The sequence below is a fragment of the Streptomyces crystallinus genome (assembly GCF_039521265.1).
Classification (GTDB): domain Bacteria; phylum Actinomycetota; class Actinomycetes; order Streptomycetales; family Streptomycetaceae; genus Streptomyces; species Streptomyces crystallinus.
In genome coordinates this window covers 1-47,547 of the sequence record NZ_BAAACA010000027.1, presented here as the reverse complement: position 1 = coordinate 47,547, position 47,547 = coordinate 1, and the positions used below count along the sequence as shown (strand labels likewise).

47 protein-coding genes and 2 pseudogenes are annotated in these 47,547 nt (G+C 72.8%); 36 read left to right on the top strand and 13 right to left on the bottom strand.

Translation table 11 applies throughout. The features are described from left to right. Positions 1-322: pseudogene (locus tag ABD236_RS21385) on the bottom strand (sensor histidine kinase); the annotation flags it as partial. A gap of 4 nt (positions 323-326) precedes the next feature. Here ABD236_RS21385 and ABD236_RS21380 point away from each other — a divergent pair. Continuing rightward, a complete protein-coding gene (locus tag ABD236_RS21380; protein WP_344075545.1) occupies positions 327-1,100 on the top strand; it encodes a hypothetical protein in 774 nt (257 codons plus the stop codon). Then, positions 1,097-2,287, top strand: a complete 1,191-nt coding sequence (mycP, locus tag ABD236_RS21375; RefSeq protein WP_344075543.1) for a type VII secretion-associated serine protease mycosin — start codon at positions 1,097-1,099, stop codon at positions 2,285-2,287. Before ABD236_RS21380 ends, mycP begins: the two co-directional genes overlap by 4 nt. Before the next feature lie 16 nt (positions 2,288-2,303). Here the strand turns inward: mycP and ABD236_RS21370 are convergent, their stop codons facing one another. Next, complete coding sequence (locus ABD236_RS21370; RefSeq protein WP_425543921.1) at positions 2,304-2,993, bottom strand: serine hydrolase; 690 nt, start codon at positions 2,991-2,993, stop codon at positions 2,304-2,306. 62 nt (positions 2,994-3,055) lie between these two features. Here ABD236_RS21370 and ABD236_RS21365 point away from each other — a divergent pair, with 62 nt between their 5' ends. Next, a complete protein-coding gene (locus tag ABD236_RS21365; protein ID WP_344075538.1) occupies positions 3,056-3,793 on the top strand; it encodes an SseB family protein in 738 nt (245 codons plus the stop codon). Positions 3,794-3,874: 81 nt separating this feature from the next. On the opposite strand, the gene ABD236_RS21360 is transcribed toward ABD236_RS21365, so the two are convergent. Next, positions 3,875-4,240, bottom strand: coding sequence for a DUF1844 domain-containing protein (locus ABD236_RS21360; protein ID WP_344075536.1), 366 nt, complete (start codon positions 4,238-4,240; stop codon positions 3,875-3,877). Between the two features lie 339 nt (positions 4,241-4,579). On the opposite strand from ABD236_RS21360, the gene infC reads away from it, so the two are divergent. From infC to ABD236_RS21310, 10 genes are all read left to right on the top strand, one after another. Then, positions 4,580-5,257: a translation initiation factor IF-3 gene (gene infC / locus ABD236_RS21355; RefSeq protein WP_344075534.1), complete on the top strand. Its 678-nt coding sequence runs from the start codon at positions 4,580-4,582 to the stop codon at positions 5,255-5,257. Between the two features lie 100 nt (positions 5,258-5,357). Next, on the top strand, positions 5,358-5,552 hold the full coding sequence (gene rpmI / locus ABD236_RS21350) for a 50S ribosomal protein L35 (protein WP_030754426.1): 195 nt from the start codon (positions 5,358-5,360) through the stop codon (positions 5,550-5,552). Positions 5,553-5,657: 105 nt separating this feature from the next. Then, on the top strand, positions 5,658-6,041 hold the full coding sequence (rplT, locus tag ABD236_RS21345; protein WP_003970214.1) for a 50S ribosomal protein L20: 384 nt from the start codon (positions 5,658-5,660) through the stop codon (positions 6,039-6,041). Positions 6,042-6,319: 278 nt separating this feature from the next. After that, on the top strand, positions 6,320-7,156 hold the full coding sequence (locus ABD236_RS21340) for a TrmH family RNA methyltransferase (protein WP_344075530.1): 837 nt from the start codon (positions 6,320-6,322) through the stop codon (positions 7,154-7,156). 82 nt (positions 7,157-7,238) lie between these two features. Next, positions 7,239-8,363 carry a sensor histidine kinase gene (locus ABD236_RS21335; protein ID WP_344075528.1) on the top strand — a complete coding sequence of 375 codons (1,125 nt, stop codon included), beginning with the start codon at positions 7,239-7,241 and terminating at the stop codon, positions 8,361-8,363. A 173-nt stretch (positions 8,364-8,536) separates the two neighbouring features. After that, complete coding sequence (gene pheS, locus ABD236_RS21330) at positions 8,537-9,658, top strand: phenylalanine--tRNA ligase subunit alpha (RefSeq protein ID WP_344075526.1); 1,122 nt, start codon at positions 8,537-8,539, stop codon at positions 9,656-9,658. Next, positions 9,658-12,186 (top strand): phenylalanine--tRNA ligase subunit beta, encoded by a 2,529-nt coding sequence (gene pheT / locus ABD236_RS21325; protein WP_344075524.1) that lies wholly within the window; start codon positions 9,658-9,660, stop codon positions 12,184-12,186. The genes pheS and pheT overlap by 1 nt, the downstream gene beginning before the upstream one ends. Positions 12,187-12,424: 238 nt before the next feature. Next, on the top strand, positions 12,425-13,492 hold the full coding sequence (locus ABD236_RS21320) for a PP2C family protein-serine/threonine phosphatase (RefSeq protein WP_344075522.1): 1,068 nt from the start codon (positions 12,425-12,427) through the stop codon (positions 13,490-13,492). A 253-nt stretch (positions 13,493-13,745) separates the two neighbouring features. Then, positions 13,746-15,086, top strand: coding sequence for an NsdA family TPR-like regulatory protein (locus tag ABD236_RS21315; RefSeq protein ID WP_344075520.1), 1,341 nt, complete (start codon positions 13,746-13,748; stop codon positions 15,084-15,086). Positions 15,087-15,137: 51 nt separating this feature from the next. Further along, positions 15,138-15,674 (top strand): NUDIX hydrolase, encoded by a 537-nt coding sequence (locus ABD236_RS21310; protein WP_344075518.1) that lies wholly within the window; start codon positions 15,138-15,140, stop codon positions 15,672-15,674. A gap of 19 nt (positions 15,675-15,693) precedes the next feature. Here the strand turns inward: ABD236_RS21310 and ABD236_RS21305 are convergent, their stop codons facing one another. After that, a complete protein-coding gene (locus tag ABD236_RS21305; RefSeq protein WP_344075516.1) occupies positions 15,694-15,951 on the bottom strand; it encodes a hypothetical protein in 258 nt (85 codons plus the stop codon). Between the two features lie 189 nt (positions 15,952-16,140). Next, positions 16,141-17,001 carry a 3-hydroxybutyryl-CoA dehydrogenase gene (locus ABD236_RS21300; protein ID WP_344075514.1) on the bottom strand — a complete coding sequence of 287 codons (861 nt, stop codon included), beginning with the start codon at positions 16,999-17,001 and terminating at the stop codon, positions 16,141-16,143. Between the two features lie 160 nt (positions 17,002-17,161). Between ABD236_RS21300 and ABD236_RS21295 the strand changes: the two genes are divergently transcribed. Further along, positions 17,162-18,445 (top strand): glycoside hydrolase family 10-like protein, encoded by a 1,284-nt coding sequence (locus ABD236_RS21295; RefSeq protein ID WP_425543920.1) that lies wholly within the window; start codon positions 17,162-17,164, stop codon positions 18,443-18,445. Between the two features lie 9 nt (positions 18,446-18,454). Here ABD236_RS21295 and ABD236_RS21290 read toward each other — a convergent pair whose 3' ends face one another. Then, positions 18,455-18,646 carry a DUF1918 domain-containing protein gene (locus ABD236_RS21290; RefSeq protein ID WP_344075512.1) on the bottom strand — a complete coding sequence of 64 codons (192 nt, stop codon included), beginning with the start codon at positions 18,644-18,646 and terminating at the stop codon, positions 18,455-18,457. 73 nt (positions 18,647-18,719) lie between these two features. Continuing rightward, on the bottom strand, positions 18,720-19,775 hold the full coding sequence (locus ABD236_RS21285) for a DMT family transporter (protein ID WP_344075509.1): 1,056 nt from the start codon (positions 19,773-19,775) through the stop codon (positions 18,720-18,722). Between ABD236_RS21285 and ABD236_RS21280 the strand changes: the two genes are divergently transcribed. Beyond that, positions 19,774-21,207: an aminotransferase-like domain-containing protein gene (locus ABD236_RS21280; protein WP_344075507.1), complete on the top strand. Its 1,434-nt coding sequence runs from the start codon at positions 19,774-19,776 to the stop codon at positions 21,205-21,207. The genes ABD236_RS21285 and ABD236_RS21280 overlap by 2 nt on opposite strands. A gap of 132 nt (positions 21,208-21,339) precedes the next feature. Here the strand turns inward: ABD236_RS21280 and ABD236_RS21275 are convergent, their stop codons facing one another. Continuing rightward, positions 21,340-21,897 (bottom strand): sugar O-acetyltransferase, encoded by a 558-nt coding sequence (locus ABD236_RS21275; RefSeq protein WP_344075505.1) that lies wholly within the window; start codon positions 21,895-21,897, stop codon positions 21,340-21,342. Positions 21,898-22,054: 157 nt separating this feature from the next. Here ABD236_RS21275 and ABD236_RS21270 point away from each other — a divergent pair, with 157 nt between their 5' ends. From ABD236_RS21270 to ABD236_RS21240, 7 genes are all read left to right on the top strand, one after another. Next, positions 22,055-23,338, top strand: a complete 1,284-nt coding sequence (locus ABD236_RS21270; protein WP_344075503.1) for a sensor histidine kinase — start codon at positions 22,055-22,057, stop codon at positions 23,336-23,338. Further along, positions 23,335-24,006 carry a response regulator gene (locus ABD236_RS21265; protein ID WP_344075500.1) on the top strand — a complete coding sequence of 224 codons (672 nt, stop codon included), beginning with the start codon at positions 23,335-23,337 and terminating at the stop codon, positions 24,004-24,006. Before ABD236_RS21270 ends, ABD236_RS21265 begins: the two co-directional genes overlap by 4 nt. Positions 24,007-24,089: 83 nt before the next feature. After that, positions 24,090-25,121: an N-acetyl-gamma-glutamyl-phosphate reductase gene (argC, locus tag ABD236_RS21260; protein ID WP_344075496.1), complete on the top strand. Its 1,032-nt coding sequence runs from the start codon at positions 24,090-24,092 to the stop codon at positions 25,119-25,121. Next, entirely contained in the window at positions 25,118-26,275 is a 1,158-nt protein-coding gene (gene argJ / locus ABD236_RS21255) for a bifunctional glutamate N-acetyltransferase/amino-acid acetyltransferase ArgJ (RefSeq protein ID WP_344075494.1), read from the top strand. Before argC ends, argJ begins: the two co-directional genes overlap by 4 nt. Further along, positions 26,272-27,177, top strand: coding sequence for an acetylglutamate kinase (gene argB, locus ABD236_RS21250; protein ID WP_344075491.1), 906 nt, complete (start codon positions 26,272-26,274; stop codon positions 27,175-27,177). Before argJ ends, argB begins: the two co-directional genes overlap by 4 nt. After that, positions 27,174-28,373, top strand: coding sequence for an acetylornithine transaminase (locus ABD236_RS21245; protein WP_344075489.1), 1,200 nt, complete (start codon positions 27,174-27,176; stop codon positions 28,371-28,373). The genes argB and ABD236_RS21245 overlap by 4 nt, the downstream gene beginning before the upstream one ends. A 7-nt stretch (positions 28,374-28,380) precedes the next feature. Continuing rightward, a complete protein-coding gene (locus ABD236_RS21240) occupies positions 28,381-28,920 on the top strand; it encodes an arginine repressor (protein WP_344075486.1) in 540 nt (179 codons plus the stop codon). A gap of 14 nt (positions 28,921-28,934) precedes the next feature. Here ABD236_RS21240 and ABD236_RS21235 read toward each other — a convergent pair whose 3' ends face one another. Then, the gene (locus tag ABD236_RS21235; protein ID WP_344075549.1) at positions 28,935-29,645 is read right to left on the bottom strand and encodes a L,D-transpeptidase family protein; all 711 of its coding nucleotides are present in this window, start codon (positions 29,643-29,645) and stop codon (positions 28,935-28,937) included. Positions 29,646-29,955: 310 nt separating this feature from the next. On the opposite strand from ABD236_RS21235, the gene ABD236_RS21230 reads away from it, so the two are divergent. The 3 genes from ABD236_RS21230 to lepB all read left to right on the top strand — a co-directional run bounded on the left by ABD236_RS21230 (position 29,956) and on the right by lepB (position 33,668). Then, positions 29,956-31,149, top strand: a complete 1,194-nt coding sequence (locus ABD236_RS21230) for an argininosuccinate synthase (RefSeq protein ID WP_344075484.1) — start codon at positions 29,956-29,958, stop codon at positions 31,147-31,149. Between the two features lie 81 nt (positions 31,150-31,230). Then, complete coding sequence (gene argH, locus ABD236_RS21225; RefSeq protein WP_344075482.1) at positions 31,231-32,658, top strand: argininosuccinate lyase; 1,428 nt, start codon at positions 31,231-31,233, stop codon at positions 32,656-32,658. Between the two features lie 128 nt (positions 32,659-32,786). Further along, positions 32,787-33,668 (top strand): signal peptidase I, encoded by an 882-nt coding sequence (gene lepB, locus ABD236_RS21220; RefSeq protein ID WP_344075547.1) that lies wholly within the window; start codon positions 32,787-32,789, stop codon positions 33,666-33,668. 78 nt (positions 33,669-33,746) lie between these two features. Here lepB and ABD236_RS21215 read toward each other — a convergent pair whose 3' ends face one another. Beyond that, positions 33,747-34,253 (bottom strand): DinB family protein, encoded by a 507-nt coding sequence (locus tag ABD236_RS21215; RefSeq protein WP_344075479.1) that lies wholly within the window; start codon positions 34,251-34,253, stop codon positions 33,747-33,749. Positions 34,254-34,370: 117 nt separating this feature from the next. Between ABD236_RS21215 and ABD236_RS21210 the strand changes: the two genes are divergently transcribed. Next, complete coding sequence (locus ABD236_RS21210; protein WP_344075477.1) at positions 34,371-34,922, top strand: TetR/AcrR family transcriptional regulator; 552 nt, start codon at positions 34,371-34,373, stop codon at positions 34,920-34,922. Beyond that, positions 34,919-36,463 carry an MFS transporter gene (locus ABD236_RS21205; protein ID WP_344075475.1) on the top strand — a complete coding sequence of 515 codons (1,545 nt, stop codon included), beginning with the start codon at positions 34,919-34,921 and terminating at the stop codon, positions 36,461-36,463. The genes ABD236_RS21210 and ABD236_RS21205 overlap by 4 nt, the downstream gene beginning before the upstream one ends. Before the next feature lie 174 nt (positions 36,464-36,637). On the opposite strand, the gene ABD236_RS21200 is transcribed toward ABD236_RS21205, so the two are convergent. Continuing rightward, the gene (locus ABD236_RS21200; RefSeq protein ID WP_344075473.1) at positions 36,638-37,309 is read right to left on the bottom strand and encodes a lysophospholipid acyltransferase family protein; all 672 of its coding nucleotides are present in this window, start codon (positions 37,307-37,309) and stop codon (positions 36,638-36,640) included. A gap of 268 nt (positions 37,310-37,577) precedes the next feature. Between ABD236_RS21200 and ABD236_RS21195 the strand changes: the two genes are divergently transcribed. From ABD236_RS21195 to ABD236_RS21185, 3 genes are all read left to right on the top strand, one after another. Next, a complete protein-coding gene (locus tag ABD236_RS21195; protein ID WP_344075470.1) occupies positions 37,578-38,744 on the top strand; it encodes a glycerophosphodiester phosphodiesterase in 1,167 nt (388 codons plus the stop codon). Positions 38,745-38,833: 89 nt separating this feature from the next. Continuing rightward, positions 38,834-39,328 carry a sigma-70 RNA polymerase sigma factor region 4 domain-containing protein gene (locus tag ABD236_RS21190; protein WP_079125792.1) on the top strand — a complete coding sequence of 165 codons (495 nt, stop codon included), beginning with the start codon at positions 38,834-38,836 and terminating at the stop codon, positions 39,326-39,328. 36 nt (positions 39,329-39,364) lie between these two features. After that, positions 39,365-39,868 (top strand): GNAT family N-acetyltransferase, encoded by a 504-nt coding sequence (locus ABD236_RS21185; protein WP_344075467.1) that lies wholly within the window; start codon positions 39,365-39,367, stop codon positions 39,866-39,868. 129 nt (positions 39,869-39,997) lie between these two features. On the opposite strand, the gene ABD236_RS21180 is transcribed toward ABD236_RS21185, so the two are convergent. Both ABD236_RS21180 and ABD236_RS21175 read right to left on the bottom strand, forming a co-directional pair. Beyond that, positions 39,998-40,435, bottom strand: a complete 438-nt coding sequence (locus ABD236_RS21180) for a hypothetical protein (protein WP_344075465.1) — start codon at positions 40,433-40,435, stop codon at positions 39,998-40,000. Between the two features lie 2 nt (positions 40,436-40,437). Beyond that, complete coding sequence (locus ABD236_RS21175) at positions 40,438-40,797, bottom strand: hypothetical protein (RefSeq protein ID WP_344075463.1); 360 nt, start codon at positions 40,795-40,797, stop codon at positions 40,438-40,440. Positions 40,798-41,334: 537 nt separating this feature from the next. Between ABD236_RS21175 and ABD236_RS21170 the strand changes: the two genes are divergently transcribed. The 6 genes and pseudogenes from ABD236_RS21170 to ABD236_RS21145 form a co-directional block, all read left to right on the top strand. Further along, complete coding sequence (locus ABD236_RS21170) at positions 41,335-42,414, top strand: methionine ABC transporter ATP-binding protein (protein ID WP_344075460.1); 1,080 nt, start codon at positions 41,335-41,337, stop codon at positions 42,412-42,414. Then, on the top strand, positions 42,411-43,079 hold the full coding sequence (locus ABD236_RS21165) for a methionine ABC transporter permease (protein WP_344075458.1): 669 nt from the start codon (positions 42,411-42,413) through the stop codon (positions 43,077-43,079). The genes ABD236_RS21170 and ABD236_RS21165 overlap by 4 nt, the downstream gene beginning before the upstream one ends. 69 nt (positions 43,080-43,148) lie before the next feature. Then, complete coding sequence (locus ABD236_RS21160; RefSeq protein ID WP_344075455.1) at positions 43,149-44,012, top strand: MetQ/NlpA family ABC transporter substrate-binding protein; 864 nt, start codon at positions 43,149-43,151, stop codon at positions 44,010-44,012. 166 nt (positions 44,013-44,178) lie between these two features. Then, a complete protein-coding gene (locus ABD236_RS21155; RefSeq protein WP_344075453.1) occupies positions 44,179-44,835 on the top strand; it encodes a GNAT family N-acetyltransferase in 657 nt (218 codons plus the stop codon). 112 nt (positions 44,836-44,947) lie between these two features. Next, positions 44,948-46,165: a precorrin-6y C5,15-methyltransferase (decarboxylating) subunit CbiE gene (gene cbiE, locus ABD236_RS21150; protein ID WP_344075451.1), complete on the top strand. Its 1,218-nt coding sequence runs from the start codon at positions 44,948-44,950 to the stop codon at positions 46,163-46,165. A gap of 336 nt (positions 46,166-46,501) precedes the next feature. Next, positions 46,502-47,547, top strand: a pseudogene (locus tag ABD236_RS21145) (nicotinate-nucleotide--dimethylbenzimidazole phosphoribosyltransferase); the annotation flags it as partial.

Below are 47,547 nucleotides of genomic sequence, written 5' to 3'. Positions count from 1 at the left end.
CCGCCGCCCCGCTGACGCCGCCCCCGGCGGCGAGGACCGCGCCCGCCGCGCTGGCCCCGTCCCCGGCCGCCGGACGCGCACCCGCCGCGCCCCCCACTCCGCCCCTGGCCGCCGGGCCCGTCCCTGTCGCGCCACCGGCCTCGTTCCCGGCCGCCGGAACGGCACCCGCCGCCCCGCTGACGCCGCCCCCGGCGGCGAGGACCGCGCCCGCCGCGGCACCGGCCCCGTCCCCCGGAACGGCACCCGCCGCCCCGTCGTCGCCCGCGCCCCGGGTGGGCCTGGCGGCGCTGTCGGGGAGTCTGACGTACCCCGTCCCGCCCATACCCGTGGCCGAGGCGCCCGTGCGCGGTCGGCGGCGGGGGCGGGTCGTCGCGGCCGCCGTCTGCCTTGTGCTGGGGATCGGGCTGCTCGGGGGCGCGGCGGCCGGGAGCTGGCTGAGCGGCGGCTCCGGGGGAGCGGACGCCCGGGGCGGATACACCGCCGCCCGCGAGATGTGGCACAGCACCCCCGTGGACACCCTCTTCCCGCCGACCCTCAACGGGAGCGGTGCCGGTCCCGGCGGGGCCGACCGCGTCTGGACCCGCGTCGGGGTCGCGCCCGACTCCGGGTGCGCCGGCGCCCTCGACCCGCTGCTGCTCAAGGCGCTCCAACCGGTCGGCTGCGCCCGCCTGCTGAGGGCCACGTACACCGACGCCACCTCCTCCGCCGTCACCACCGTCGGGCTCGTCTTCACCGAGGCCGACGCCGACGCGATGGCCGCGCTGCGCACCCGGTTCAGCGACGAGTCGCTCGGCGACCGCGACGACCTGATGCCGCGCCCGTACGCCGTCAAGGGCACCCCCGCCGCCCGCTTCGGGGACGGACAGCGGGCGAGCTGGACCGTACGCGTCCTCACCGACGCCCCCGTCGTCGTCACCGCCGTCACCGGCTTCGCGGACGCCCGTACCGTCACCGACCCCCAGCCCGCCGACCGCGCCCTCGACGAGGGGACGACGGACGCACCCGTCGAGGCGGGGCTCACCTACGACGCCAAGGGCATCGCGGACCGCGTGGAGCGGGCCCTGCGCAAGACCGCCACCGGAACGAAGAAGCCGTCATGAGCACCCCACGGGCCACCCTCCGCCGGTACCGCGCCGCCGCCCTGGCCGGCACGGCCGCCCTCGCGCTCCTGCTGCCCGCCGCGCCCGCGCGGGCGGACGCCATCCGGGACCGGCAGTGGGAGCTGGCCGCCATGCACACCCAGCAGGCGTGGCGGACGACCAAGGGCAAGGGCATCACCGTCGCCGTGCTCGACACCGGTGTCGACGCCACCCACCCCGACCTCGCCGGACAGGTCCTCACCGGCAAGGACCTCGTCGGCTTCGGCGCCGGCCGGGGCAGCCGCGACTGGGCCCGGCACGGCACCGCCATGGCCGGGATCATCGCAGGCCACGGACACGGGCCCGGTCGCCAGGACGGCGTCCTCGGCATCGCCCCCGAGGCCAGGATCCTGCCGGTCCGGGTGATCCTCGAATCCTCCGACCCGGCGCGCAAGAAGGCCCGCGAGTCGCGCGGCGGCGCGCTCGCCGAGGGCATCCGCTGGGCCGCCGACCACGGCGCCGACGTCATCAACCTCTCCCTCGGCGACGACAGCGCCTCCGCGCACCCCGAACCGTCGGAGGACGCCGCCATCCAGTACGCCCTCGCCCGCGGCTCCGTCGTCGTCGCCTCCGCGGGCAACGGCGGCGAACAGGGCGACCACGTCTCCTACCCCGCCGCCTACCCGGGCGTCATCGCCGTCGCCGCCGTCGACCGCTACGGCACCCACGCGGCCTTCTCCACCCGCCGCTGGTACGCCACCGTCTCCGCGCCCGGCGTGGACGTGGTGATAGCGGACCCGGACCGCAAGTACTACGAGGGCTGGGGCACCAGCGCGGCCTCCGCCTTCGTCTCCGGGGCCGTCGCCCTGATCCGCGCGGCCCACCCCGGCCTCTCCCCGGCCCAGATCAAGACCCTGCTCGCGGACACCGCCCGCAACGCGCCCCGGGGCGGCCGCGACGACTCGCGCGGCTACGGCAGCGTCGACCCGGCCGCCGCCCTGGCCGAGGGCGCCCGCCTCAAGCCCGAGGTGCGCACCAACACGGCCACCGGCCACGCCCGCACCTACTTCGGCGCCGGCCCCGACAAGGAGAAGGACAGCGGCCACCGCGGCGACTGGCTCGCCGCCCTCGCGGCCGCCGCCGGTGCCCTGCTGCTCGCCGCGTCCCTGACCCTGTGGCGCGGCAGCCGCAGGACCGAACACGCCTGACCCCGCCGTACGGCCCTCACCGGCCCGCGCCCACCGCCGCCCGGGCCGCCTCCTCCACCGCCGCCACCCCCGCCTCCATCGACCCGTGGCCGTCCGACAGCACCGCCACCAGGTAGCTACGCCCATCGGCGGCGGTCACCCGGCCGATGCTGTTGACCACCCACAGCCCCGTCGCGCTCCGCGGCAGCCAGCCGTTCTTCAGGGCCCAGCCGGTGCCCGCCGCCGACACCCCCCAGTCCTGCCCGGCCACCGCGCGGCCCATCAGGGCGCCCATGTACGCCCGCGAGCCCTCGTCCAGTACCGACCGCTCCCCGAACACCGCCCGCAGCAGCGCCAGCCGGTCCCGTACGGTCGTCCGGGTCAGCCCCCAGGCCGTCGCGCCGGCCGTCTCCGTCAGCCCCAGCCGCGCGTTCGCCGCGTCCAGCCCGGCCGCGCCGCCGATCATCCGCCACAGCGCGGTCGCCGCGTCGTTGTCGCTGCGCTCGATCATGTCCGCCGCGAGCGCCCGCTCCTCGCCGGTCAGGCCGCGGCCCGCGTCCTGGGCCCGCAGCAGCAGGGCCGCGAGGATGTCCACCTTGACGACGCTGGCCGTGGCGTACGTACGCCCCTCGCCCCCGTACACCGCCTCCCCGCCGCCCGCGAGGCCGCACACGCCCACCGACAGCGAGCCCTGGGCCCGCCCCACCACCGCCGCTTCCGGATCCACGCTCACGACGTTACGGTCCGGGCGCCCGCCGGGCCGGTGCGCGGCCCGGTTAGGCTCGTGCCGTGGCGCTCAAGAACATCCCGGACCCCGGTTTCTCCGACGACGACGGCACCGCCGACCCCGAACTCACGGCGGCGCTCGCCGCCTGGGCCGAGGACCGGGGGAGCGGCGCGGCCCGGTCCCGGGTGCTGGCCGCGCTCAAGGAGGCCCGGCTGCTCGTCCCCGTCGTCGCCGTGCTCGGCGAGGTGGAGACCGACGAGAACGGGCTGCGCCGCGAGAAGACCAGCGACATGGCCGTGCCCACGCTCACCGCGGGCGACCGCAAGGCGCTGCCCGCCTTCACCTCGCTCGCCTCGCTCGCCCTGTGGGACCCCGAGGCCCGGCCGGTCGCCGTACCGCTGCACCAGGCGCTCCAGGCGGCCGCGCACGAGCGCGCCGACACGGTCGTCCTCGATCTGGCCGGGCCCGTCCCGTACGAGCTGACGGGCGGCGCGCTGCTCGCCCTGGCCGAGGGGCGCACCAGCGCGGACCCGCTCGACGACCCGGCGGTCGTCGCGGCCGTGCGCACGGCGGTCGCCGCCGAGCCCGCCGTGCTCCGCGCCCACCTCGGCCCCGGCGCCGCCGACGGCACGCTCGCCCTGGTGCTGGCCGAGGGCGCGGTGCCCGCCGACATCGCCCGCCGGGTCGCCGGGCTGCTCGCCGCCGACGAGGTGCTGCGGGCCCGGCTGGTGCGCGGCCTCGACCTCGCCCTGCTCCCGGCCGGGGCCCCGCAGCCGAACGAGCCGCTGTTCACCCGCTGAGCACGGCCACCGGCCGACCTACGAAGAGCGCCCCCGGTGTCGAACCGGGGGCGCTTCACTTCGTACGGGAGCGTGCGGTGACTAGCCGTACACCGGGCCGGTGTACTTCTCGCCCGGGCCCTTGCCCGGCTCGTCCGGGACGAGGGAGGCCTCGCGGAAGGCGAGCTGGAGGGACTTCAGGCCGTCGCGCAGCGGGGCGGCGTGGAAGGAGCTGATCTCGGTGGTGCTGGCGTCCAGCAGACCGGCCAGAGCGTGCACCAGCTTGCGGGCCTCGTCCAGGTCCTTGTGCTCGTCGCCCTCCTCCGTCAGCCCGAGCTTCACCGCGGCGGCGCTCATCAGGTTCACGGCGACCGTGACGATCACCTCGACGGCCGGGACCTCGGCGATGTCGCGGGTCATGGTGTCGAAGTCGGTGGTCTCGGGGGACTGGGGGGAGGTCTCACTCATGCCCCACACGATAGGCGCTCGGCCGGTGTGCGCACGATTGGCCCCCGTGCCGGTGTGCTGCTAACCTTGTGTAACGACCGGCCAGGCACTCCCATGTGCCCGGCCCACAAGTGGAGGCTCCGATCTCCCACCCGACCACCCTCCGGGGCGGCGGGTCACCCGGTCAGACGGTAGCCATCGTTCCGTACGGACGATGGAGCCGTCCGATGCGCGCCCCGCGGTTGATCGCGGCGGTGCTCCGGTTGCCATGGAGCCCCGCCTGTGTCCCGTCCGGGGCATTTTTCATGTGCCGCGATGGTTGGTCCCGAGTGAAAGTACGCGCTTGTCTGCCAGACAGGCGTGTGGTGCTACCGAGGAGGATCCATCAGCGCCGAGCCCCGCATCAACGACCGGATTCGCGTTCCCGAAGTGCGACTTGTCGGTCCCAGCGGCGAGCAGGTCGGGATTGTTCCGCTTGCCAAGGCCCTGGAGCTCGCACAGGAGTACGACCTGGACCTGGTCGAGGTCGCGGCGAACGCCCGTCCGCCCGTGTGCAAGCTCATGGACTACGGGAAGTTCAAGTACGAGTCGGCCATGAAGGCCCGTGAGGCGCGCAAGAACCAGGCGCACACGGTCATCAAGGAGATGAAGCTCCGGCCGAAGATCGACCCGCACGACTATGACACCAAGAAGGGTCACGTCGTCCGGTTCCTCAAGCAGGGCGACAAGGTCAAGATCACGATCATGTTCCGTGGTCGCGAGCAGTCCCGGCCGGAGCTCGGCTACCGACTGCTGCAGCGTCTCGCGGAGGACGTCCAGGACCTCGGTTTCGTCGAGTCGAACCCGAAGCAGGACGGCCGGAACATGATCATGGTCCTCGGTCCGCACAAGAAGAAGACCGAGGCGATGGCCGAGGCCCGCGAGGCGCAGGCCGCCCGCAAGGCGGAGCGCCAGGGTCAGCCCGCTGACGCCGAAGCCGAGGACTCCGTCGAGGAGCCCGTCGTCGAGGCGTCGGCCGAGGAACCCGCCGAGGCCTGATTCCCGGGCAGCCAGCCCAGGACTACCGATACACATGACGCTCCCGCGCGCCGGTCTCCGGACCGGCTGGGAGCGCCACTGACGAGGAGATAACGGCGCTATGCCGAAGAACAAGTCGCACAGCGGTGCCAGCAAGCGCTTCAAGATCACCGGCTCCGGCAAGGTGCTCCGTGAGCGTGCCGGCAAGCGCCACCTGCTTGAGCACAAGTCGTCCAAGCTGACGCGTCGCCTCACCGGCAACGCCGAGATGGCCCCGGGCGACGCCAAGAAGATCAAGAAGCTTCTCGGCAAGTGACGTTCCTCCGCTCCCGGTGACCGGGGGCGGAACGTCGAGACCGGGACCTATTCGAATTCGGGCCGTGTGATTACCCACCACGGCCCCGCTACAAGGAGTTAACAAGTGGCACGCGTCAAGCGGGCAGTCAACGCCCACAAGAAGCGCCGGGCGATCCTCGAGGCGGCCTCCGGCTACCGCGGTCAGCGTTCGCGTCTGTACCGCAAGGCCAAGGAGCAGGTCACCCACTCGCTGGTCTACAACTACAACGACCGCAAGAAGCGCAAGGGCGACTTCCGTCAGCTGTGGATCCAGCGCATCAACGCCGCTGCCCGCCAGAACGGCATGACGTACAACCGCCTCATCCAGGGTCTGAAGGCCGCCAACATCGAGGTGGACCGCAAGATCCTCGCGGAGCTGGCCGTCAACGACGCCAACGCGTTCGCCGCGCTCGTCGAGGTGGCCCAGAAGGCGCTGCCGAGCGACGTCAACGCCCCGAAGGCCGCGTAAGCGCCTGACGGCTTGTCGAGCCGGAACCGGACCCGCAGGCCTTTGGCCTGCGGGTCCGTGCGTTCCGGGCTCCGCCCCGGGTCCCGTTTCCGTCTGCGGACCGTGGTGGGTTGCTCGCGCAGTTCCCCGCGCCCCTGAGATGCGCCCCTGCGGGACGCCCCAGGGGATTGCCGCGCAGCGGCATCCATAGGGGCGCGGGGAACTGCGCGACCAGCCGGCCACGGCCCGCAGACGAACACCGGGCCCAAGAAGACGCCCCCCTCGTAGAGAGACCCCACATGCCCTCGCCCGAGCTGATCTCCCCCCGTTCTCCCCGCGTCACCGCCGCGAAGCGGCTCGCGCGGCGCAACTTCCGGGGCAAGGAGCGGCTGTTCATCGCCGAGGGGCCGCAGGCCGTTCGGGAGGCCGTGGAGCACCGGGCCGACGGGGAGGCGACGCTCACCGAGCTGTTCACCACCGTCGAGGCCGCCGAGCGGTACGCGGACATCGTGGCCGCCGCACGGGCGGCCGGGGCCCGGGTGCACTACGCGGACGACGAGGTGCTCGCCGAGGTCTCCCAGACCGTCACCCCGCAGGGCCTGGTCGGCGTCTGCCGCTTCCTGGACTCGCCGTTCGAGGAGATCCTCAAGGCCCGCCCCAAGCTCGTCGCCGTCCTCGCGCACGTCCGCGACCCCGGCAACGCGGGCACCGTACTGCGCTGCGCGGACGCCGCCGGCGCCGACGCGGTCGTCCTCACCGACGCCTCCGTCGACCTGTACAACCCCAAGTCGGTGCGCGCCTCGGTCGGTTCGCTCTTCCATCTGCCGGTCGCCGTCGGCGTCCCGGTGGAGCAGGCCGTACGGGGGCTGCGGGACGCCGGTGTGCGCATCCTGGCCGCCGACGGGGCGGGCCGCGACGACCTCGACGACGAGCTCGACGCGGGCACCATGGGCGGCCCCACCGCATGGATCTTCGGCAACGAGGCCTGGGGCCTGCCGGAGGAGACCCGGGCGCTGGCGGACGCCGTGGTGCGCGTCCCGATCCACGGCAAGGCCGAGAGCCTCAACCTGGCGACCGCCGCCGCGGTGTGCCTGTACGCCTCGGCGCGGGCCCAGCGCACCCGTACACCTCGCTGAGGGGGTCCGCACCGTCACCTCCAGCTAGTAGTGTGGCGGGCTCGGGGGCCCACTGTGTGCTTCGGAGAGGTGGGATACGGGGATGGCTGTCGGCGTGAGGACCATCGGCGAGAATGCCCTGGCGCGCCCATCCGGTGGCCGGGACGCCCTCGGGATAGACCCCGAGGACCTGCCCGACGGTCTCGTCGTCGCCGACGAGGAGGGCCGGGTCATCTGCTTCAACGCGGCCGCCGCCCGGATCACCGCCGTCCCCCGCCACGAGGCGCTCGGCGTCGAGCTGGAGCACGCCCTGCCGCTCGAGGACCTCAAGGGCCGCCGCTGGTGGCAGCTGACCGACCCGTACGGCGGACTCGCCATCCGCGTCGGCCAGCCCGAACGCAATCTGCTGCTGCCCGGCGGACGCGAGGTGCTGGTCTCCGCGCGGTACGTGCGCGAGCACCCCACCGGCCCGGTGCGCCGGGTCGTGGTGAGCCTGCGCTCCACCGAGGCGCGGCGGCGCACCGAGCGCTCGCACGCCGAGCTGATCGCCACCGTCGCCCATGAGCTGCGCTCCCCGCTGACCAGCGTCAAGGGGTTCACCGCGACGCTGCTCGCCAAGTGGGAGCGGTTCACCGACGACCAGAAGCGGCTGATGCTGGAGACCGTCGACGCCGACGCCAACCGCGTCACCCGGCTGATCGCCGAGCTCCTGGACATCTCCCGGATCGACTCGGGCCGCCTGGAGGTGCGCCGCCAGCCGGTGGACATAGCGGCCGCCGTCGGCCGCCACATCCAGGCCCATGTGGCCGCCGGGCAGGCCCCCGACCGCTTCCTCGTCCGCATCCAGCGCCCGCTGCCCGATCTGTGGGCGGATCCGGACAAGATCGACCAGGTCCTGGGCAACCTGCTGGAAAACGCGGTGCGCCACGGCGAGGGAACCGTCACCATCGAGGTGGCAACCGCGCCCGTCCGCATCGACGAGCACGACGAGAAGGGAACGGCCGTCACCGTGAGCGACGAAGGCCCCGGCATCCCCGAGGAGTCGATGGGCCGCGTCTTCACCCGCTTCTGGCGGGGCAGCAAACGCGGCGGCACCGGACTCGGCCTCTATATCGTCAAGGGCATCGTGGAGGCGCACGGCGGCACCATCGCGGTGGGCCGCGGCTCCGGCGGCGGCGCCGAGTTCCGATTTATCCTGCCCGTCGGCGCCCCGGCCTACCTCCAGTAGGGACCGCCGGGCGGCCCACGGGCGCATGCGCATTCCCGCACCCCGTTAGACTCGACCTTTGGCGCGTTCGTGTCTCAGCCATCGCGCGGCACATCGCGAGGCGAAGTCGCGCGGCCGAGTCGCTGTCGCGGTGGCGGGACCCCCAGCCAAGCCAATCGGAAGTACGGGAAGAGATGTCGGCACCCAATAAGTCGTACGACCCTGTTGAGGTCGAGGCACTGAAACCGGAAGAGATCGAGCGCATGCGGGACGAGGCGCTCGCCGCCTTCGCCGCCGCCGGTGATCTCGACGCGCTCGCACACGCGAAGACCGCGCACGCCGGTGGCACCTCGCCCCTGTCGCTCGCCAACCGGGAGATCGGCGCCCTGCCGCCGCAGGCCAAGGCCGAGGCGGGCAAGCGCGTGGGCATGGCCCGCGGCGCCGTGAACAAGGCGCTGGCCGCCCGCCAGGCCGAGCTGGAGGCCGAGCGCGACGCGCGCGTCCTGGTCGAGGAGGCGGTGGACGTCTCGCTGCCGTACGACCGCGTACCGGCCGGCGCCCGCCACCCGCTCACCACGCTCTCCGAGCGCATCGAGGACATCTTCGTGGCCATGGGCTACGAGGTGGCCGAGGGCCCGCAGGTCGAGGCCGAGTGGTTCAACTTCGACGCGCTCAACATCGGCCCGGACCACCCGGCCCGCGGTGAGGCCGACACCTTCTTCGTGCAGGCCGCCGACGGCACGGCGAACTCCGGCACGGTGCTGCGCACGCACACCTCCCCGGTGCAGATCCGCTCGCTGATCGACCGCGAGCCGCCGGTCTACGTGATCTGCCCCGGCCGGGTCTTCCGCACGGACGAGCTGGACGCCACGCACACCCCCGTCTTCAACCAGGTCGAGCTGCTCGCCGTCGACGAGGGCCTGACCATGGCGGACCTCAAGGGCACCCTGGACCACATGGTCCAGTCGCTCTTCGGACAGGACATGAAGACCCGGCTGCGGCCGAACTTCTTCCCGTTCACCGAGCCGTCCGCCGAGATGGACATGGTCTGCTACGTCTGCCGCGGCGAGTCCGTCGGCAACCCCGACCGCCCCTGCCGCACCTGCTCCAGCGAGGGCTGGATCGAGCTCGGCGGCTGCGGCATGGTCAACCCGAAGGTGCTCGTCGCCTGCGGTGTCGACCCCGAGAAGTACAGCGGATTCGCCTTCGGCTTCGGCATCGAACGCCTGCTGATGTTCCGCCACAACGTCGAAGACATGCGAGACATGGTCGAGGGTGACGTCCGGTTCACCCGGCCGTTCGGGATGGAGATCTGATGCGGGTCCCGCTTTCTTGGCTGCGGGAGTACGTCGACCTGCCGGCGACGGAGACCGGCCGTGACGTCCAGGCCAAGCTCGTCTCCGCCGGCCTCGAGGTCGAGACCGTCGAGCAGCTCGGCGCCGGCCTCAAGGGCCCCCTGGTCGTCGGCCAGGTGCTGACCATCGAGGAGCTGGAGGGCTTCAAGAAGCCCATCCGCTTCTGCACGGTCGACGTCGGCAGCGCCAACGGCACCGGCGAGCCGCAGGAGATCGTCTGCGGCGCGCGCAACTTCCAGGTCGGCGACAAGGTCGTCGTGGTGCTCCCCGGCGCCGTGCTGCCCGGCGACTTCGCCATCGCCGCGCGCCAGACGTACGGCAGGACCTCGCACGGCATGATCTGCTCCGGCGACGAGCTGGGCATGGGCGACGACGGCAGCGGCGGCATCATCGTCCTGCCGCCCGAGCACGAGGCCGGCACCGACGCCATCGAGCTCCTGGAGCTCGTCGACGAGGTCCTGGACATCGCGGTGACCGCCAACCGCGGCGACTGCCTGTCCATGCGCGGGGTGGCCCGCGAGACCGCCATCGCGTACGGCCTGCCGCTGCGCGACCCGGCGCTGCTCGACGTGCCCGCGCCCAACTCGTACGGCTACCAGGTGAAGATCGCCGACCCGATCGGCTGCGACCGCTTCACCGCGCGCACCGTGGTCGGCCTCGACCCCGAGGCCCGCTCCCCGATCTGGCTCCAGCGCCGTCTGCAGAAGGCCGGCATGCGGCCGATCTCGCTCGCCGTCGACGTCACCAACTACGTGATGATCGAGCTCGGCCAGCCGCTGCACGCCTACGACCGCTCGCTGGTCGACGGTCCGATCGGGGTGCGCCGCGCCGAGGCCGGCGAGGTGCTCACCACGCTCGACGGCGCCAAGCGCAAGCTGGACGCCGCCGACCTGGTCATCACCGACAACCGGGGCCCGATCGGCCTGGCCGGGGTGATGGGCGGCGCCAACACGGAGATCGCCGACTCGGTCACCGACCCCGAGACCGGGCAGGTCCGGGGCACCACCGAGGTGGTCATCGAGGCCGCGCACTTCGACCCGGTCGCCATCGCCCGTACCGCGCGCCGCCACAAGCTGACCTCCGAGGCGTCCAAGCGCTTCGAGCGCGGTGTCGACCCGCAGGCCGCCTCGGCGGCCGCCCAGCGGACCGTCGACCTGCTGGTGCTGCTCGCGGGCGGCACCGCCGAGGCCGGTGTCACCGAGGTCATCGCGCCGTCCGCGCCGCGCACCATCGCGGTCGCCGCCGACCACCCGGACAAGGTGGCGGGCGTCGAGTACGGCCGCGAGACGGTCGTGCGCCGCCTCCAGGAGATCGGCTGCGACGTCTACGGGCAGGACGAGCTCGTGGTCACCGTGCCCTCCTGGCGCCCCGACCTCACCGAGCCGAACGACCTCGCCGAGGAGGTCATCCGGCTGGAGGGGTACGAGAACCTCCCCTCCACCCTGCCGAAGCCGCCCGCCGGCCGCGGTCTGACCGAGCGGCAGCGGCTGCACCGCCGGGTGGGCCGCGCGCTCGCCGGGGCCGGCTACGTGGAGGCGCCGAACTACCCGTTCGTCTCCGAGCAGGTCTTCGACCAGCTGGGCCTGGAGGCCGGCGACCCGGCCCGCCGCGTCGTGAAGCTGGTCAACCCGCTCAACGACGAGGAGCCGGCGCTGCGCACCACGCTGCTGCCGGGCCTGCTCACCGCGCTGCGCCGCAACGATGGCCGCGGCAGCCACGACCTGGCGCTCTTCGAGACCGGTCTGGTCTTCCAGCCCGGCGAGCAGCAGGGCGTCGCCGTCCGGCTGCCCGTCGACCGCCGCCCCACCGACGAGGAGATCGCCGCGCTCGACGCCGTGCTGCCCGCGCAGCCCCGGCACGCGGCCGTGGTCATCGCCGGTGCGCGCGAGCAGGCCGGCTGGTGGGGCAAGGGCCGCCCGGCGAACTGGGCCGACGCGGTCGAGGCCGCCCGGACCCTGGCCCGCGAGGCCGGCGCCGAACTCATCGTCCAGCAGGGCCAGTACGGGCCGTGGCACCCCGGCCGCTGCGCCGAGCTCGCCGTCGTCGTCGACAGCGAGATCGTCGTCATCGGCCACGCGGGCGAGCTGCACCCGCGGGTGGTCAAGGCGCTGAGCCTGCCCGAGCGCACCTGCGCCATGGAGCTCGACCTGGACGTGCTGGCGAAGGCGGGGGAGGGCACCCTGTGGGCGCCGCGCATCTCCACCTTCCCGGTGGCCACCCAGGACGTGGCGCTGGTCGTCGACAACGAGGTCCCGGCCGCCGTGGTCGAGTACTTCCTGCGCGGCGGCGCCGGTGAACTGCTGGAGTCCATCCGGCTGTTCGACGTCTACACCGGCGAGCAGCTCGGCGAGGGCAAGAAGTCGCTGGCGTACGCGCTGCGCTTCCGCGCCCCCGACCGCACGCTGACCGTCGAGGAGGCCTCGGCCGCCCGCGACGCGGCGGTGGCCCTGGCCGCCGAGCGCACGGGCGCGGTGCTGCGCGGGGCGTAACTCCCCGCGGCACGACCACGGAAGGGCGCATCCGGATCCCCGGATGCGCCCTTCCGCCCTTCCCGCCCCTGCCCGAAGCGCCCCCTCCGGGAACCCCACCCTCCTCACTCGTTCGGGTGAGAACGGGGAGCGAGGTACGCAAAAAGGGGCGGACCGCAGAAAGAATCAATCCGGCCGTGATGGCCGGTGCAGGGGTGACAGGCGCAGGGGAGCGCAGAGGCCTAGGGGGGCCGACGGCATGATCCGTACCAGGAGTTGGCCGGCGGTCTGTGCGCGGGCCCTCGGGACGGGCCGGGGTCTCGCTCTGGCCCTGCCCCTTCTCTGGCTGGCCCTGGTCGTCGTCTGGCAGCTGACCTGCCCGCTCGCCACCGACGAGTCCATGGGCCTGCGGATCGCCACCTGCGCGGCCTTCCTGATCGCGGTGGCCTGTCTGGTGCACGGCGTACGGCTGGGCGCGGCGCGGGAGCTGCGGCAGGTCCAGGAGGTCGCCGACGCCGCCCAGCGGGTCCTGCTGCGCCCGCCGCCGCCCCGCGTCGACGGGCTCGCGGTGGCCGCCGGGCAGCTCTGCGCGGGCGAGGGCGCGGTGGTCGGCGGCGATCTGTACGAGGTGATCGCCACGCCGTACGGGGTGCGGGTCGTCATGGGCGATGTGCGCGGCCACGGCCTCGGCTCGCTCGGCGCGGTCGCGGCGCTGCTCGGCAGCTTCCGGGAGGCCGCGCACGACGAGCCGGACCTGGCCGGTGTGCTGCGGCGGCTGGACCGGGCGCTGCAACGGCATCTGCGCGAGCGGGCCCGCGCCGAGCACCCGGCCTGCTGCCCGGGCGAGCCGGAGAGTCCGCTCGCCGAGGAGTTCGTCACCGTACTGCTCCTGGAGATCCGCGCCGACGGGCTGGTGCTCGCCCTCAACTGCGGCCACCCCTGGCCCTATCGGCTGTGCGGCGGCGCCGAGGCGCTGCTGCCCGGCGACCCGCTGCCGCCGCTCGGCTCCTTCCCGCTCCCCGCCGAACTGCCGCTGCACCGCTGCACCCGGCTGCTGCCGGGCGAGGCGCTCTGTGTGCACACGGACGGCGCCGAGGACGCCAGGGACCGCTCCGGGCGGTTCTTCCGGCTGCAGGAAGTACTCGCCCGGGCGGCCCTTGACACCCCGCTGTCCCCCGCAGCAGTGGTCCACTGCGTACAGCGGGAGCTGTTGCGACACACCGGCGGACGGCTCGCCGACGACGTGGCGCTGATGGTGCTGCGCAACGACCGGGTGCGCGTGCCCGCGCGTCCCGGAGCCGTTCGGACCGCGCAGGCACGGCACTGAGGCGCGGTGTGCGCCGTCGGCCCTGCCGCGGAGTGACGGGCAGTTCGGCAGGACCGGCGGCGCCGGGAGCGGGCCGCCGCACTGTACGAGGGGGAGCCGGCGGCCCGGCACGCCTCTGTGGAGAGGCAGTTCAGTCAATCGGCAGCGGTCGCGCCGCGGCAGAGTGCGCGGCGCATAAATGCGAGCACTCCCTTCACACCCCGTGTGAACGCGCCTCGTCTACGCTGGGCGCACCGAGCCAACGGAGGGCCTGATGCAGCCCAATACCCTGCTCGACGCGCTGGTCGACGAGGCCGGCATCTCGAACGCCGGGCTCGCGGCCCATGTGAACCAGGCCGGCCGCGCCAGAGGCCTGGCACTGAAGTACGAACACACCGCGGTGGCCCGGTGGTTGAAGGGCCAGCGGCCGCGCGGCCAGGTGCCGGACCTGATCTGCGAGGTGCTCGCGGTGCGGCTGCACCGGCCGGTCACCCTCGACGACATCGGGCTCGGAGTGCCGGGCGAGCCGGCCGCGCCGGTGGGCTCGCCGCTCGCCGGGTTCGTCGAGCGCGCCACCGCGCTGTGGCGCTCCGACGAGCAGCAGCGCCCGCACATACTGGGCGCTCCCGCCGTCACCGGCACCCCGGCCGTGATGCCGGTGTGGGAGTGGGAGAACCCGCCGGAGGACACCGATGTGTCCCGGCACGGCCAGACCGCGGTGAGCGAGAGCGACATCGAGACGCTGCGGGCGGCCCGCGCGCACTACGAGCTGATGTACCGCAAGGCGGGCGGCATCGCCACCCGCTCGCGCATCGTGGGCTTCCTCAACTCCGAGACGGCGCCGCTGCTGCGCGGCTGCTACACCGACGCGACCGGCCGTCAGCTGCACCGGGCGACCGGGGGCCTGGTCGCGATCGCCGGGATCTGCGCGTACGACTCCAACGCCCAGGGGCTGGCCCAGCGCTACTTCCACCAGGCGCTGCGCCTCGCGAAGGCGAGCGGGGACCGGGGGCTCGGCGCCTATGTGATCGCGCTGCTGGTCAACCAGTCGCTGTTCATGCGCGACTACCGCCAGGCGGTCGCCTTCGCGGAGGCGGCGCTACGGGCGGCGGGCCACCAGCTCACCCCCGCGCTGGCCGCCGATCTGCACGCGATGCAGGCCAAGGCGTACGCGCACCTCGGCGACGGGCGCAGCGCGCTCGGCGCGGTGCGCGGCGCCGAGCGCGCTGCCGAGCGGATCCGGCCGAAGAACGAACCCGCCGAGACCGGCTACGTCCAGCCGGGCCTGGTCAACGTCCAGGTGGCGGAGGCCCTGCTGCGGCTCGGCGATCTGCCGGCCGCGCGCGAGCAGGCGGGACTGGCGGCGCACGCCCCCTCGCACGACCGGGGCAGGGTGCACCGCCTGGCGATGCTCGCGCAGATCGAGCTCCGGCAGGGCGAGGCGGACCGGGCCGTCGCGACGGCGGTCGAGATGGCCGAGCGGGCCCGGGGGATGGAGTCGCAGCGGTTGCGCGACCGGCTGCGCGTCGTACGCGAGCATCTGGTCGAGAGCGGTTGCGCCGGCGCCGACGAAGCCGCCGAGCTGATCGACGGGGCACTGCGCGTTCCCCTGTGAGCGCGTGCCTGCTGCGATATTGCCATCCTCTTGTCGGAAGGTGGCAAAAACGTGCAGTGGACGAACCTGAGTGAACAAACTGTCTATGAGAACCGCTGGTTCCGCGTCAATCTCGCCGATGTCGTCCTCCCGGACGGACGGCATCTGGACCACTTCCTGATCAGGCTGCGCCCGGTCGCCGTGGCGACCGCCGTCAACGAGGCCAACGAGGTGCTGCTGCTGTGGCGGCACCGCTTCATCACCGACAGCTGGGGCTGGGAGCTGGCCGCCGGAGTCGTCGAGGACGGCGAGGACATCGCGGACGCCGCCGCCCGCGAGATGGAGGAGGAGACGGGGTGGCGGCCGGGCCCGCTGCGCCATCTCCTCACCGTCGAGCCCGCCAACGGGCTCATCGACGCCCGGCACCACCTCTACTGGTCGGAGTCGGCCGAGTACATCGGCCACCCCGAGGACGACTTCGAGTCGTCGCGGCGCGAGTGGATACCGCTCAAGCTGGTACCCGACATGATCGCCCGAGGCGAGGTCCCGGCCGCCAACATGGCGGCCGGACTCCTGCTCCTGCACCATCTGCGGCTCGGCGACGGCTAGTCCACGGTTCGCACCGAGCTCACCGCCCCAGCGCCTGCCAGATCGCCACGGTCAGCGCGCCCAGGGCGGTGAGCACCGTGAGCGCGGGCAGCGGCCACCTCGTGTGCTCCAGGGACGCCACCCGCACGCCCAGCTCGGTCAGCTCGCGTTCGCTCTGGTCGTCGCGGTGGGTGAGCAGCGTCAGCTGCCCGTCTATGCGGGCCAGGCCCACTTCCAGGGAACGGCGTAACTCGAACAGTTCGTCGACGGCCATCGGTAGGCCGGGGTCGCTCGGCACGGCGAGGCTCCTTCGTCGTTGTGGCTGATCGCCATTGACTTTTCGCCAAGGAGTCAACTCGCCTTGCCCCAGGGGCGGGAGAGTGTGCGAAGAGCATATGCGGGCTCGCCGCGCACACCCGGTGTGAACGCGGCGGGCCCGGCCCTCACAGAGAGGAGCCGGGCCCGGCGACAGAAGTGCTCGACGTGCTCAGGCGTACGTGTAGAACCCGGAGCCGGTCTTGCGGCCCAGGCGGCCCGCGTCCACCATGCGCTGCAACAGCGGCGGCGCCGCGTACAGCGGCTCCTTGAACTCGTCGTACATCGAGTCCGCCACCGAGGCGACCGTGTCCAGGCCGATGAGGTCGGACAGCTTGAGCGGGCCCATCGGGTGGGCGCAGCCCAGCTCCATGCCGTTGTCGATGTCCTCGCGGCTGGCGATGCCCGACTCGAACATCCGGATCGCGGAGAGCAGATACGGGATGAGGAGGGCGTTGACCACGAAGCCCGAGCGGTCCTGGGCGCGGATCGCGTGCTTGCCGAGGACCTTCTCCACCATGGCCTGGGCCCGGCTGAGGGTGCCCTCGGAGGTGGTGAGGGCCGGGATCAGCTCGACGAGCTTCTGCACCGGGGCCGGGTTGAAGAAGTGGATGCCGATGACCTGGTCTGGCCGGGAGGTCGCGACCGCGAGCTTCACCAGCGGGATGGAGGAGGTGTTGGAGGCCAGGATCGCGTCCGGGCGGGTCACCACCTGGTCGAGGACCTGGAAGATCTCGGTCTTGACCTGCTCGTTCTCGACGACGGCCTCGATGACCAGATCGCGGTCGGCGAACTCGCCGAGGTCGGTGGTGAAGCTGAGGCGGGCGAGCGTCGCGTCCCGCTCCTCCTCGGTGATCTTGCCGCGCTCGGCGGCCTTCGAAAGGGAGTTGTGCAGCCGGGTACGGCCGATCTCCAGGGCCTCGCCGGTGGTCTCGGCGACCTTCACGTCCAGGCCGCTGCGGGCGCAGACCTCCGCGATGCCGGCCCCCATCTGGCCGCAGCCCACCACTCCGACGCGTTCGATGTCGGTCACATCGTGCCTTTCGCTACAGAAAAGTCCTGGCGGGTCCCCCGTGTGATTCCGGCGCCCGTCCCGGCCCACGACGTTACTCCGCGCCTGCGTGTGGATCACGGGGTGGGGCGGGCATGCTGTGCGCAACACCGGACATTCGAGGCGACGAGGGGGTCATCAAGTGGGACGGATCACTCGGCGGGGACTGCTGGCCGCACCATTGGCGGCCGGCACGGCCGGCGCGATGAACGGGCTGGTCACAGCGGGTGCGGCCGGAGCCGCGGAGGGTGCGCCCGGGGCCCTGGCGACGCCCGGTCCGGGCCGCCCGTGGAACCCGCCGCGACCGCTGGAGTTCCGCGGCACCTGGCTCGCCACGGTGTCCAACCTCGACTGGCCCTCACAACCAGGTCTGCCCCCGGAGAGACAGCAGGCGGAGCTGCTGGCCCACCTCGACCGGGCCGCCGCCCTGCGCCTGAACGTGGTGGCGCTCCAGGTCCGCCCCACCGCCGACGCCCTGTGGGCCTCGCCGTACGAGCCGTGGAGCCAGTACCTGAGCGGTGTCCAGGGCCAGGACCCGGGCTGGGACCCGCTGGGCACGGCGGTCCGCGAGGCCCACCGGCGCGGCCTCGAACTGCACGCCTGGTTCAACCCGTACCGGGTGGCCAACCACACCGACCCCAGCAGACTGGTGCCGACCCACCCCGCGCGGCTGCACCCCGACTGGGTCGTGGCGTACGGCGGAAAGCTCTACTACAACCCGGGGATCCCCGAGGTCCGCCACTTCGTGCAGGACGCGATGCTGGACGCGGTCGCGCGCTACGACGTGGACGCGGTGCACTGGGACGACTACTTCTATCCGTACCCGGTGGCCGGGCAGGCCTTCGCGGACGACGACGCCTACGCCCGGTACGGCGCCGGCTTCCCCGACCGGGCCGCCTGGCGCCGCGACAACATCGACAGGCTGGTACGCGAGACGGCGGCCCGGATCAAGCAGACTGCCAGACGGGTGAAGTTCGGGATCAGTCCCTTCGCGGTCTGGCGCAACGCCGCCACCGACCCGCTCGGCTCGCCCACCACGGCCGGTGTGCAGACCTATGACGACCTGCACGCGGACACCCGCAAGTGGGTGCGCGAGCACTGGATCGACTACATCTGCCCGCAGGTGTACTGGAACATCGGCTTCCAGGCCGCCGACTACGCCAAGCTCGTGCCCTGGTGGGACGCGGTCGCCCGGGGCAGCGGCACCCAGCTGATCATCGGCGAGGCCCTCTACAAGGCGGGCAACCCGGCCCAGCCCCCGGCCTGGCAGGACCCGGCCGAGCTGTCCCGCCACCTCACGCTCGCACGGAAGTACCCCTCCGTGCGCGGCCACTGCTTCTTCTCGGCGAAGGACGTGGCCGAGGACCGGATCGGCGCGATGGCCCGGGTGGTCGCGGACCACTACCCGGGCCGGGTGCGGCCGTGACGCCGCCGCCTAGTCGTCCGTGACGTGCTTGACGACGGTGTCGGGACCCGGGGACATCAGGGTCTCGTGCCCGTCGTCGAAGCGGACCCGGTACGGCGGGGTCCCGTCGGGACCCAGCACCTCGATGACTTCCGCGCTCCGGTCGTGCTGTCCGACGGTTCTGCCGTGCACCAGCAGCCGGTCGCCCACGCTCGCTCGCATGGCCCCCATTCTAGGGCGCAGAGCCCGGGTTGGGCCCTGCGAGCGGGCCGCCGGTGGTCCGGCCGGGGCGGTTTCAGGCCGCCGCGCGCTGGGTCACCGCGATACAGACGAGCACGCCCGCGGCGGCCAGCGGGGCGGCGGGGGAGAGGTGCTCGCCGAGCAGCAGCACCGCCCAGACCAGGGTGAGCAGCGGCTGCGCCAGCTGGAGCTGGCTGGCCCGGGGCACCCCGATCACGGCCATACCGCGGTACCAGACGTACAGCCCGAAGAACTGCGACCCGGCCGCCACCCACAGCACGCCGAGGACGCCGTGCGCGCCGAGGTGGACCGGTTCGGCGGCGAGCGCGACCGCCGAGCCGAGCGCGGCGAGCGGCAGGGTGAGGATCAGCGCCCAGCCGATCACCTGCCACCCCGGCATCACCCGGGCCAGCCGCCCGCCCTCGGTGTACCCGGCGGCGCAGACGAGGAGCGCCGCGAAGAGGTAGAGGTCGCCGGTGGAGAGGGCGCCGCCGCTCTGCTGCACGGTGAAGGCGACCACCACCCCGGCCCCGGCCAGCGCCGCCGTCCAGAAGGCGCGCGACGGGCGGCGGCCGGTCCGCAGCGCGGAGAGCGCGGCCGTGGTCAGCGGCAGCAGGCCCACCACGACCGCCGCGTGGGAGGTCGTGGAGGTCCGCAGGGCGAGGGTGGTCAGCAGCGGGAAGCCGACCACGGTCCCGGCCGCGACCACGGCGAGCCCGGCCCAGTGCCGCCGCTCGGGCAGCTTCACCCGGCCCACCAGCAGGAAGGCGCCCGCGATCAGCCCGGCGAGCAGACTGCGCACGGCGACCAGCGACCACGGGCCGAAGCTCTCCAGGCCCCAGGCGGTGGCGGGGAAGGTCAGCGAGAAGGCGACGACACCGAGCCCGGCGAGGAGCGCGCCCTGCCGGGAGGCGGCGGGCGCGAGCGGCCCGGCGGCCGTGGCGCGGGCGGACGTCGTACGTGCGGATGTCGTACGGCCGGTTGTCGTACGGGTAGGCGCCGTCCGGACGTCCGTCTCACGGCCCGGTGCCTCACGGCCCGGTGCCGTACGGGTCGGGGAGTCCTCGACCGCTATCGTCGTCCGGGTAGTAGCGCTATCCTGTGCTGTCATGCAAGAGCGTAGCAGTGTGGCCGAGCTGGCGACCATCCTCAAAGGGGAGCTCAACCGCTACTCCGTAGGAGGAAAGCTGCCGTCGAGCAGGGCGCTGGTCGAGCAGTACCGCGTCTCGCCGGTGACCGTGTCGCGGGCGCTGGCCCGGCTCGCCGCCGAAGGCCTCGTGGTCACCCGGCCCGGCGCGGGCGCCTTCCGCGCCGAGCCCCGTACGCCCGCCGCCCGCCCCGGCGACACCTCCTGGCAGGAGGTCTCGCTCAGCGCCGACGGCGCCACCGAGGCCGTGCCGCGCGCGGTCGACGCCTCCGGGGTCCTCGCCACCCTCGCCGCGCCCCCGACCGGGGTGATCGAGTTCAACGGCGGCTACCTCGCGCCCGCCCTCCAGCCGGAGCGCGCGATGGCCGCCGCCCTGGCCCGGGCCGGCCGCCGCCCCGGCGCCTGGGGGCGCCCGCCCACCGACGGGCTGACCGAACTGCGCGACTGGTTCGCGCGCGAGATCGGCGGCACGGTCACCGCCGCCGAGGTGCTGGTCTGCGCCGGCGGCCAGTCCGCCCTCACCACGGCGCTGCGCGCGCTCGCGGCGCCCGGCGCGCCGGTCCTGGTGGAGTCGCCGACCTACCCCGGCATGCTCGCGGTGGCCCGCGCCTCCGGGCTGCGGCCGGTGCCGGTCCCGGCCGACACCGACGGGGTGCGCCCGGACCTGCTCGCGGCCGCCTTCCGGGCCACCGGTGCCCGCGTCCTGGTCAGCCAGCCGCTCTTCCAGAACCCGACGGGCGCGGTGCTCTCCCCGGCCCGGCGGGCCCAGGTGCTCGGGGTGGCGCGGGAGTTCGGGGCGTTCGTCGTCGAGGACGACTTCGCCCGGCTGCTCGTCCACGCGGACGCCGGCCCGCTGCCCGCGCCGCTGGCCGCCGACGACCCGGACGGCGTGGTCGTCCACGTCCGCTCGCTCACCAAGGTGACCTCGCCCAGTCTGCGCGTCGGCGCGCTGGCCGCGCGCGGCCCGGTCCTGGAACGGCTGCGCGCGATCCAGGTCGTCGACAGCTTCTTCGTACCGCGCCCGCTCCAGGAGACGGCCCTGGAGCTGGTCGGCTCCCCGGCCTGGCCCCGCCATCTGCGGTCGGTCTCCCAGGAGCTCGGGGACCGCCGGCAGGCCATGGCGACCGCCCTGGCCCGCCACCTGCCCGAACTGGACGTGCCGCATCTGCCCCGGGGCGGCTACCACCTTTGGCTGCGGCTGCCGGACGGCACGCCGGAGGGCGCGGTCGCCGCGGCGGCCCTGCGCGCCGGGGTCGCCGTCGCGCCCGGCCGCCCGTACTTCAGCGCCGAGCCGCCCGCCGCGCACCTGCGGCTGTGCTTCGCGGGCGTCGCGGGGCGGGCGGAGATCGAGGAGGGGGTGCGGAGGCTGCGCGTGGCGTGCGACGAGGTGGGGTGACCGGTGCCCGGGCTTTGTCTGCGGGTGTGTGGGTGGTTGCTCGCGCAGTTCCCCGCGCCCCTAAACCCGTTCTCGTCTGCGGGTTGTGGTCGCTTCTCGCGCAGTTCCCCGCGCCCCTGAGCGGGTGGGGCTCTACCCGAGTTGTCGGGTCGCCCTTGCCGGGTTGCCCACTGCCAGGACCCCGTTCGGGAGGTCGCGGGTGACCACTGAACCCGCTCCCACCACCGTGTTCGCCCCGATGCTCACCCCGGGGCAGACGATCACCCCGCCGCCCAGCCACACGTTGTCCCCGATCGTCACCGGCTCCGCCTTCTCCCAGCCCTGGCGGCGGCGGTCGGCGTCCAGTTCGTGGGTGGGGGTGAGGAGTTGGACGTTCGGGCCGATCTGGACGTCCCTGCCGACGGTGATCCGGCCGGTGTCCAGGAAGACCGCGCCGAAGTTCACGAACGTACCGGCGCCGATGCTGATGTTGTAGCCGAAGTCGCAGTGGAACGGCGGTCGCACCCGTACGGTCTCGTCGACCTCGCCCAGCAGCTCGGACAGCAGCTTGTGCCGTTCGGCGGAAGGGGCGCCGCCCGCCGCGTTGTAGGCGGCGCAGCGCGCGATCCGGCGTTCGGTGTCGGCGGCCAGCTCGGGGTCGTCGGGCAGATACCACTCACCGGCCAGCATGAGCCGCTTGTTCTCCCCCACGGGAGCCTCCTCGTCCTGATGATCCGCACCCCTACCCGTAGTACCTGAGAGCTACGCGGAAGGCCCCTCCCCGGTCCGATGCGGGCCACGGCCCGTGATCCATACCTTCGGTGCTGCCGCCTGCCTAGGGTGAGCGGGATCGACAGGGGAGGGTCGGGTGGACGTGGAACGGCTGGTGGCGGGCGTACGGGCGGGGGCGCTCGGGGTGCGCCGGGAGCTGTGGACGGTGGCGCGGGATCCGCTGCCGCGCGGTGTGCTCGGCTGGCTGCCGCACGTCCACGCGGCGCTGTTCGCGCTCGGCGTGGGGATCGCCGCCGGGGCCGAGTCCACCAGCGCGGCGGGGTCGGCCGGGGCGGCCGTCGCGGTGTGCGCGGTGGCGCAGGCGGGGGCCGTCGTCATGGCGCTCTCCCGGCCGGTGCCCGCCTGGTGGCTCTCCACGGCCGCGATGTTCGTCTCCGGGGAGCTCGTGGACACCACCGCCGGCCCGGACCGGGCGTGGCCGTGGGGCGTGGGCGGCATCGCGCTGCACACCCTGGTGCTGCTGCTCCTCTCGCTGCGGGTCCGCCCCGTGGCCGCGGCCACCGCCCTGGCCGTCACCGTCGGGTCCGGGCTGCTCGGCCTCGCCCTGTCGGACCGCGGCCACAACGAGGTCGTCGGCCGGGCCGCCGTGGCCTTCGCGACCGCCGTGGCGGTGGGGGCCTCGCAGCGCGTCAGCCGGGTGGCCCGCTCCCGCCTCGCTGAGCAGGAGGGGCTCACCGCCGAGGAGCGGGCCCGGCGCACCCTCCTGGAGGAGCGCGGCCGGATCGCCCGCGAGCTGCACGACGTGGTCGCCCACCACATGTCGGTGATCTCCATCCAGGCCCAGGTGGCCCCGCACCTGGTGACCGACCCGACCCCGGAGCTCACCGAGAACCTGGCGGGCATCCGCGAGAACGCCGTCCAGGCGCTCACCGAGCTGCGCCGGGTGCTGGGCGTGCTGCGCTCGGCGGACCCGGGGGCCGAGGGCTCCCGGCACGCCCCGCAGCCCACCCTCGACCGGCTCGGCGAGCTGCTCGACAACGTGCGCGGCGCCGGCCTGGAGGTCACCGCCGAGACCGTCGGCGAGCCGCGCCCGCTCTCCCCGGGCGTCGGGCTCTCGGCCTTCCGCATCGTCCAGGAGGCGCTGAGCAACGCGATGCGGCACGCGCCCGGGGCGGCCGTGCGCGTGGCGATCGGCTACCAGTCGGCCACGCTCACCGTCCGCGTCACCAACTCCCCGCCCACCAGGGCCGCCGCGCCCTCGCCCGGTACCGGCCACGGCCTGCTCGGGATGCGGGAGCGGGCTGCGATGCTGGGCGGTGAACTGGCCACCGGGCCGACCCCGGAGGGCGGTTACGAAGTCACCGCGCTCCTGCCCACGGGCCGCACCGCCGCCGTCGACGCCACCGAGGACACCCCATGACCACCATCCGCGTGCTGATCGCCGACGACCAGGTGATGGTCCGCCAGGGACTGGCGGTGCTGCTCGACGCCGAACCCGGCCTCGAGGTGGTCGGCCAGGCGGTGGACGGCCTGGACGCGGTGGCCAAGGTCGCCGAGCTCGGCCCGGACGTGGTCCTGATGGACGTCCGGATGCCCGGCCTCGGCGGCATCGAGGCCACCCGCCGTGTCACCGGGGCCGCCGGCGCCACGGTCAGGGTCCTCATCCTGACCACCTTCGACCTGGACGAGTACGTGTACGAGGCGCTGCGCGCGGGCGCCTCCGGCTTCCTCCTGAAAGACGCCTCCGCCGCCGAACTCGCCCACGCGGTCCGGGTGGTGGCGGCCGGTGACGCCCTGCTCTCGCCCGGCGTCACCAAGCGCCTGATCGCCGAGTTCTCCCGTACGGCGGGCCCGCCCCGCGCCCCGCTCAAGGACCGCGTCGCCACCCTGACCGAGCGCGAGACGGAGGTCCTGTCCCTGATCGCCCAGGGTCTGTCCAACGCGGAGATAGCCGCCGGCCTCCTGCTGGCCGAGCAGACGGTGAAGACCCACGTCAGCCGCATCCTGATGAAACTCGCCCTGCGCGACCGCACCCAGGCCGCGGTCTTCGCGTACGAGACGGGGCTGGTGCGGCCGAAGGGGTACTGAGGGCGGGCCGGGGGCGGGCGGAAACGACCTTTGCATAAAACTGCATAGCTGCGTATAGTCATGCCATCGACGAGGAGGCTTCGATGGCGGTACGAGCGGCAGTGGCCGGGGCGAGCGGGTATGCGGGCGGGGAGCTGCTGCGACTGCTCCTCGCGCACCCGGACGTCGAGATCGGCGCCCTGACCGGGAACACCAACGCCGGGCAGCGGCTCGGCGCGCTCCAGCCGCATCTGCTGCCGCTGGCCGGGCGGGTGCTCGAGCCCACCACCGTGGAGGTGCTGGCGCGCGACCACGACGTGGTCTTCCTGGCGCTGCCGCACGGCCAGTCCGCCGCCGTCGCCGCGCAGCTCGGTGACGACGTGCTGGTCGTCGACATGGGCGCCGACTTCCGGCTGAAGGACGCCGCCGACTGGGAGAGGTTCTACGGCTCGCCGCACGCCGGCACCTGGCCCTACGGGCTGCCCGAACTGCCGGGCGGCCGCGCCGCGCTGGAGGGGTCCAAGCGCATCGCGGTCCCCGGTTGCTACCCCACCGCCGTCTCGCTCGCGCTGTTCCCGGCGTACGGGAGCGGCCTGGCCGAGCCCGAGGCCGTGATCGTCGCCGCCTCCGGCACCTCCGGCGCGGGCAAGGCGGCCAAGCCCCATCTGCTCGGCAGCGAGGTGATGGGGTCGATGTCGCCGTACGGCGTCGGCGGCGGCCACCGGCACACCCCGGAGATGATCCAGAACCTGAGCGCGGCCGCCGGGGAGCGGGTCACCGTCTCCTTCACGCCGACCCTCGCCCCCATGCCCCGGGGCATCCTCGCCACCTGCTCCGCCAAGGCGAGGCCGGGGGTCACCGGGGAGGCCGTGCGGGCGGCGTACCAGAAGGCGTTCGCCGACGAGCCGTTCGTCCATCTGCTCCCCGAGGGGCAGTGGCCCGCCACCGCGTCCGTGTACGGCTCCAACGCCGTGCAGATCCAGGTCGCGTACGACGAGAGCGCCCACCGGATCGTGGTGGTCGCCGCCGTCGACAACCTGACCAAGGGCACCGCGGGCGCCGCGGTGCAGAGCATGAACATCGCCCTGGGGATCGACGAGACCACGGGCCTGACCACGACAGGAGTTGCGCCGTGAGCGTGACGGCAGCCAAGGGGTTCACGGCGGCGGGCATCGCCGCCGGGATCAAGGAGAACGGCAACCCGGACCTGGCCCTGGTGGTCAACAACGGGCCGCGCCGAGCCGCCGCGGGCGTCTTCACCTCCAACCGCGTCAAGGCCGCCCCGGTCCTGTGGTCCGAGCAGGTCCTCAAGGGCGGCGCGGTCACCGCCGTCGTCCTCAACTCCGGTGGCGCCAACGCCTGTACGGGTCCGCAGGGCTTCCAGGACACCCACGCCACCGCCGAGAAGGCGGCCGAGGTCCTCGACGGGCACAGCGCGGGCGAGGTCGCCGTCGCGTCCACCGGGCTCATCGGGGTGACCCTGCCGATGGACAAGCTGCTGCCGGGCCTGGAGAAGGCCGCGGCCGAGCTCTCCGCGCACGGCGGCGAGAAGGCCGCCATCGCCATCAAGACCACCGACACCGTCCACAAGACGTCCGTCGTCACCCGAGGCGGCTGGACGGTGGGCGGCATGGCCAAGGGCGCCGGCATGCTCGCCCCGGGCCTGGCCACCATGCTCGTGGTCCTCACCACCGACGCCGACCTGGACGCCCCGGTCCTGGACCGCGCCCTGCGCGAGGCCACCCGGACCACCTTCGACCGGGTCGACTCCGACGGCTGTATGTCCACCAACGACACCGTGCTGCTGCTCGCCTCGGGCGCCTCCGAAGTGACGCCCGGGTACGCGGAGTTCGCCGAGGCCGTACGGACGGTCTGCGACGACCTCGCACGCCAGCTCATCGGCGACGCCGAGGGCGCCAGCAAGGACATCCGCATCGAGGTGGTGAACGCCGCGAGCGAGGCGGACGCCGTCGAGGTCGGGCGCTCCATCGCCCGCAACAACCTCCTCAAGTGCGCCATCCACGGCGAGGACCCCAACTGGGGCCGGGTGCTCTCCGCCATCGGCACCACCGGCGCCGCCTTCGAGCCCGATCGGCTCAACGTCGCCATCAACGGCGTCTGGGTCTGCAGGAACGGCTCGTTCGGCGAGGACCGCGACCTCGTCGACATGCGCTACCGGGAGGTCCGTATCACCGCCGACCTCGCCGCCGGGACCGCCGAGCCCGTCGTCATCTGGGCCAACGACCTCACCGCCGACTACGTCCACGAGAACAGCGCGTACAGCTCATGAGCACGCGAAAGCACACCGCGCTCCCCAAGGCCCGCATCCTCATCGAGGCGCTGCCCTGGCTGACCCGCCACCACGGGAAGACCGTCGTCATCAAGTTCGGCGGCAACGCCATGGTGGACGAGGCGCTCAAGGCCGCCTTCGCCCAGGACGTCGTCTTCCTGCGGCACGCCGGGCTCAAGCCCGTGGTGGTGCACGGGGGCGGCCCCCAGATCAGCGCCCAGCTCGACAAGCACGGCCTGGTCAGCGAGTTCAAGGCGGGCCTGCGCGTCACCACCCCGGAGGCCATGGACGTCGTACGGATGGTGCTCGCCGGGCAGGTCCAGCGCGAGCTCGTCGGGCTGCTCAACCAGCACGGCCCGCTCGCCGTCGGGATGACCGGCGAGGACGCGCACACGATAACCGCCACCCAGCACCGGCCCGAGATCGACGGCGAGCTCGTCGACATCGGCCGGGTCGGTGAGATCACCGCGATCGACACCGGTGCCATCGAGGCCCTCCTGGAGGACGGCCGGATCCCGGTCATCTCCTCGATCGCCCGCTCCCAGGACGACGGACATGTCTACAACGTCAATGCTGATACGGCGGCTGCGGCTCTTGCGGCTGCGCTGGGCGCCGAGACCCTGATGGTCCTGACCGACGTCGAGGGCCTGTACGAGGACTGGCCGCACAGCGACGAGGTCATCAGCAGGCTCACCGCGAGCCAGCTGGAGCGGCTGCTGCCCGACCTCTCCAGCGGCATGGTCCCCAAGATGGAGGGCTGTCTGTTCGCCGTGCGCAACGGCGTCACCACCGCGCGCGTGATCGACGGCCGGGTCCCGCACTCCATCCTTCTCGAGATCTTCACGGACGAGGGCATCGGCACCATGGTCGTGCCCGACAAGCAGCAGGGGGAACCCCAGTGACCGGTCAGGAGCTGGCCCAGCGCTGGCAGCGGGTCATGACGGACAACTACGGCACCCCGGGCCTGGCGCTGGTGCGCGGCGCGGGCGCCAAGGTGTGGGACGCGGACGGCACCGAGTACACCGACTTCGTCGGCGGTATCGCGGTCAACGCCCTCGGCCACGGCCACCCGGCCGTCGTCGAGGCCGTGTCCCGCCAGATCGCCTCGCTCGGCCACGTCTCCAACCTGTTCATCGCCGAGCCGCCGGTGGCGCTCGCCGAGCGGCTGACCGAGCTGTTCGGGCGCTCCGGCCGGGTCTTCTTCTGCAACTCGGGCGCCGAGGCCAACGAGGCCGCCTTCAAGATCGGCCGGCTGACCGGGCGCGGCCACATGGTCGCCACCGAAGGCGGCTTCCACGGCCGGACGATGGGCGCGCTCTCCCTCACCGGCCAGCCCAAGAAGCAGGAGCCCTTCCGGCCGCTGCCGGGCGAGGTGACGCATGTGCCGTACGGGGACGCCGAGGCGCTGCGGGCCGCGGTCACCGAGGAGACCGCGCTGGTGGTCATCGAGCCCATCCAGGGCGAGAACGGCGTGGTCGTCCCGCCCAAGGGCTATCTGCGGGCGGCCCGGGAGATCACCGAGGCCACCGGCACCCTGCTGGTCCTGGACGAGGTGCAGACCGGGGTGGGCCGCACCGGCACCTGGTTCGCGTACCAGCAGCACGAGGGCGTGCTGCCCGACCTCGTCACCCTCGCCAAGGGCCTCGGCGGCGGTCTGCCCATCGGCGCCACCGTCGCCTTCGGCCCGGCCGCCGACCTGCTGACGCCCGGTCAGCACGGCACCACCTTCGGCGGGAACCCGGTGGCGTGCGCGGCCGGGCTCGCCGTCCTGGACACGCTCGGCGCCGACGGCGCCCTCGACCGGGTGAAGCGGCTGGGCGAGCGGCTGCGGGACGGAATCGAGGCGCTGGCACACCCGCTGGTCTCCCATGTCCGTGGCGCGGGGCTGCTGCTGGGTATCGTGCTCACCGAGGCCGTCGCCGCCAAGGTGCAGCGCGCGGCCCAGGATGCCGGCTTCCTGGTCAACGCGCCCGCCCCCGATGTCGTACGGCTCATGCCGCCGCTGATCATCGGTGACGCGGAGGTGGACGCGTTCCTCCGGGCGCTGCCCGGTGTCCTCGCAGCGGTGACCAACGGGGACGGACGATCCGGAGAATGAGACGACGATGACCGACGAGGCGCAGGACTTCGAGCCGGGCGGCCCCGCCGTACCGCAGACCCGCACCGCCCGCCACCGCCGGATCGTGGACATCCTCAACCGGCAGCCGGTGCGGTCCCAGAGCCAGCTCGCCAAGCTGCTCGCGGACGACGGGCTGAGCGTCACCCAGGCGACGCTCTCCCGCGACCTCGACGAGCTGGGCGCGGTGAAGATCCGCAACACCGGCGGCGAGCTGATCTACGCGGTGCCCAGCGAGGGCGGCTTCCGCACGCCCAAGGCCCCCCTCGGCGAGTCGGCCAAGGAGGAGCGGATGCGCCGGCTCTCCGCGGAGCTGCTGATCTCCGCGGAGGCCTCCGCCAACCTGGTGGTGCTGCGTACGCCGCCGGGCGCCGCCCAGTTCCTCGCTTCGGCCATCGACCAGGCCGAACTGCACGACATCCTCGGCACGATCGCGGGGGACGACACCCTGATGCTGATCAGCCGCGACCCGGCGGGCGGCCAGGCCCTGGCGGACCATCTGCTGCGCCTGGCGCAGAACGACCGCTAGATCCCGCTCACGGCTCAGTAACGAGTGATCGCGGTCGGCCCGGACGCCGTGCCGATCGCGATGTGGGGGTGCTTGGCCGGGTCCGCCCAGGCCAGGATGGCGGCCATCGCGTCCGCCGGGACGGAGACACAACCGGCCGTCGCCCCCTTCCCGTTGACGTGCAGGAAGATTCCCGCACCCCGCCCGCGCACCGGCTGGTCGTAGTTGAACCCGACCACCAGGGCGCGGGCGTACTGCGTGGGGAACGCGGTGATCTGCTCCGACTCGCTCGCGCGGCAGTCCGCGGGCAGGCCCTCCACCCAGCGGTTGTACGACTGCGAGGCGGTGTCCTCGCACCACCAGGACTTCGCCGTGGCACGGCGGTAGCTGTACCGGGTGCCCTGGGGCGCGGCCGTGGTGCCGAACGCGTACGGCAGGTCGTAGAGGCCGGTCGGGGTGGTGCTGGTGCTCTGTTTGCGGGCGGTGCCCTCGACCAGGCCGTTGGCGCCGAACCTGGCCTCGGCGCGGCCCACCGCCACCCACAGCGGCCCGCGCCTGTCCCACCAGGTCACCCGGCCCGTGGTGGAGCCGAGGGAGGGGGCCTCGGCGGTGATCAGCTGGGTCCCGCCGCCGGTGTCGGCCATCCGGTTGGGCAGGTGCGGCGAGGGGAACGGGCGGGAGTCGGCCGCGGCGGCCGGGGCCGCGAGCGCGAGCAGGGCCGCGCCGAGTGCGAGAGCGGTACGCATCATGCCCGAGACCGTACGCGGCCCACCCGTTGACGTCCTCCCGGGGGCCGAACCGTTACCCCGGCGGTGTGGTTCTCCGCAGACCGGTGGCCTCTTCTCGCGCAGTTCCCCGCGCCCCTAAAGCGCCCCTCCGGGGCGATCGCGGGTTGGGCGCCCCGGAGGGGCGCACTTGAGGGGCGCGGGGAACTGCGCGACCAGCCACCCACTCCGCCGCAGACAAAGGCCGGGCCCCAATCGCCGTCTCGTTGACAAAACATACGGAGCACTGCATAGTTATACCCATCACCGAATGCACCGTAAGGAGAAACCCGTGACCGAGCGCGTCGTACTCGCCTACTCGGGCGGTCTGGACACCTCCGTCGCCATCGGCTGGATCGCCGAGGAGACGGGCGCCGAGGTCATCGCCGTCGCCGTGGACGTCGGCCAGGGCGGCGAGGACCTGGACGTCATCCGCAAGCGCGCGCTCGCCTGCGGTGCCGTCGAGGCCGAGGTCGCGGACGCGAAGGACGAGTTCGCCGACGAGTACTGCCTCCCGGCGATCAAGGCCAACGCCCTGTACATGGACCGCTACCCGCTGGTCTCCGCCCTCTCCCGGCCGACCATCGTCAAGCACCTGGTGGCCGCCGCCCAGAAGCACGGCGCCACCGTCGTCGCCCACGGCTGCACCGGCAAGGGCAACGACCAGGTCCGCTTCGAGGCCGGTATCGCCGCGCTCGGCCCCGACCTGAAGTGCATCGCCCCGGTCCGTGACTACGCGATGACCCGGGACAAGGCGATCGCCTTCTGCGAGGCCAAGAACCTCCCCATCGCCACCACCAAGAAGTCGCCGTACTCGATCGACCAGAACGTCTTCGGGCGTGCCGTCGAGACCGGCTTCCTGGAGGACATCTGGAACGCGCCGATCGAGGACATCTACGAGTACACCTCGAACCCGGCCGAGCCGCGCGAGGCCGACGAGGTCGTCATCTCCTTCAAGGAAGGCGTCCCGGTCGCCCTCGACGGCAAGCCCGTCACCGTGCTCCAGGCCATCCAGCAGCTCAACGAGCGGGCCGGCGCCCAGGGCATCGGCCGGATCGACATGGTCGAGGACCGGCTCGTGGGCATCAAGTCCCGTGAGGTGTACGAGGCGCCCGGCGCGATCGCGCTGATCACCGCCCACCAGGAGCTGGAGAACGTCACCGTCGAGCGCGAACTGGCCCGCTACAAGCGGCAGGTCGAGCAGCGCTGGGGCGAGATGGTCTACGACGGCCTGTGGTTCTCCCCGCTCAAGCGGGCCCTGGACGGCTTCATCAACGAGGCCAACCAGCACGTCACCGGCGACATCCGGATGACCCTGCACGGCGGCCGCGCCGTGGTCACCGGCCGCAGGTCCGAGGAGTCGCTGTACGACTTCAACCTCGCCACCTACGACTCGGGCGACACCTTCGACCAGTCCAAGGCGCAGGGCTTCATCGAGATCTTCGGCCTCTCCTCGAAGATCGCCGCCAAGCGTGACCTCGCCTGACCCGAGTCGTTCACAGCCGCCTCCCCGTACCTCCGCGGCGGGGAGGCGGCCGCATATCCACCCTTGTGAGGAGCAACAGCTGTGAGCAGCAACAACGGTGACGTCCGGCTCTGGGGCGGCCGCTTCGCCGACGGTCCGGCCGAGGCGCTGGCGAAGCTGTCCGCGTCGGTCCACTTCGACTGGCGCCTCGCCCCGTACGACATCGCCGGATCCCGCGCCCACGCGCGCGTGCTGCACAAGGCGGGCCTGCTCACGGCCGACGAGCTCCAGCGCATGACCGAGGGCCTGGACCTGCTGGAGGCCGACGTCGCCGACGGCTCCTTCACCGGCACCATCGCCGACGAGGACGTCCACACCGCCCTGGAGCGGGGCCTGCTGGAGCGGCTCGGCCCCGACCTCGGCGGCAAGCTGCGGGCCGGCCGCTCCCGCAACGACCAGGTCGCCACGCTCTTCCGGATGTATCTGCGCGACCACGCCCGGATCATCGCCGGGCTGCTGGCCGAGCTCCAGGACGCCCTGGTCGGGCTCGCCGAGGCGCACCCGGACGTGGCCATGCCCGGCCGCACCCACCTCCAGCACGCCCAGCCGGTCCTCTTCGCCCACCACGTCCTGGCCCACGTCCAGTCCCTGTCCCGGGACGCCGAGCGGCTGCGGCAGTGGGACGGGCGCACGGCGGTCTCGCCGTACGGGTCGGGCGCGCTGGCGGGCAGCAGCCTGGGCCTGGACCCCGAGGCGGTCGCCGCCGACCTCGGCTTCGAGCACGGCAGCGCCGCCAACTCCATCGACGGCACGGCCTCCCGCGACTTCGTCGCGGAGTTCGCCTTCATCACCGCGATGATCGGCGTCAATCTCTCCCGGATCGCCGAGGAGGTCATCATCTGGAACACGAAGGAGTTCTCCTTCGTCACCCTGCACGACGCCTTCTCCACCGGCTCCTCGATCATGCCGCAGAAGAAGAACCCGGACATCGCGGAGCTCGCGCGCGGCAAGTCCGGCCGGCTCATCGGCAATCTGACCGGTCTGCTGGCGACGCTGAAGGCGCTGCCGCTCGCGTACAACCGCGACCTCCAGGAGGACAAGGAGCCGGTCTTCGACTCCTGCGACCAGCTGGAGGTGCTGCTGCCCGCGTTCACCGGGATGATGGCGACCCTCACGGTCAACCGGGAGCGCATGGAGGAACTCGCGCCCGCGGGCTTCTCGCTCGCCACCGACATCGCGGAGTGGCTGGTCAAGCAGGGCGTGCCGTTCCGGGTGGCGCACGAGGTCGCGGGGGAGTGCGTCAAGGTCTGCGAAGCGCGGGGCATCGAGCTCGACGAGCTCACCGACGAGCAGTTCGCCGAGATCTCCGGGCATCTGACGCCCGAGGTGCGGACCGTCCTGAACGTGCCCGGCGCGCTCGCCTCCCGCGACGGCCGCGGCGGCACCGCCCCCTCGGCCGTCGCCGTCCAACTCGCCGAGGTCAAGGCCGATCTGGCCGTCCAGCACGCCTGGGCCGACGCCAAGAAGTGAGATACGGGTACGGGGTGTGCGCGCCGCGCATGCCCCGTACGGATGGACTGCGCCGCCGATGTCGATCAGCGGCACCCGTTTCGTGCGACCATGGTTCCTTCGGCGGTGAGGGAGTGGACGTGGGGGACGTGGCGGTCGGCGCGCAAGAAGGACACGGGGAGGCCGAGCGGCCCCAGGAGGGCCCGCTGGGACCCGAGGGGCCGACGGCGGCGCCCGAGGCGGTGGCCGACGGGACGGCCGACGGCGAGACCGCGCCCAAGGCCGCCAAGCAGCGCTCCTTCTGGAAGGAGCTGCCGCTGCTCATCGGTATCGCGCTGATCCTCGCGCTGCTGATCAAGACGTTCCTGGTGCAGGCGTTCTCGATCCCCTCGGACTCGATGCAGAACACCCTCCAGCGCGGCGACCGCGTCCTGGTCGACAAGCTGACCCCGTGGTTCGGCTCCGAGCCGGAGCGCGGCGAGGTCGTCGTCTTCCACGACCCCGGCAACTGGCTGGAGGGCGAGCCCACCCCGCAGCCCAACGCCATCCAGAAGGTCCTCAGCTTCGTGGGTCTGATGCCGTCGGCCGAGGAGAAGGACCTGATCAAGCGGGTCGTCGCGGTGGGCGGCGACACCGTCGAGTGCAAGGGCACCGGCCCCCTCAAGGTCAACGGCAAGGCCCTGAACGAGCCGTACATCTTCGCCGGGAACACCCCTTGCAGCACCGACCCCGAGAGCCAGTTCAAGATCACCGTGCCCAAGGGCCGGATCTGGGTCATGGGCGACCACCGGCAGAACTCGGCCGACTCCCGCTACCACCAGGAGCAGCCGGGCGGCGGCTCGGTGCCGGTCGACAAGGTCGTGGGGCGCGCGCTCGTCATCGCCTGGCCCCTCAACCGCTGGGACACGCTGCCGGTGCCGAGCACCTTCGGCCAGCCGGGCATCGGCACGGTCGCGTCGGCGGCTCCGGGGACGCTGGGCGCCCTCGGCGCGGCGGCGGTCTTCGTGGTGCGCAGGCGGAAGCGCCGCTAAGGGGCGCGGGGGACTGCGCGACCAGCCACAGACGGCCCGCAGTCGCCTCACCTCATCACCGCATCCCCAGCGGAGCGCTCACGCCCCTACTGTTCCGTCGATCCCCTCGCGCAGGAAGTCGGCGTGGCCGTTGTGGCGGGCGTACTCCAGCGTCACATGCACCATCACCAGCCGCAGGGAGAGGTCGGTGTCCCACCGGGCGGAGTGGACGACCGTGTCCAGCGACTCGGCCTCGCGCTCGATGCGGCGGGAGTGCTCGACCTCGGCCTGCCACCGCTCGAACGCCTCGGCCCGGGTGGCGCCGCTCGCGTCGTACGCCACCTGGTAGTCGTCCACGTCCGAGTAGACCAGCGTGATGTCCTCGCCGGCCACGACCTTGCGGAACCAGGTGCGCTCGACCTCGGCCATGTGCCGGACCAGTCCCAGCAGCGAGAGCGTCGACGGCGGCATGGACCGCGTGCGCAGCTCCTCGTCCGTCAGGCCCTCGCACTTCATGGCGAGCGTGGCGCGGTGGTAGTCGAGGAACGCCCGCAGGGTCTCGCGCTCACCGGCGAGCAGGGGCGGCGGCACGCGGTTGTCGGTCACTTCGGGTTCCTTCCGAGGGTGTGGACGGGCCGCCGGACAGGCTAGTGAGTGACCGGGCCGCGGGTCGACAGCATTTCGAATGAGACACTGGCGTCTCATTCGGTCTATGGTTGTCTCATGACTGTGGACCGCGACCAGGTGCTGCGTACGGCGGCCGCCCTGCTCTCCCGCAAAGCGACCGCCACGATGGACGAGGTGGCCCGTGCCGCCGGGATCGGTCGCGCCACCCTGCACCGCCACTTCGCCGGGCGCGACGCGCTGGTCAGGGCGCTGGAGGACTTCGGCATCCAGCGGTTCGAGGCCGCCCTGGACGCGGCCCGGCTGGACGAGGGGCCCGCCCCCGACGCGCTGCGCCGGCTGCTCGCCGAGGTGGAGCCCGCGGCCGGGCTGCTCGCCTTCCTGGTCACCGAGAACCAGCTCTTCGAGGGCGACCAGATGAACGAGGGCTGGGCCCGGCTGGACGCACGCGTCTCCGCCCTCTTCCGGCGCGGCCAGGAGCAGGGCGACTTCCGGATCGACCTCACCCCCGCCTGGCTCACCGAGGCCCTGTACGGCCTGATCGGCACCTGCGCCTGGGCCGTCCAGGTCGGCCGGGTGGCCGCCAACGACTTCCAGTACATGATCGTCGAGTTGCTGCTCGGCGGAGCGCGACGGAGCGTGGAGAAATGACCAGTACCGACAGCCGGACCGAGTCCGTGCACGAGGTGCGCCACCCGGGCCGCTGGCTGGCCCTGGCCGTGCTCGTGCTGGCCGTGCTCCTCGTCGCGGTCGACGCGACCGTGCTGGGCCTGGCCACCCCGTTCCTCAGCGAGGACCTGAAGCCGTCCGGGCCGCAGCTGCTGTGGATCGGCGACGTCTACTCGTTCGTCATCGCGGGTCTGCTCGTCTCGATGGGCAGCCTGGGCGACCGGATCGGCCGCAAGCGGCTGCTGCTCTGCGGCGCGGTGGCCTTCGGCGCGGTCTCGGTGCTCAACGCGTACGCCTCCAGCCCCGAGATGATGATCGCGGCGCGGGCGCTGCTCGGCGTCGCGGGCGCGACCCTGATGCCGTCCACCCTGGCGCTGATCCGCAACATCTTCCACGACCCCCGCGAGCGCAGCCTCGCGGTCGGCATCTGGGGCGCCGCGGCCTCGGCGGGCGCCGCCGTGGGACCGGTGGTCGGCGGCTTCCTGCTGGAGAACTTCTGGTGGGGCTCGGTCTTCCTGATCAACCTGCCCGTGATGGCGGTGCTGGTGCTCGTCGGCGTCAAGCTGCTGCCGGAGTCGCGCGACCCGAACCCCGGCCCCTGGGACCTCGTCAGCGTGCTGCTCTCGCTGGTCGGCATGGTCGCGATCGTATACGCGGTGAAGGAGGCGGCGGTCAACGGCTTCGGGCTGGAGATCGCTGTGGTGGCCGCGGTGGGTGTCCTGGCGCTCGTCTGGTTCGTACGCCGCCAGCTCACCCTGGAATCGCCGCTGCTGGACATGCGGCTCTTCCACCACCGGGGCTTCTCCGGCGCGGTCCTGGCCGACCTGCTGACCATTCTGGGCCTGTCCGGCCTGGTGTTCTTCCTCTCCCAGTTCCTCCAACTGGTCCAGGTGCGCTCGCCGTTGGAGGCCGGGCTGATCGAACTGCCCGCGGCCGTGGGCGCGGTGGGCGCCGGGCTCGCGGCGGGGTACGTGGCCCGCCGGGCCTCGGTGCGCAGCGCGGTCGCCACGGGGCTCGCGGCGGTCGGCGCGGCCCTGGCGGCCTGTATGGCGATATCCGCCGACACCGGGGTCGTCGCGCTCGGCATCGCCCTGTTCGTGGGCGGCCTCGGCGCCGGTCTCGCCTTCACGGTCACGGCCGACGTGATCCTCTCCAGCGTGCCCAAGGAGCAGGCGGGGGCGGCGTCGGCGGTCTCCGAGACGGCGTACGAGCTGGGCGCGGCGCTCGGCATCGCGCTGCTCGGCTCCGTGGTGACGGGCATCTACCGGGGCTTCACCGCCCCGGCCGACCTGCCCGCCGGCGTCTCCGACGCCGCCCACGACTCACTCGGCGGCGCGGTGGAGGTGGCCGCGCGGCTCCCGGCCGAGCAGGCGGCCCCCATGCTGTCCGCCGCCCGGGAGGCGTTCACGGACGGCTTCCAGACGGCGGCGGCGGTCGGCAGCGCGGTGCTGTTCGCGACGGCGGTGGCGGCGTGGTTCCTGCTGCGGGGCCAGCGCCTGGAGGAGGGCCTGGAGCACCCGTAACCCGTCCGGGGCGCGCCTCCCCTCTGGCCCGGGCCACGGCCCCCTCAGGGGCGCGGGGAACTGCGCGCCCAGCCCGAGACGGCCCGCAGCCGAAGGACTACTTGAGTCCAGGCTGCGGGCCGTCTGTGGCTGGTCGCGCAGTTCCCCGCGCCCCTACAAACACAAAACCGGCGGCTACGCCGCCTTCGCCTTCGTGGCGTACATGTCGACGTACTCCTGGCCGGACAGCCGCATGACCTCCGCCATCACCGAGTCCGTGACGGCCCGCAGGACGTAGCGGTCCCGGTCCATCCCCTCGTACCGCGAGAACTCCATCGGCTCGCCGAAGCGGACCGTCACCCTGCCGGGCCGCGGCAGCCCCGCCCCACCGGGCTGGATCTTGTCCGTGCCGATCATGGCGAACGGCACGACCGGCGCGCCGGTCATCAGGGTCAGCCGGGCGATGCCGGTGCGGCCGCGGTAGAGCCGGCCGTCGGGGGAGCGGGTGCCCTCGGGGTAGATGCTGAAGACCTTGCCCTCCTCGAGCACCTGACGTCCGGTCATCAGCGCCGCGACGCCGCCGTGGCCGCCGTCGCGGTTCACCGGGATCATGCCGACGCCGCTGAAGAACCAGGCCATCAGCCGGCCCTTGACGCCCTTGCCCGTGACGTACTCGTCCTTGCCGATGAAGTACACCGGCCGGTCCAGACAGACCGGCATGATCATGGAGTCGATGAAGGTCAGATGGTTGCCCGCGAGGATGACCGGACCCGTGCCGGGGATGTTCTCGGCGCCCTCCACCCGCGGACGGAACATCAGGCGCATGATCGGTCCGAGCACTGCCTTGATGAGCGCGAGACGGGACAACGCTTCCTCCGGTGTCGTGGGCCTGACGGGTCCGCGCGGCAGAACGAGGTCCGCGCAGGTGAGGACGATACTCGCGGGTCGCCTCTGATCGCACATCGGGTTCATGGAGTGGATACGCGATGTTGACGTGTGTTCGCGCCACGTTCGGTCCTCGTTGGCCGCGGGGGCTCCCCTCCTTAAAGGGCGTACGCCTACGCTCGTCCCCTCGCGTTGACAGGTGCGGAACAGGCCTTCGACGCGGCAGAACACCACTTCACTAGGAGCGTTTATGACACAGGGTGAGCGGATGAGCCCCGGGCGGCGCACCGTGCTCGGCGCGGCGGTTCTGGGCACGGCGGCCGCCGGGCTGCCCGCCGCGACCGCGAGCGCGCAGCCGGCGCGGGGGCACGGTGACGCGCGCCGCCACGGCTCGTACAAGGACCTGCCGGTCCCGTACGTGATCGGGCACCGCGGCACCGCCGGATACCGGCCCGAGCACACCCTCGGCTCCTACCAGCACGCCCTGGACCTCGGCGCCCATGTGATCGAGCAGGACCTCGTCCCCACCAAGGACGGGCATCTGGTCTGCCGCCACGAGAACGACATCACCGCCACCACGGACGTCGCCGAGCGCCGTGAGTTCGCCGGGCGCAAGGCCACCAAGACCATCGACGGCACCTCCGTCACCGGCTGGTTCACCGAGGACTTCACGCTCGCCGAGCTGAAGACCCTGCGGGCCAAGGAGCGGCTGCCCGCCGTGCGCCAGCGCAACACGCTCTACGACGGCCGCTGGGACGTGCCCACCTTCGAGGAGGTCCTCCAGTGGGCCGAGCGCGAGGGCCGCCGTCTGGGCCGGCGCGTCTGGCTGCACACCGAGACCAAGCACCCCACGTACTTCCGCGGCATCGGGCTGCCCCTGGAGGACCGGGTCGCGAAGCTGCTGCGCCGGTACGGACGCCACCGCCTCGACTCCCCGCAGTTCCTCCAGTCGTTCGAGCCGAGCAGCATCCAGCGGCTGAGCCGGCTGGTGGACACCCCCTCGGTGGTGCTGCTGTCCGGCGCCGGCTCCAAGCCGTGGGACTTCGTGGCGAGCGGCGACCCGCGCACCACCGACGACCTGGTCAAGCCCGAGGGCCTGAAGTGGATCGCCTCGTACGCGCAGGGCATCGGGCCGACCCTGGACCTGATCATCCCCAAGGACGCGGCGGGCCGGCTCACCAAGCCGACCACGCTGGTCGCTAACGCCCACGCGCACGGGCTCGTCCTGCACCCGTACACGATGCGCAACGAGAACACCTTCCTGCCCGCGGACTTCCGGCGGGGCACCGACCCGAACGCGTACGGGGACGTGTTCGGGGCGTTCAGGACGTACTTCGCCACCGGGATCGACGCGGTGTTCTCGGACAACGCGGACACGGCGCTGCTCGCCGCGGCGGATTTCCGGTCCAAGAGCTAGGGAAAACGCATACGCGTGCGGTTCTCACGTACGGGTGACAAGCGGCCGCCGTCGAAACCGTCCTCGGCGGCGGTCGCGTCCCGCCCGGCATGGACCTCGTCAAAGAGCTGAGCCCGCTGCTGGCCGCCGAGGCCGCCGCGGAGGCGCCGGGCGCCGGAGTCGACCCCGCGGACCTGGAACAGGACGTCTGGGTGCGGCTCCTCGAAATCCGTCCGGCGGACCCGGTGCCCTGGGTGCGCTGGGCCGTTCGGGCGGAAGTCAGACGGGCCCGCCGACGGGCGCGGCGCGAGCTGCCGTTCGCCGCGGAACCGGCCGCCGACCCGGAATCAGGCCCGGAACGCACGGTTCTGAGCGAGGAGCTGAGCCGTGCTCTGCGTACGGCCGTGGCCAGGACTCCGGGGAACTGCCCACGTCTGCTGACCGCACTTCTGTCGCCCAGCGACCCCACCTACCGAGAAATCGCAGGGGAGTTGGATATCTCACAGGGGAGTCTGGGGCCGATGCGTTCCCGTTGCCTGGGATGCCTGCGCAGAATGCTCGCGGCGGAGGTTGCGGCTCCTGGCCTGCGGGGAATGGAGCGTTAGACAACCGGCGGACGGGTGAGCGGAAGGCATGCACACATGGGCATGAGCGTGACCATCTCGGCGGCGCGTGAAGGCGACTGCGAGCAGATCCTCAAGCTGCAGTACCTCTGCTATCAGAGCGAGGCGGAGCTCTACGGCGACTACTCCATCGAGCCGCTCACCCAGACGCTCGACGGTCTGCGCAGCGAGCTGGACGACGGGTACGCGCTGGTGGCGCGGCTCGGTGACGAGGTGGTCGCCTCGGTCAGAGGCAGCGTGGACGCGTCGGGCACCGGCCGGATCGACAAGCTGATCGTGCACCCCAGGATGCAGGGGCACGGTCTGGGCAGCCGGCTGCTGAGCGCCATAGAGGAGCACTTCGCCGGGCAGCTGTCGGCCAAGCGGTTCCGGCTCTTCACGGGGCATCGCAGCGAGTCGAACCTGCGGCTGTACCGCAAGCACGGGTACGCGCCGGTCGCGACGGAGGCGCTGAGGCCTGGGCTGTCCCTGGTCACCCTGGAGAAGGACGCGTCGGCCAGGGAGTTCGTGGCCAGCGCGTAGCGCTCCGCGGCGCCCGGCCTTTGTCCGCGGGTGTGTGGTGGGTTGCTCGCGCAGTTCCCCGCGCCCCTAGGTACCTAGGGGCGCGGGGAACTGCGCGACCAGCCACAGACGGCCCGCAGGCAAACGACCTCAGGCGGCAGCCCGATTGCGCCGCAGCCACAGCATCCCGAGCACCGGCAGGATCACCGGGATGAGCAGATAGCCCGCTCCGTAGTCCGACCAGACCGTCGCGTCGGGGAACGCGGACTTGTCCGCCAGCGTCCACGTGCCGACGGTCAGGACGAAGACCAGCTCGGCCGCGCAGCACACCAGCGCCGTGCGCCGCAGCCGCTCGCCGCCGCGTACCAGCGAGAACGTGATGAACCCGTACACCACGGCCGCCACGGCCGACAGGACGTACGCCAGCGGGGCCTTGCCGAAGTCCTGGATCATCTGGACGATCGAGCGGGAGGCGGCGGCCACGGTGAACACACCGTAGAACCAGACCAGTACACGGCCGGGACCGCTGCCCAGGCGCTTGCCGTCGGACTCGTTCCGCCCGGTGGACCCGGTGGTGGACTCGGCCACGGTCACCCTCCCCAGATGTCGTAGAGACGCACTTCGAGCACCGCGAGCACCACCGCGCCGGCCGAGACCGTCACCGAGCCCCACTTGGACCGCTCGCTCAGCGACAGCAGTCCGGCCGCCGGGACGGCCGCGAAGGAGCCGACCAGATAGGCGATGAAGATCGCCATGCTCTGGTCCGGCCGCTCGCCGCGTCCCAGCTGGACGACGCCGACCACCAGCTGCGCCAGGGCCAGCACGGAGACCACGGCCATGCCGATGAAGTGCCAGTCCTTGGTGGGCTGGTCCCGGTAGGCGGCGAAGCCGCACCAGGCGGCGAGGGCGAGCGCGGCGGCGGCGACCGCGACCGTCAGGGCGTCAAGCATGAGAACGAGCGTATTACGGCCCGAACCGCCCGCCGCGCGCGGCCCGGGGCCGGACCGGCGGGACAGTGGGGGCCGCCGTGGCCTTGACCACAGGAGGCGGTCGCCCGGCGGGTGGCGGCAGCTGTCGCAGGTGGGGCCGGGCTCGCCGTATCGGCCCAGGCCAGAGGGGTGGGAGGGGAGCGGGTGGGGTGTCCGGGCCGCCCCGGGGGCGTCCGTATGGCGGGCCGATGCTGTCCGGAATCCGGACAGCCCTGATCCGCTCTTCGCTCCTTCTGCTTTACTTCATGCATGACCACGACGAGCAGCCGCACCCTTGCGACCGAGGCGATGAACACGCCCGGTGCTCGTTGTCTGTGTCGAATGTGCGCCTTCTGAGGGCCCCCGCCTGAGCCTCGCGCCCCGAAGCGAGACCCATGAGCCATGCCCGCGCACGCCATGCCTCCCGGTTACCACCGATGTGGCTGTGACGCGTCCCGAACACGAATGCCCCGTGCCCGGCGGACACCGCGCCGCGCACTCGACAGTGACGGAAATCCTGTGATCACCACTACGGGCCTCACCAAGGTCTACCAGTCGCGCGGCCGTGAGGTCACCGCCCTGGACGGCGTAGATCTCCATGTCCGCGAGGGCGAGGTCTTCGGCGTCATCGGCCAGAGCGGCGCCGGCAAGTCCTCCCTCATCCGCTGCGTCAACCTGCTGGAGCGGCCGACCACCGGCACGGTGACCGTCGACGGCGTCGACCTCACCGCCCTCGCCGGGCGCGGCCGGCGCGCCGGCAAGGAGCTGCGCCAGGCGCGCAGCCGTATCGGCATGGTCTTCCAGCACTTCAACCTGCTCTCCGCGCGCACCGTGCAGGCCAACATCGAGCTGCCCCTGGAGATCCTCGGCGTCTCCGGCAAGGAGCGCTCCCGCAAGGCCCTGGAGCTGCTCGACCTGGTCGGCCTCGCCGACAAGGCCAAGGCCTACCCCGCCCAGCTCTCCGGCGGCCAGAAGCAGCGCGTAGGCATCGCCCGCGCCCTGGCCGGCGACCCCAAGGTGCTGCTCTCCGACGAGGCGACCAGCGCGCTCGACCCGGAGACCACCCGCTCCATCCTCCAGCTGCTGCGCGACCTCAACCAGCAGCTGGGCCTCACCGTCCTGCTCATCACCCACGAGATGGACGTCGTCAAGACGGTGTGCGACTCGGCCGCGCTGATGAAGCGCGGGAAGATCGTCGAGACGGGCACGGTCGGCGAACTGCTCGCCACCCCCGGCTCCGAGCTCGCCGCCGAGCTGTTCCCGGTGACCGGCGAGGCCACCGGCCCCGAGCGGACCGTCGTCGACGTGACCTTCCACGGCGAGTCCGCCACCCAGCCGGTCATCTCGCAGCTGGCGCGCACGTACAACGTCGACGTCTCGATCCTCGGCGCCGCGATGGACACCGTCGGCGGCCGGCAGATCGGCCGGATGCGCATCGAGCTGCCCGGACGGTACGAGGAGAACGTCGTCCCGGTCGGCTTCCTGCGCGAGCAGGGCCTCCAGGTCGACGTGGTCGAGCCCGGCGAGACGGCCGAGGCCGCAGCAGACATCCCGGCGCAGGCGCAGGCCGCCGCCCTGGTCAAGGAAGGTGCCAAGTGAGCTGGTCCGAGATGCAGCCGCTGCTGTCGCAGGGAACCATCGACACCCTCTACATGGTGCTCTGGTCCAGCCTGGTCACCGTCGCGGGCGGACTGCCGCTGGGGGTGCTGCTCGTCCTGACCGACAAGGGCGGCCTGCTCCAGAACCGGCCGGTGAACAAGGTCATCGGCGTGATCGTGAACATCGGCCGCTCGATGCCGTTCATCATCCTGCTGATCGCGCTGATCCCCTTCACCACCTGGGTGGTCGGCACCTTCATCGGCCCCACCGCGATGATCGTGCCGCTCGCCGTCGGCGCCATCCCGTTCTTCGCCCGGCTGGTGGAGACCGCGATCCGCGAGGTCGACCACGGGCTCGTCGAGGCCGTCCAGTCGATGGGCGGCTCCATCTGGACCATCGTCCGCAAGGTGCTGCTCCCGCAGGCCCTGCCCTCGCTGGTGGCCGCGCTCACCACCACCGTGATCACCCTGGTCAGCTACTCGGCGATGGCCGGCGCGGTCGGCGGCGAGGGCCTCGGCTCCAAGGCCATCACCTACGGCTTCCAGCGCTTCGAGACCCCGTTCATGCTCGTCACCGTCGGTGTGCTCATCGCCATCGTCACCGTGGTCCAGCTGATCGGCGACGGCGCCGTGCGCCTGCTGGCCCGCCGGGGCCGCACCTCCTGAACCTCCTCCGTCAGAGCCCGCACTCCTTGTCCGGGCGACCACCCGCACCACCAGAAAGAGGCACTTTTCGTGCGTAAGAACATCAAGCTCACCGCCGCTGCCGCCGCCACCGCCGCGCTCGCTCTCGGCCTCACCGCCTGCGGCACGTCCTCCGACCCGAAGTCCTCGTCCGCCAAGGGCGCTTCGGCCGACCCCAGCAAGGCGCTCGTCGTCGCGGCGTCCCCGACCCCGCACGCCGACATCCTGAACTTCGTCAAGAAGAACCTGGCGGAGAAGGCCGGACTCAAGCTGGAGGTCAAGGAGTTCACGGACTACGTCCTGCCGAACACCGCCACCCAGCAGGGCCAGGTCGACGCCAACTTCTTCCAGCACAAGCCGTACCTGGACGACTTCAACAAGAAGAACCACACGACGATCGTCCCGGTCGTCAACGTGGAGCTGGAGCCCCTCGGCCTCTACTCCAAGAAGGTCAAGTCGGCCAAGGAGATCACCTCCGGCCAGACGGTCGCCGTCCCCAACGACACCACCAACGAGGGCCGCGCGCTCCAGCTGCTCGCGGGCAACGGCCTGATCACCCTCAAGGACGGCGTCGGCACCTCCGCCAAGCTCTCCGACATCAAGGACAGCAAGGGCCTGAAGTTCAAGGAGATCGAGGCCGCCACGCTGCCGCGCGCCCTCAACGACGTCGACGCCGCGGTCATCAACGGCAACTACGCCATCGAGGCCAAGCTCAGCCCGGCCAAGGACGCGCTCGTCCTGGAGAAGGCGGACGGCAACCCGTACGCCAACTTCCTCGCCGTCAAGCAGGGCAACGAGGCCGACCCGCGGATCCAGAAGCTGGCCAAGCTGCTGAACTCCGACGAGGTCAAGAAGTTCATCCAGGACAAGTACCAGGGCTCGGTCGTCCCGTCCTTCGGCGCCGTCAAGTCCTGACCCGCACCGGCCAGTTCCGGCCACCGCTTTCGGGCCCCGCACACCGCTCGGTGGGCGGGGCCCGGGCGTGCCCGGCCGCCCCGGGGCCCGCCCCCCGGCCATGCACATCCCCGCGCCGATGCTGCATGCTGTGCCTTTACGGCCTGACGACCCGTCCCCCCCCGGCATGGAGCGGAACATGACTAGCCCGACCCCGGTGTTCCCGGACATCTCCATCAGCACCGACCGGCTGGTGCTGCGCGCCTTCGACGAGGACGACATCCCGGCGCACATCGAGATGATGAACGACGAGCACGTCATCGCCTGGACCTCCGTGCCCCACCCCTACACGGCCCGCGACGCCCTGGAGTTCGTACGGCTGCACGCGCCCGCCGAGCGCACCTCGGGGCGCGGCATCGTCTTCGCCGTCACCGAGTTCCTCACCCAGCGCCTGGTCGGCGTCGTCCATCTGCAGAACACCAACTGGCGCACCCTGGCCACCGAGGTCGGCTATGTCATCGCCCCCTGGGCGCGCGGCGAGGGCTATGCCACCGAGGCCGTGCTCGCCGCCGCGCAGTGGCTCTTCCGGGACCAGCGCTTCGAGCGCATCGAGCTGCGCACCGCCGCCGACAACACCGCCTCCCAGCAGGTCGCCCAGAAGATCGGCTGCATCAGCGAGGGCGTGCTGCGCAACGCCTGGATAGCGCGGACCCAGACGGAGGACGGCGGCTGGGCGGACTTCCGCACCGACCTGATCGTGTGGAGCCTGCTCCCCGAGGACCTCGACGGCGTCGCCGACCAGCTCGCGGACGCCGGGTACGCCTCCTTCGCCGACTGGAACTGACCGGGGCCCGCCCCGCTCACCCGGCCCGCCCCGCGCCGCACCAGGTACCCTCACCCTGGCCGGGCCCACCGCGGCCGCCCCGACCTGCGACAACTCCTGGAGACTGACGACGATGGCCGACCGCGTGACGGTGATCGGCTGGGACGGCTCGCCGCTCACCTCGGCGGCCCGGTCCGCGCTGTCCGCCGCCACCCTGGTGGCCGGCGCCGCCCACCACCTGGCGCTGCCCGAGGTGCCGCCGCGCGCCGAGCGGATCCGGCTCGGCAGCGTCGACCTCGCCGCCCGCCGTATCGCCGGCCACCGCGGCAGCGCGGTCGTCCTGGCCGACGGGGACCCCGGGTTCTTCGGCGTCGTCCGCACCCTGCGCGCCCCCGAGCACGGCCTGGAGGTCGAGGTGGTGCCCGCCGTCTCGGCCGTCGCCGCCGCCTTCGCCCGGGCCGGGATGCCCTGGGACGACGCCCAGATCGTCGTGGCCCACCGCCGTACCCTGCGCCGCGCCGTCAACGTGTGCCGGGCGCACACCAAGGTCGCCGTCCTCACCTCGCCGGGCGCCGGGCCCGCCGAGCTCGCCCTGCTCCTCGAGGGCGTCCACCGCACCTTCGTCATCTGCGAGGAACTCGGCAGCGAGCGCGAGCAGGTCACCGTCCTGACCTCCGACAAGGTCGCCGACCACGCCTGGCGCGACCCCAATCTCGTCATAGTGATCGGCGGCGGCCAGGGCCCGGTGGCGGGCGCCGGCTGGATCGCCGGACGCGACCCCGGCTATCCGCAGCAGGTGCGCGGCTGGGCGCTGCCCGCGCACGCGTATGGGGAGGGGCTCGGCGCGGGCGAGTCCGCCGATCTGCGCGCCGCCCAGCTGGCCCGGCTCGGCCCGCGCACCGGCGACCTCGTCTGGGACATCGGCTGCGGCACCGGCGCGCTGTCCGTGGAGGCCGCCCGGTTCGGCGCCGCCGTCATCGCCGTCGACGCCGAGCCGGACGCCTGCGCCCGCACCGAGGCCGCGGCCCGCGGCTTCGGCGTCCAGCTCCAGGTGGTCGCGGGCCGCGCCCCGCACGTACTGGAGTCGCTGCCCGAGCCCGACGTGGTGCGCGTCGGCGGCGGGGGAGCGGAGGTCGTCGCCGCCTGCGCCGACCGCCGCCCCGAGCGGATCGTCGCGCACGCCGCCACCCGGGACGGCGCCGAGGCGATCGGCGCGGCCCTCGAAGCCGGCGGCTACGACGTGGAGTGCGCCCTCCTCCAGTCCGTGGACCTGGACACGAGCGCCTGGTCGGAACGCGAACGCTCGGTCGCATTCCTGCTCTCCGGAAGGCGCCGGGAAAGGTCCCCGTGATCTCTCCGGCGTGTCGTCCGGGGTAGGCTGGCCGACTGTTGTACCGCACCGGGCCGTTCGGCGCTACGTTCGTCAATGTCCGGATTGGGGAACCGGTTTGGGGCCCTGTCGCGGTACGTCGGATCCCGGGGGAGCGCAACGTGGCGCACCCCACACGTTCCGTGGCCGAGACGGGGCGCCAGGTCGGCGATCTCCCGCGACAATGCTTTGTGTTCGCGGGCCGTTCGCACCGCGCGGCGTGCCCGCTCGTTCTCGTTGACGGGTGCGGGCGCTCGTTGCGTGGGGCGGTCCCCGGGCGCATGCCGAAGAAGCACTACAGATGGGCGAGGGGTACGCATGACTGACACCGGCCAGGTCCCGGGCGAGGGGCTGCCTCAGGACGCGGGCATGGTGGAGCAGCCGGGCGTCCCCGCTCCCGGCGCGTACACCTTCCTCGACCCCTCCGACGGTTCGGCGCTCGGCGCGGACGACGACGACCTCCTGCTGATGCCCGGCGCCCAGGGCGCCTGGATCGACCCGCAGTCCGCGCCCGCGCCGCTCGCGGCCCCCGCGCCGGCGCCCGCCGCCCCCGCCGTGGAGCAGCCCGTCGAGCCCGGCGCCCACGAGGCCGGCGGCCGTGACTCCGGCTCGGTGGACCTGGGCGCCGTGCGCACCCCGGCCGCCGCCCCGGCCGTGACGCCCCCGACCGCCCGCCGCCCGCTGCACATGGGCCCGCCGGTCCCGGACGCCACCGGCGGTGTCGTACGGTCGCTGGCCGACCGGGGTCCCGCCGCCGGAGCCCCCGCGAACCCGGCCCCGGCGCGCACCCCGGGCCCGCCGACCACCGGCCCCGAGTACCTGGACGTGCCCCGCGAGGAAACCGCCCCGCCGGTGCCCGCCCCCCAGTTGAGCGAGCTCCCGCCGCAGGGCGCGACGCCGTGGGAGTCCGTGGCGCCGCAGGAGGCCGCCCAGGCCCCGGCGCCGCAGCCCGAGCCGCAGCCGGCCCAGCAGGTCCGGCAGCCCGAGCCCATGGCCGCCGAGGCAGTTGCGCCGCAGGAGGTCCAGCCCCAGCAGCCTCTTGCGCAGCAGGAACCTCAGCAGTCGGTGAACGGCCTGGTCAGCGCCGCAGAAACGGTCGTCCCGGAAGAGCTCGCTCCGGTCGGCGCGCCCGCGCACGCGCCCGTTCACGCCGTCGCCGCCGAGCAGCCGTCGCCCGTCGAGGCGCCGCTGTCGCCGGTGATGCCGGTGGTGGCCACCCCGGCCGTACAGCCGCCCGCCGTCGGTCAGTTCGTGCCGGTGGAGGGCTCGGTTCCGACCGGGCCGCATCTGGCCCCCTCCCCGGTGGAGCCGGTCGCGGCCCCGGTCGCCGAGGCACCCGCCGCCGTGCCCGCGCCCGTCACGCC

Coding starts and splice junctions, on each gene's coding strand:
- ABD236_RS21360 (WP_344075536.1), bottom strand. CDS start 4,240: ATGAGTGAGACCTCCCCCCAGTCCCCCGAGACCACCGACTTCGACACC.
- argC (WP_344075496.1), top strand. CDS start 24,090: ATGGCGGTACGAGCGGCAGTGGCCGGGGCGAGCGGGTATGCGGGCGGG.
- ABD236_RS21320 (WP_344075522.1), top strand. CDS start 12,425: ATGATCCGTACCAGGAGTTGGCCGGCGGTCTGTGCGCGGGCCCTCGGG.
- ABD236_RS21285 (WP_344075509.1), bottom strand. CDS start 19,775: ATGACAGCACAGGATAGCGCTACTACCCGGACGACGATAGCGGTCGAG.
- ABD236_RS21240 (WP_344075486.1), top strand. CDS start 28,381: ATGACCGACGAGGCGCAGGACTTCGAGCCGGGCGGCCCCGCCGTACCG.
- ABD236_RS21155 (WP_344075453.1), top strand. CDS start 44,179: ATGGAGCGGAACATGACTAGCCCGACCCCGGTGTTCCCGGACATCTCC.
- ABD236_RS21340 (WP_344075530.1), top strand. CDS start 6,320: ATGCCCTCGCCCGAGCTGATCTCCCCCCGTTCTCCCCGCGTCACCGCC.
- ABD236_RS21335 (WP_344075528.1), top strand. CDS start 7,239: ATGGCTGTCGGCGTGAGGACCATCGGCGAGAATGCCCTGGCGCGCCCA.
- ABD236_RS21175 (WP_344075463.1), bottom strand. CDS start 40,797: ATGCTTGACGCCCTGACGGTCGCGGTCGCCGCCGCCGCGCTCGCCCTC.
- ABD236_RS21280 (WP_344075507.1), top strand. CDS start 19,774: ATGCAAGAGCGTAGCAGTGTGGCCGAGCTGGCGACCATCCTCAAAGGG.
- ABD236_RS21210 (WP_344075477.1), top strand. CDS start 34,371: ATGACTGTGGACCGCGACCAGGTGCTGCGTACGGCGGCCGCCCTGCTC.
- cbiE (WP_344075451.1), top strand. CDS start 44,948: ATGGCCGACCGCGTGACGGTGATCGGCTGGGACGGCTCGCCGCTCACC.
- ABD236_RS21195 (WP_344075470.1), top strand. CDS start 37,578: ATGACACAGGGTGAGCGGATGAGCCCCGGGCGGCGCACCGTGCTCGGC.
- ABD236_RS21265 (WP_344075500.1), top strand. CDS start 23,335: ATGACCACCATCCGCGTGCTGATCGCCGACGACCAGGTGATGGTCCGC.
- ABD236_RS21190 (WP_079125792.1), top strand. CDS start 38,834: ATGGACCTCGTCAAAGAGCTGAGCCCGCTGCTGGCCGCCGAGGCCGCC.
- ABD236_RS21315 (WP_344075520.1), top strand. CDS start 13,746: ATGCAGCCCAATACCCTGCTCGACGCGCTGGTCGACGAGGCCGGCATC.
- argB (WP_344075491.1), top strand. CDS start 26,272: ATGAGCACGCGAAAGCACACCGCGCTCCCCAAGGCCCGCATCCTCATC.
- rpmI (WP_030754426.1), top strand. CDS start 5,358: ATGCCGAAGAACAAGTCGCACAGCGGTGCCAGCAAGCGCTTCAAGATC.
- ABD236_RS21235 (WP_344075549.1), bottom strand. CDS start 29,645: ATGCGTACCGCTCTCGCACTCGGCGCGGCCCTGCTCGCGCTCGCGGCC.
- pheT (WP_344075524.1), top strand. CDS start 9,658: ATGCGGGTCCCGCTTTCTTGGCTGCGGGAGTACGTCGACCTGCCGGCG.
- ABD236_RS21205 (WP_344075475.1), top strand. CDS start 34,919: ATGACCAGTACCGACAGCCGGACCGAGTCCGTGCACGAGGTGCGCCAC.
- ABD236_RS21290 (WP_344075512.1), bottom strand. CDS start 18,646: ATGCGAGCGAGCGTGGGCGACCGGCTGCTGGTGCACGGCAGAACCGTC.
- pheS (WP_344075526.1), top strand. CDS start 8,537: ATGTCGGCACCCAATAAGTCGTACGACCCTGTTGAGGTCGAGGCACTG.
- ABD236_RS21185 (WP_344075467.1), top strand. CDS start 39,365: ATGGGCATGAGCGTGACCATCTCGGCGGCGCGTGAAGGCGACTGCGAG.
- mycP (WP_344075543.1), top strand. CDS start 1,097: ATGAGCACCCCACGGGCCACCCTCCGCCGGTACCGCGCCGCCGCCCTG.